Here is a 53,879-nt window from a genome sequence, read left to right as displayed (position 1 = left end):
TCGTCGCCACCGGGGCGGCGGCGCGGGCCTCGGTGACGTACGGACGCAACCGGTCCGCGTCCGACGTGCCGCCGTCGGCCAGCGCCAGCGTTCCCGCGCGGGTCGCGGCCGCCGCCGCGCGGTGCCGGGTGATGGCCGCCGCCAGGCCGCCCGTGGCCTCGATGCGGTCGATCGACGCCTCCAGCGCCAGCATCTCCAACTGGGCCGGGGCATGCGGCAGTACCGCCCGGCCGGTGTCGATCCAGCGCTCCTTCCAGTCCAGCAGGGAGAGGTAGGAGCGGCGCGGGGCGCGCGGGTTGGCGCGGATACGGTCCCAGGCCCGGTCGCTGACCGACACCGCCGAGACGCCCGCCGGGCCGCCCATGGCCTTCTGCGCGCCGATCACGCACAGGTCCACGCCCCACGCGTCGGTCTCCAGCGGCTCGGCCGCGACCGAGGCGACGGCGTCGAGCATGAGGAGGGCGCCGTGCTCGCGCACCACCTCGGCGATCTCCGCGACGGGGTTGGTGTTGCCGGTGGCGGCCTCGGCGTGGACGAGGGAGACCAGCTCGGTGCCGGGGTGTTCGGCGAGTGCGGCGGCGACGCGCTCGGCGGAGACGGCCGTGTCGTACGGCACCTCGATGTCCACGACCGTGGCGCCGCAGTCCCGCAGCCAGCCGCCGAACGTCTGCCCGTACGGGCCGGTGATGACGTTGAGCGCGGTCGCGCCGGGGCGCGCGGCACTGCGGATGCAGCCTTCCAGCGGCAGCAGCGCCTCGCCCTGCATGACGATCACGTCGGCGTCGGTGCGCAGCACCCCGGCGACCCGCCGTTCGATGGCGGCGAAGCGGTCGGCGGTCAGCGGCGGCTGGTCGAGGAGGAGGGCGTGGGCGTCGGACACGGTGGCTCACTTCATACGGTCGGCGGGCGGGCGCCACCGGGCCGGGACGGCCGCCGGGCGCCTCGGCCGAGCGTACAGCGCGCGAGAGTGCGGCGCGGGCCGTCGCGCGCTGTCGGTGCACGCTGGGGGAGTACGGCCCGAGCCCGCGCGCGGTAGTGCTAACCCCCCTAACAAGACGGGAGTTGGCAGGATGGGAGCCCGCCCGCCGGTCCGGGACGCTGATCACATGCGAATCGACAGACGCAAGGCAGCTCTCGTCTCCACGCCGGTCCTGGCCGCGTCCCTGCTCGCGACCATCGTCGCGACGGCACCGGCCGCCGGTGCCAACGACACGGCCCACGGCACCCGTACAGGCGCAGCCCATGCCACCGGTACAGGCGCTGCCTCCGCCGCCCCCGACTGGAAGCCGTGCACCGGCGACGACCTCGACCCCCGGCAGGAGTGCGCCACCATCTCCGTGCCGCTGGACTACGCCAAGCCGCGTGGCGAGCAGATCACGCTCGCGATATCCCGCGTGCGCAGCGAGCGGCCGCAGGCGCGGCGGGGCACGCTGCTGCTGATACCCGGCGGGCCGGGCGGTTCCAGCATCGACGGGCCGTCCACGACCGGGAAGAAGCTGCCGCAGTCCGTGCGGGACGCGTACGACATCGTGGGGTTCGACCCGCGCGGCATGGGCGGCAGCACACCGGTCACCTGCGGACTGGGCCATGACGACCTGGCCTTGGTGAACCTGCGGCCGTGGCCCGACGCGGACGGCGGCATCGAGCGGAACGCGACCACCGGCCGTCGGCTCGCCGAGGCCTGCGCGCGCAACGGCGGACCGGTGCTGCGCAGCATCAGCACGGCCAACGAGGCGCGGGACATCGACCGCATCCGGCAGGCGCTGGGGGAGCGGAAGCTGTCGGCGTGGGGCGAGTCGTACGGGACGTACGCGGGCGCCGTGTACGCGCAGATGTTCCCGGGCCGCACCGACCGCTGGGTGCTGGACAGCAACGACGACCCGGACCCGAAGCGGGTGGCGCGCGGCTGGCTGGCGAACAAAGCCACCGGGGTGGAGGACGCGTTCCCCGACTTCGCGGCGTGGGCCGCCGCCCCGGACAATCCACACCGGCTCGCCGATTCGGCGGCGGAGGTCCGGCCGCTGTTCCTGAAGCTGGCCGCCCGGCTGGACCGCGAGCCGATCCCGTGGCCGGGCGCCAACCCCGCCGAGCTCAACGGCAACGTGCTGCGCCAGAGCCTGATGGAGGCTCTGGACTCCAAGACCCACTTCCCCGCCCTGGCCCAGCTGATACGCGCGGCCCGCGACGGCTCGCCGCTGCCCGCGCCGAACACCCCGCCGGACGAGGCGATGCAGAACACCACCGCGGTCTCGGTCGCGACCATATGCAACGACGTGAGCTGGCCGACGTCGATACCGGGCTACCAGCGGGCTGTCGCGGAGAGCCGCAAGTCCCATCCGCTCACCGCCGGTATGCCGGTGAACGTGTCGCCGTGCTCCTTCTGGCCGTACGCGCCGAAGGAGAAGCCCGTCCGCATCACCCCCGACGGCCCGTCGAACGTGCTGATGATCCAGAACCGGCGCGACCCGTCCACGCCGCTGGCCGGGGCACTGAGGATGCGTGAGGCGTTCGGCGGCCGGGCGCGCATGGTGACCGTGGACGCGGTGGGCCACGGCGTGTACCGGGCCAACGGCAACGCGTGCGGGGATGCCACGGTCACCGACTTCCTGGTCCACGGCAAGCGCCCGGCACGGGACATGGCCTGCCCCGCGGAGTGACGGCGTCTGGGGCGCACACGGCGTAGGCCCCGCCGTCACAGGGGAGCGGCGGGGCCTACGTAGCCGGGACTGGCCGGCCAGGGGGTGGTCCCCCGGACCGGCCGGTCGGGAGTGCTCAGAGGCGCTCGGGGGTGCGGATGCCGAGCAGGGCCATGCCCTGGTGCAGGGTGCGGGCGGTCACATCGCACAGGAAGAGACGGTTCTCGACCATCTCGGGGGTCTCGGCCTTCAGGACCGGGCACTGGTCGTAGAAGGTCGTGTACAGCGACGCCAGCTGGTAGAGGTACGCGGCCAGCTTGTGCGGCGCGTACTCCGCGGCGACCTCCCGCAGCGTCTCCGCGAACTGGTCCGCGTGCAGCCCGAGCGCCCGCTCGGCCGGGGCCAGCGCCAGCTCCGGGTGCGCGGCGGCGCGCGTGTCGCCCGCCTTGCGCAGGATCGAGCGGATACGGGCGTACGCGTACTGGAGGTAGACGGACGTGTCGCCGTGGAGCGACACCATCTGGTCCAGATCGAACTTGTAGTCACGGGAGGCCGACGTGGAAAGATCCGCGTACTTCACCGCTCCGATACCGACCTGCGCGCCGCGCTCGGCGATCTCCTCGTCCGTGAGGTCCTGCGCCTTCTCGCGGACGACCGCCGAGGCCCGCTCGATCGCCTCGTCCAGCAGGTCCACCAGCCGCACCGTCTCGCCCTCACGGGTCTTGAACGGCTTGCCGTCCTTGCCGAGCACCGTGCCGAAGGCGAGCTGTACCGCGTGCACCTCGTCGTTCAGCCAGCCGATCCGGCGGGCGGTCTCGAAGACCATCTTGAAGTGCAGCGACTGGCGGGCGTCCACCACGTACAGCAGGGTGTCGGCGCCGAGGTTCCGCACGCGGTCGCGGATGGCGGACAGGTCGGTGGCCGCGTAGCCGTAGCCGCCGTCGGACTTCTGCACGATCAGCGGCACCGGGTTGCCGTCGGGGCCCTTGACGTCGTCGAAGAACACGCACAGTGCGCCCTCCGAGCGCACCGCCACACCGGACTCCTCCAGCAGCCGGCAGGTCTCGGCCAGCATGTCGTTGTAGCCGGACTCGCCGACCACGTCCGGGTCCCGGATCTCCATGTCCAGCTTGTCGAAGACCGAGTAGAAGTAGATCTTCGACTCGTCCACGAACTTCCGCCACAGGGCGAGGGTCTCCTCGTCACCCGCCTGGAGGTCCACCACCCGGCGGCGGGACCGGTCCCGGAAGTCCAGGTCGGAGTCGAACAGGGCACGCGCGGCCTTGTAGAGGCGGTTCAGGTTCGACATCGCCTCCTCACCGGAGACGGCGGCGTCCTTGTGGTCCAGTTCGTGCGGGTGCTCGATCAGGTACTGGATCAGCATGCCGAACTGGGTGCCCCAGTCGCCGATGTGGTGGCGGCGGACCACCTTCTCGCCCGCGAACTCCAGGATCTTCACCATGGCGTCGCCGATCACCGCCGACCGCAGGTGGCCGACGTGCATCTCCTTGGCCACGTTCGGCTGGGCGTAGTCGATGACAGTGGTGCCCGGCTTCTCGGCCGGCGCCACGCCGAGCCGCTCGTCGGCGGCCCGCGCGGCGAGGGTCTCGACGATCGCCCGGTCGGCGACGGAGATGTTGAGGAAGCCGGGGCCGGAGACCTCGATCGCGGAGATCACGTCACCGGGGCCGCCGGCGGGCAGCCTCCCGACGACCTTGGCCGCCAGCTCGCGCGGGTTGCCGCCCAGCTTCTTGGCCAGCGCCAGCATCCCGTTGGCCTGGAAGTCCGCCCGGTCGCTTCGTCGCAGCAGCGGGTCCGCGGAGCCGGCCTCCGGCAGGGCAGCCGAGAGGGCGTCCGCGACGCGCTGGTGGACCGTAGCGGCAAGGGAAGGGACCGAGGCCATGGGATGGGTGCCATTCCTTTAGAGGTGCGAAGGGTCAGCCAAGTATCCCACGGCGGGTCCAGCCATTTCTCTGGTAAACCGGCAACCCTGAGCGCGCCCCCTCCGTCTGGGAGAATGGTCGACGCCATGACCGCTAGGAAGGAAGTGCCGAACGTGGCTCAGAGCACCGAGACCGACTGGGTCTCCCGTTTCGCGGACGAGGTCATTGCCGAGGCGGAGCGTCGCGCCCCGGGCAAACCGATCGTCTGCGCCTCGGGCCTCAGCCCGTCCGGCCCGATCCACCTCGGCAACCTCCGCGAGGTCATGACCCCGCACCTGGTCGCCGACGAGATCCGGCGCCGCGGACACACTTGCGTCCACATCATCTCGTGGGACGACTACGACCGGTACCGCAAGGTTCCGGCCGGTATCGACCCGTCCTGGGCCGAGCACATCGGCAAGCCGCTGACCTCGGTCCCGGCCCCGCCCGGCAGCTCGTACGCGAACTGGGCCGAGCACTTCAAGGCGCCCATGATCGAGGCGCTGCGCGAGCTGGGCGTGGAGTTCCACGGCATCAGCCAGACCGAGCAGTACACCTCCGGCGTCTACCGCGAGCAGATCCTGCACGCGATGCGCCAGCGCGGGCAGATCGACGCCGTCCTGGACCGCTACCGCACCAAGGACAAGCCCGGCGCCAAGCCGGCGGCCAAGAAGCAGCAGCAGAAGGGCAAGCTGGACGAGGCCGACGCCGCGGCCGCCGAGGCCGCCGCCGAGGGGTCCGGCGCGGCCAGCGAGGACGACGGCAGCGCGGGCGGCGCGGGCTACTACCCGTACAAGCCGTACTGCGGCGCCTGCGAGCGGGACCTGACCACGGTCACCGCTTACGACGACGAGACCACCGAGCTGACGTACACCTGTGTGTGCGGGCACGCCGAGACCGTCCGCCTCAGCGAGTTCGACCGCGGCAAGCTGGTGTGGAAGGTCGACTGGCCCATGCGCTGGGCGTACGAGGGCGTGGTCTTCGAGCCGTCCGGCGTCGACCACTCCTCGCCCGGCTCCTCCTTCGTCGTCGGCGGCCAGATCGTGAAGGAGGTCTTCGGCGGCGAGCAGCCCATCGGGCCGATGTACGCCTTCGTCGGCATCAGCGGCATGGCCAAGATGTCCAGCTCCAAGGGCGGGGTGCCGACCCCGGCCGACGCGCTGGAGATCATGGAGGCCCCGCTGCTGCGCTGGCTGTACGCGCGCCGCAAGCCCAACCAGTCCTTCAAGATCGCCTTCGACCAGGAGATCCAGCGGCTGTACGACGAGTGGGACGCGCTGGAGCGGAAGATCGCCGAGGGGGCCGTCCAGCCCGCCGACGCCGCCGCCTACAGCCGGGCCACCCGCACCGCCGCCGGTGAGCTGCCGCGCACCCCGCGCCCGCTGCCGTACCGCACGCTCGCCTCGGTCGTGGACATCACCACCGGACACGACGAGCAGACGCTGCGCATCCTCAGCGACCTCGACCCGGCCAACCCGGTGAAGTCCCTCGACGACGCCCGGCCCCGGCTGGACAAGGCCGAGCGCTGGATCACCACCCAGGTCCCGGCCGAGCAGCGCACCCGCGTGCGCGAAGAGCCGGACACCGAGCTGCTCGGCTCGCTCGGCGACACCGAGCGGGAGTCGCTGCGGCTGCTGCTGGACGGGCTGGACGAGCACTGGTCGCTGGACGGCCTCACCACGCTGGTCTACGGCGTGCCGAAGCTCCAGGCGGGACTCGCGGCCGACGCCAAGCCCACGCCGGAGCTGAAGGTCGCCCAGCGGACCTTCTTCGCGCTGCTCTACCAGCTGCTCGTCGGACGCGACACCGGCCCGCGGCTGCCCACCCTGCTGCTGGCGGTGGGCGCGGACCGGGTACGGCGGCTGCTCGGCGCGTGACGCGCGCACACTGAGCGGGGCCCGGGGCGTCATGCCACGGGCCCCGGCTCGTTTACGGGGTGGTGTTCAAGGGGTCGTGTTCACGGGATCTGCTCGGCGTTCAGCTCGCGGTGCCGCTCCCGGCACTCGTCCAGCAGGACCCGCAGCTCTTCGGCGCTCAGCTCGCTGATCCCGTACATCTCCTGAAGCCGCCGGCCGAACTGATAGAGCGAGGGGAACTTCCCCTGCTCTTCGTGGTGCCGGCGGAAGGCGGCGTAGTACAGCTCCTCGCGCGGCACGTCGTCGGGGACGCCGAGGTTGCGCACCCGGCCCGGCGACACCGGCACCGTCACCTGCCCGCCGGCGGGCGGCGGTTCGGCGGCGTACGGGGTGTTCTGCTGCGGATGCGGCTGGGGCTGCTCGTTCCCGTGGGCCTGGTCCGGCCCGAACGCCGCGTCAGGCCGGTACGCGGCGTCCGCCCCGAACGCCGCGTCAGGCTGGTATGCCGCGTCCGGCCCGTACGCCTCGTCAGGCTGGTAGACGGGCAGCGGGACCGACTGCGGCAGGGGCTGCGGCTGCTGCGCCACCGCCGGGGCACCGGCCGGGTCCGTGCCGGGCACCGCGGCTCCGGGTTGGGCGGCGGCCGGATCCGGAGCCGCGGCGGCGCCCGGGGCACGGGTGCCGGTGCCGGTGCCGGGGCCCGGGAAGGCCGTGGCCTGGAACGCCGTGGCTTGGAACGCCTCACCCTGGAACGCCTCACCCTGGAACGCCTCGGTCTGGAACGCCCCGGCAGACGGGTCCGCCGTCGCCGGGTTCGCCGCCGGCCGGTCCGCCGGCGGGAGCGCGGGCCGGGTGGGGGCGGGTTCGATGCCCGCGGCGGCCAGCCCCGCTTCGGCGGTCTCGGCCAGCGGCACCCCGAACCGCGCCAGCCGCAGCGGCATCAGCGACTCCACCGGGGCCTTGCGCCGCCACGCCCGCCCGTACCGGGCCCGGAGCCGTGCGCGGTAGATCAGCCGGTCCTGCTCGATCTTGATGACCTCGTCGTACGACCGCAGCTCCCACAGCTTCATCCGGCGCCAGAGCCGGAAGGTGGGCACCGGTGCCAGCAGCCAGCGGGCGATGCGGACCGACTCCATGTGCCGGTCCGCGGTGATGTCGGCGATCCGCCCGACCGCGTGCCGGGCCGCCTCCACGGAGACCACGAACAGCACCGGGATCACCGCGTGCATCCCGACCCCGAGCGGGTCGGGCCAGGCGGCGGCGCCGTTGAACGCGATGGTGGCGGCCGTCAGCAGCCAGGCCGTCTGCCGCAGCAGGGGGAACGGGATGCGGATCCAGGTGAGCAGCAGGTCCAGGGCCAGCAGGACGACGATGCCCGCGTCCACGCCGATGGGGAAGACATCCGAGAAGCCGCCGAATCCCTTGTCCTGCGCGAGGTCGCGGACGGCCGCGTAGGAGCCGGCGAAGCCGATCCCGGCGATCACTATCGCGCCGGCGACGACCACGCCGATGAGTATTCGGTGCGTACGTGTCAGTTGCATCGCGGCCACCCGCGATCCCTCCCCGCCCTCGGAAAATCAGCGCGCCCAGAGTCGCATACACGTCAAGGCGGGACGGCGGGCGGTCGGTCACGGGCGTGTCCGCCCCATGGCTCTTCGGGCTGAGGGAGGAGCCCCCGCCCCCGCCCCCGGATCCGGGGGCGGGGGCGGGAAGCCCTGGCCCGTGGCTACTTGTTCGCGGAGGCGACCGACTCCACGGCCTCCTTGGCGATGTCCTCGGCGCCCTTGAGCAGCTTCTCGGCGCTGGGCGCCTTGGCGTCCTCGTAGCCGGTGCCGTCGTACTCGACGGTGATGACGATGTTGGCGGTGCGCGCCACGACGGTCTGGTTCAGGAACTCGTCGCCGTCCTTCTTGGCCTTCGTACGGACGGTCGTGGCGCCGTCGCCGATCGCGGCCTCGCCCCGCTTGGCGTCCTTCGCGCCGTCGGCCTTGCCCGCCTTGTCGGCCTGGTCGGAGGCGTAGGCCTCGGCCTGCTTGTCGCCGGTGCCCTGCGAGAGGTCGGAGTCGAAGCGCTTGAAGGACAGGGTGAGCGAGCGGTACTGGTACCCGTCCAGACCGGTCCACAGGCAGGCGCCCGAGTCGTTCTTGTCGGAGCTGGGCAGGGCCTTGCCCTTCTCGCTCTTCGCCTTGGGGACCAGCTTCTCGATCGTCTTGCCGGACAGGCTCCCGCACGGCTCGGGGAGCTTGCGGAACTTCGCGGGCGCGACCGTCGGCGACGGGGTGGGGGACGCGGAGGCGTCCTTCTTCTTGTCGTCGGAGCCGGAGCCGGAGTCGTTGCATCCGGCGACGAGCATCACCGGTACGGCGGCGCAGGCGAGGATACGGGCGAGTCGCGGGGCTGTTCGGCGCATGGTCTCAGGCTCATTCTCGGTCGCGGGGCGGGGCTGTCCCGCCCTCGTGGCTACAGAGCACGGTACGCGGCGGGCGCGGTTGCCCGTCCGGGGTCCGCTGGGCAGCGGGGCCTCACCCGCCGAAGCGTCCGGTCAGCTCGTGGGCCAGGTCCTCGGCGTTCTCCTGGAGTTCGGCGCTGGCGGGGATGTGGGCTTTGTCACTCGACCACTGGTCGTATTCGATGGTGACGATCACGTTGGAGGAGCGGAAGACGACGGTGATGTCGCGGTGCACGCCGGAGTCGGCGGTGGCGAGCTTGTCGTCGAGGAAGGCGTCGTCGGCGAGGTCGTCGAGGAGGCGCGGGGCGGCGGTCTCGGCGTCGTCGTCGCTGTCGCCGCCCTCGGCGCCCGCGTCGTCGTCGGCGTCGTCCGACCCGCCGGAGCCGGGGCCGTCGTCCGCGCCGGGATCGTCGTCCGAGCCGGAAGCGGCGCCGGAATCGTCATCGGTACCGCCACCTGAACCGGCGGACGGCCCGGAAGGCGACCCGGTGGGCGTCCCGGAGGGCGATCTCTTCTTCTTGCCCGCGCCGTCCCCCGTCTCGCCCCCCCTCTTCGTCTCGTCGGCCTCGTCCGTCTCGTCGCGCTCGTCGTCCGCGCCGGACGCCGGGGGCCGCGCGGCGTCCGGCACATGTGCCGCAGCCGCCTTCCTCCCGTACACCGCCAGTGCCCGGTCGTCGTCGCTGACCTCGGGGTCGTACGAGACCACGCGCTCGAAGTCCAGCGTGAGATGGCGGCTGCCCTCGGGTGTCTCCAGCTTCCAGCGGCAGCCGACGCTGCGGTCGGTGTCGAAGGTCACCGCTGCCTCGCCCGCGTAGACCTTCTCGGCCGCCTCCTCCGACTCCTCGTCGGCGCCGGGGAGCAGCGTCTTGAGCGTCTTGCGGCTGACGGCGCCGCACGCCTCGGGAAGGTTCTGGTACTTCCCCGGCTCGGCCGTGGCCGTCCGCCCGCCGGGCCCCGGCTTGCCGTCCTGGAGGCTGGGCGCCGCGGAGTCCGAGGTGGTGCATCCGCTGGTCACGGCGGCGAACGCGGCCAGTAGGGCCAGTACGGCGACGGCCGGTGCACGGCCGGGTACGCACGCCTTCCGCTGCGCTGGCTCCACGGTCCGCGGCTCCCTTCGGGCGAAAACTGTTTGCCGCCGCACGGCGGGGGGTGAGGACAATGTCTATCGCACGTACTGCCGCATCTGCCGGTCCAGTGTCACGTATCGGGCCGTAAGCCCGACTTTTACTTTTTGTATCTTCTGTGGGGGAATGAAGTAGCCATGTCGTACACCGAGGTGCCCGGCGCACGGGTGCCGATCCGTATGTGGGCCGACCCGGCGACGGTCGAGGGCGTGGCCATGCAGCAGCTCCGCAACGTCGCCACGCTGCCCTGGATCAAGGGCCTGGCCGTGATGCCCGACGTCCATTACGGGAAGGGCGCCACGGTCGGCTCGGTGATCGCCATGCACGGCGCCGTCTGCCCGGCGGCGGTCGGCGTCGACATCGGCTGCGGGATGTCGGCAGTCAAGACCTCCCTGACCGCCGACGACCTGCCCGGCGACCTCTCGCGGCTCCGCTCGAAGATCGAGCAGGCCATCCCGGTGGGGCGCGGGATGCACGACGACCCGGTGGACCCGGGCCGGCTGCACGGGTTCCCGACGGCGGGGTGGGAGGACTTCTGGGCGCGGTTCGGGGGTCTGGCCGAGTCGGTCCACTACCGGCGCGAGCGCGCCCTGGCGCAGATGGGGACGCTGGGCTCGGGGAACCATTTCTGGGAACTCTGCCTGGATTCGGACAACGCGGTCTGGATCATGTTGCACTCCGGCTCCCGCAATATCGGCAAGGAGCTGGCCGAGTACCACATCGGCGAGGCTCAGAAGCTGCCGCACAACCAGGGCCTGGTCGACCGCGACCTCGCCGTCTTCGTTGCGGACACGCCGCAGATGGCGGCATACAGGCGCGACCTCTTCTGGGCTCAGGAGTACGCGAAGCGGAACCGTGCGGTGATGATGGCGCTGTCCCAGGACGTGATCCGAAGGGAGTTCAAGAAGGCTCGGGTGACCTTCGGAGACGTCATCTCTTGCCACCACAACTACGTCGCTGAAGAGTCCTACGACGGCATGGATCTCCTCGTGACCCGCAAGGGCGCCATCCGTGCGGGCAGTGGCGACTACGGCATCATTCCGGGCTCGATGGGCACCGGCTCCTACATCGTGCGCGGGCTGGGGAACGTCGACTCGTTCAACTCCGCCTCGCACGGCGCGGGCCGGAAGATGAGCCGGAACGCCGCGAAGAAGCGCTTCACCACGCGGGATCTGGAGGAGCAGACGCAGGGTGTGGAGTGCCGTAAGGACGCGGGCGTGGTCGACGAGATCCCGGGCGCGTACAAGCCGATCGAGAAGGTCATCGACCAGCAGCGGGACCTCGTCGAGGTCGTCGCGAAGCTCAAGCAGGTCGTCTGCGTGAAGGGCTGACCGGAACCAGCAGGCGGCTCCGGGCCGCGGGCCGGCCGGTGTCCGTACGGGGGTCGGCACACCGGGCGGACCGTCAGCTCTCGGTCGCTCACCCGGACTGCTGGTCCTGCCGCAGACGCCAGCGACGGGCCTGGCAGGATTTCACGGACCGCTCAAGGCGCTCGGCGGCATGGGCGAGCGTCGGCGCCTCAAGCAGGAAACGGTCCTCCATGGGCATCCAGGGGCGGCGGTTGCGAGCAGGGCCCATGTCGTCGGGGCGTACCCAGGAGCTGACGCGGGCGGCGGATTCCCGCTTACGATCCAGGGCCAGGCTGCCGGGGTAGTACAAGTGCTTCGCGACGGTGACGCCTGCCTCTCGGGTGTAGAGGACGTTGTACACGCAGTCACGGGTGTTCCTGCCGGGACGCCGTTGGATGCCCTGCGTTCGCTTGAAGTAGTGACAAACGTACGCCGCGATCGCGCTGCTCGCCGTGGTGAGACCGACAAAGGGCAGGCCCTTGCCCGTGTGGCCGATTGAGCCGTCCGCGTCGATGATGCCGCGCAGATAGTCGGGGCGGGAGAATGGCACGCGCGGCGGGGTGATCTTCGTGGACTTGGGGCCGTAGGGAAGTCCTGCCTCCACTAGGCGGTTGCGTACTTCGAGCGAGTAGACAGTCCACCTCGCTGACCTGTGTGACTGTGCAAAGTTCGTGGCCCGCGTGCGTTCTGTGATCGTGCTGGTGTAGGGGGTCAGCTTCTGGAATTCCTGCAAGATGCCGATATCCCGATGGCTGATCTCGACAGAGAGACGTTCCTTTTGGCCAGCGCCCGCGTACAGGTTTCCATCAGCCTGCAGAAAGCCGAACATGTAGGCATACCGGGGGTCTTCGAGGTCCATGAAGGTCATGCTCCGATCGTGGAACACTCGGCGATTCCGGCGATATGGAACGACCAGGCGTCACTCGAACTGATGAGTGTGCTGGCGTGGCTGTGCGTCCCTGCGGTCAGCTCTCGCGGTGGACCTTGTAGTTGGACGCCTGGGCGCGGGGGCGGACGACGAGCAGGTCGACGTTGACGTGGGAGGGCCGGGTCACCGCCCAGGTGATCGTGTCGGCGATGTCCTCGGCCACGAGCGGCTCCGCGACGCCCTGGTAGACCGCGGCCGCCTTCGCCGCGTCGCCCCGGAAGCGGGTCGACGCGAACTCCTCGGTCCGCACCATGCCCGGCGCGATCTCGATCACCCGGACCGGGGTTCCGCACAGCTCCAGCCGGAGGGTCTCGGCGATGACGTGGGCGCCGTGCTTGGCGGCGACGTAGCCGCCGCCGCCCTCGTAGGTGGCGAGACCCGCGGTCGAGGACAGGACGAGGACCGTGCCGTCGCCGGACGCGGTGAGGGCGGGCAGGAGCGCCTGGGTGACGTTGAGGACGCCCAGGACGTTCACCTCGTACATGGCACGCCAGTCGGCGGGGTCGGCGGTAGCGACCGTCTCGGCGCCGAGCGCCCCGCCCGCGTTGTTGATCAGGACGTGCACCGGCCCGTAGCGGACCACGTCGGCCGCGAAGGCGTCGACGGCGGCGCGGTCGGTGACGTCCAGGGCGTACGCGGACGCCTCGTGCCCGGCGTCGGACAGCTCCGCGGCCAGCTCCCGGATCCGGTCCTCGCGGCGCGCGGTGAGGACGACCCGGAAGCCGGCCGCGGCGAGCTGACGCGCGGTGGCGGCGCCGATGCCGCTGCTCGCACCGGTGATGACGGCGGTACGGGTGGTCATGGGCCCTCCTGCGTGCGACGGGTGGTGCGACGTTCGAGATCCACAGCGCAGGATATGACGGCTTTTCCGGCGGCCTCTCCGGCGGCCTTCCCGGGGCGCTTCCCCGGCTGCCTTCCGCGGTGACTCCGGCTGCCTCCGGGACGCTTTCCCGGCTGCCTCCCGGAACGTCGGCGCTGCCGCCGATCGGGGCACTCGAGCGCGGAACGCGCGGGGCCGGTGTGCCGACGGGGAAAGGGTTCTGCTGGGTCTGATATGAGGCGATTTACGTATCGCTCCGCCCACGGCAGGAAGGAACTCCCATGGCCCAGTCGAACCCTCCGCAGACGCCCTCTCCCCGCCGCGCGCTCCGCCGTTGGAGCGCCACTTGCGCGGGCGTCGCCGCCGCCGCGGCGCTGGTGGTCGTCGGCACCCCGGCGACGGCGTGGGCCGCCGGGTACATCTCGGTGTACCAGGCCGCCCATATCGGCGAGCACAAGGTCGGCGGCAAGGCCATCGCCGCGGAGCTGGAGTACGAGGCGGTCAAGGGCAGGGAGGCTGAAGGGAAGCGCTATGTCTGGGAGGTGGAGGTCCAGCGGCGCGACGGGGTGTGGGAGGCCATCATCGATGCCCACAGCGGCGTCGTGCTGAGCGTGGAGAAGGAGAACGAGGACGAGGAGGACGACCGGGTGAACGCCCCGGTCCAGGCGCCTCAGGGACCTCAGGGACCTCAGGGGGCTCGCCCGCAAGCTCCCACGAGCCAGACTCCGCAGGGCGCTCGCCCGCAGGCCCCCGCGAGCCAGGCCCCGCAGGGCACTCGGCTCCAAGCTCCCGCGAGCCAGGCCCCGCAGGGCACTCGGCTCCAGGCCCCCGTTCCGCAGGCTCTCCTGCCCCAGGCGCCCGTGCTCCGGCCTGCCATGCCGCAGGCACCGGTGCTCCGGCCTGCCGTGTCCCAGGCGCTCGGCACGTAGGCCCCGGTACCCCAGGCCCAGCCGGGGGCCCGGCTCCAGGGACCCCGGCCCCAGGCAGTCCCGGCGGCCGCTAGTTCCGCGGCGCGTACATGATGACGGCGACTCCCGCGAGGCAGATCAGCGCCCCGGCCACATCGAACCGGTCGGGCCGGTAGCCGTCCGCGACCATGCCCCAGGCCAGCGAGCCGGCGACGAACACCCCGCCGTACGCGGCCAGGATCCGCCCGAAGTCCGCGTCCGGTTGGAGCGTGGCGACGAATCCGTACGCACCCAGGGCGACGGCCCCGGCCCCGATCCAGGCCCACCCCCGGTGCTCCCGTACGCCCTGCCAGACGAGCCAGGCGCCGCCGATCTCCAGTAGCGCGGCGAGGACGAAGAGGACGATGGAGCGGACGACGTGCATGGGAGGAGGTTACGGCGCCGGCGCTAGGGTGGCCGTACGCCTGCGCACCCGCGCGGAAGAGGTGCGGCGGAAGGACGGTCATGCCTCCTCAGCCGATGCCGGAGCCGACGCCGTCACGGGCCCCGGAGCCGCCGCCGGAGCCGATGCCGGGGTCGGTGCGTGCGTCGGCGCCGCCGCCGACGACGCCTGGCGCACTCGCCGCGTACTACGGGCTGGAGCCCCTGCCCCGGGAGGGCGGGCTCTTCCGGCGCATGTGGGCGGGGCCCGAGCGCGGCGACGGACGCCCCGAGGGCTCGGCGATCGTCATGCTGCTGACCGCCGAGCCGGGGGACTTCTCCGCCCTGCACCGGCTGCCCAGCGACGAGGTCTGGCACTTCTACCTCGGCGATCCGCTGGAACTGCTGCTGCTCGCACCGGACGGCACGTCCCGTTCGGCCGTGCTCGGGCCGCACGTACTGGGCGGGCAGCATGTGCAGTTCACCGTCCCCGCCGGCACCTGGATGGGCGCGCGCGTCGCTGCCGACGGGGCGTGGTCGTTCTTCGGCTGCACCATGGCACCGGGTTTCAGCGACGACGGCTACGAACACGGCGACGCGGCGGAACTGGTCGCGCGCTACCCGCGTGAAGCGGCCCGTATCAAGGAGCTGACCCGCCGATGACGGACCGTTCCGCGTCTGAGTCCGGATCAGGGGCAATATCGGACGCAGCGCCGGAGGAGGCGCCGACAGCGCGACTGGCGCTGAACGCGGAACCCGCACCGCACCCGGCACCAGGCGCGCGACCGTCACCGTCACCGTCACCGACACGGGCCCCGGCCCCGGTCAACGCCCCTGCCGCCGCCAGCGCCCAGCCCGCCCGCCCCACCGGGGCCGGGTCCATGCCCGCCACCGGGGCCGAGGCTGCCCGCCCCACCGGGGCCGAGCCCGCGCACGTCGCTGAGGCCGGGCCCGCGCACGTCGCCGTGTTCGAGGCCAACCGACCGCGCCTGTTCGGGCTCGCGTACCGGCTGCTCGGCACCGCGAGCGAGGCCGAGGACGCCGTACAGGACGCGTACCTGCGGTGGGACGCGGCCGACCGGGCCGCCATCCGCACCCCGGCCGCCTGGCTGACGAAGGTCGTCACGAACCTCTGCCTCAACCAGCTCACCTCCGCCCGTGCCCGGCGGGAGTGCTACGTCGGCCCGTGGCTGCCCGAGCCCGTCCTCACCGATCTCGGCTCGGGGTCGCTCGGCCCGCTGGAGACCGCCGAACAGCGCGAGTCCGTGTCCATGGCGCTCCTCACGCTCATGGAACGGCTCACGCCGAGCGAACGCGCGGTCTTCGTCCTCCGCGAGGCGTTCGCGTACAGCCACCGGGACGTCGCCGAGATCCTGGGCGTCCAGGAGCCGCATGCCCGGCAGTTGCACCGACGGGCGCGACAGCGGCTCGGCGAGCCGGAGCCGCGGCGGCGGTTCCCCGTGGACGGGGCGCAGCGCACGCGGATCGTCCAGCGGTTCTTCGCCGCGACGCTCGACGGCGACATCGCCGGGCTGGAGCGGCTGCTGGCCGAGGACGTGGTCGCGTGGGCCGACGGCGGCGGCGAGGTGACGGCCGCGCGGCGGCCGATCACGGGCCGGGAGAAGGTGCTCCGCTATCTGCTCGGGTTGGCGCGGCGACCGGAGGCGGCCTTCGTGGTGGGTGCGGTCGCCGAGGTGAACGGCGGGCCCGCGGTGGTGCTCACGGTCGGGGAGGGCGGCCCGCTGGTGTCCGTCGTGGTGCCGGAGGTCGTGGACGGGCGGATCGTCGCCGTCCGTACGGTCGCCGCGCCCGGGAAGCTGGCGTTCGCCGCGACCCAACTCGCCTGACCCCGGCCCGCGAGCTCGCCTGACCCCGGCCCGCGAGCTCGCCCGAGCCCGGCCCGCGAGCTCGCCCGAGCCCGGCCCGCGAGCTCGCCCGAGCCCGGCGTGTGAGCCCGGCGTGTGAGCCTGCCCGAGCCCGGCCCCCCGAGCTCGCCTGATCCCGGGCGTCCCATGTGACCCGCTTCACGTCCTCGCCTGTCACGCATCGCCCCGCTCCCCGGTTCAAGCAGGGACCGAATCGAACGGGAGGATCGATGACTCACCACATCGTGGTTCTGGGCGCCGGGTACGCGGGACTGGGCGCGGCCAAGCGGGCCGCGCGGCTGCTGGCCTCCGCCGACGTGCGCGTCACCCTGGTCAACGCCGCGGACCGGTTCGTCGAACGGATCCGACTCCATCAGCTCGCCGCAGGGCAGCCGCTGCCGGATCTGCCGCTGGCCGGCCTGCTGGCGGGCACCGGTGTCGACCTGGTCGTCGCCACGGTGACCGCCGTGGACCCGGTGGCCCGTGCCGTGCGGATCGACGCGCCGCCGTACGACATCCCATACGACACGCTGATCTACGCCCTGGGCAGTACCGCCCCCACCGGCGCGGTACCCGGCCTGGCCGCGCACGCCCTGTCCGTGGCCACGTACGAGGACGCCGTCCGGCTCCGCGAGCGACTGGCCGCGCCGGGGGCCGCCACCGGCTCGCTGGCCGTGGTCGGCGGCGGTCTGACCGGGCTGGAGACGGCCGCCGAGCTGGCGGAGTCCCATCCCCGGTTGCGGGTCCTACTGGTCACCGACACGGACCTGGGTCCCGGGCTCTCCGCTCGCGGACGGCGTCATCTGCGCCGGGCGTTCGACCGGTTGGGCGTCGAGGTGCGGGAGCACGCCCGGGTCTCGATGGTCACCGAACACGGTCTCGTGTTGGCCGACGGGGCGCGGCTGCCCGCGGACACGGTGGTGTGGGCCGCCGGGTTCCAGGTGCCCCAAGTGGCGCGCGAGGCGGGCTTCGCGGTGGACCGGTACGGGCGGATGGCCGTGGACGAGACGCAGCGTTCGACGTCCCACCCCGAGGTGTACGCGGTGGGGGACGCGGCGACCGCGCCCGCGCCCGGGCCCGAGACGCGCATGTCCTGCCAGGCCGGGCTGCCGATGGGGGTGCAGGCCGCGGACGCGGTGGCCGCCCGGTTGTCCGGCCGCGCTCCCAAGCCGCTGGCGGTGCGCTACGTATCGCAGAACATCAGCCTGGGCCGCCGGGACGGGCTCATCCAGCTCGTCCGCGCCGACGACAGCCCGATGGGCGCGGCGTTCACCGGGCGGCCGGCGGCGGCCTTCAAGGAGTCGATCTGCCGGCTCACGGTCAGGGTGATCCGCCGCCCCAAGCCGGGCGCGCCCCGGGGCCCGCGCCCCAACAAGGCCCGGACGCCGGCGGACGCCGGCGTGTAGGGGGGCGGAGTGTGTGTCGGGGACGGACGCGACCGACCCGCGACCATGCTCCGGGATCCCCCACCCCAGCTCAGGGCCACACGGCCGTGAGCTGGGGGCAGGGGTCAGGGCCACACCAGGCAGTAAGCCTGATGCCCCGCCTCATGAAGCCGGTGCGAGAAGTCCTGCCACTCGTGCAGCAGTTGGTAGACGGTGAACGCGTCGCGCGGGCCGCCGCGGTCGGGGACCGTGGACCAGATGAAGGCCGCCGCGCCGACCGCTTCCTCGCCGACGCCGCGCAGCGGGTCGACGACCGTCATCGGCAGCTTGACGACCGCGTAGTCGGGGTGCAGGACGACGAGTTCGAGCGGCGGCACCTTGTGGAGGGGTATGCCCTCTATGCCGGTGAGGACCATGGCGGCCACCGTCTCCGGCTTGATCTTGGTGAACATGCCGCCCATGCCGAGCTCGTCGCCGCCGAGCTCTTCAGGGCGCATCGAGATGGGGACCCGTGCCGCGGTCGCCCCGTCGGGAGCGCCGAAGTACTTGTAGGTCACCCCCATGCGGCCGTCCCTGCTTCCCCTTGTCGCGCTGCCCGCGTCGTCCCGCCGGTGCCGCCCATGGCGTCTGGGGCGACCGGAGTGGGCGCCCTCGGGGCCCCGGTCGTCGGTCCCCTCACCCAGTTCGCCACCGCGATGCATATCTCCACCCGACTGCGTTTCCTCGGATGCGCGGCCCCTGCCGCGCGACCCGATCATCGTGTCTGAGACCTCCCCCGCGTACGGACGGTGAAACGCCCGGACGCGCGTCCCCGTCAGCCTCTGACACCATGGCTTGCGTGAGCAATCCCTATCCGTACGCAGCACCAGTTTCGCAGACGCTTTTCGACCGTGCGGCCATCGTGACGCCCGGCGGTGTGAACTCCCCCGTGCGCGCGTTCCGCGCCGTGGGCGGTACGCCCCGGTTCATGGTGTCCGGTGAGGGTCCGTACCTCACGGATGCCGACGGCAGGGAGTACGTCGACCTCGTGTGTTCATGGGGGCCGATGATCCTCGGGCACGCGCATCCCGAGGTGATCGCGGCGGTGCAGGCCGCCGTCTCCCGAGGCACGTCCTTCGGTACGCCGGGGGAGGGCGAGGTCGCGCTCGCCGAGGAGATGGTGGACCGGATCGAGCCGCTCGAACAGGTGCGCCTGGTGTCGTCCGGCACCGAGGCGACGATGTCGGCGATCCGGCTGGCGCGCGGCTTCACCGGCCGCGCCAAAGTGATCAAGTTCGCGGGCTGCTACCACGGCCACGTGGACGCCCTGCTGGCCGCGGCCGGCTCCGGGGTGGCGACCTTCGGGCTGCCGGACACCCCGGGGGTCACCGGTGCCCAGGCCGGGGACACCATCGTGCTTCCGTACAACGACCTCGACGCCGTCCATGCCGCCTTCCACGCGCACCCGGGCGAGATCGCCTGCGTGATCACCGAGGCGTCGCCGGGCAACATGGGCGTCGTCCCGCCGCTGCCCGGGTTCAACCAGGGGCTGAAGGACGCCTGCGCGAAGAACGGCGCCCTCTACATCTCCGACGAGGTCATGACCGGGTTCCGGGTCTCCCGGGCCGGGTGGTACGGGATCGACGGGGTGCGCCCCGACCTGATGACCTTCGGCAAGGTCATGGGCGGCGGCTTCCCGGCCGCGGCCTTCGGAGGCCGGGCGGACGTCATGGCGCAGCTGGCGCCCGTCGGACCCGTCTACCAGGCGGGCACGCTCTCCGGGAACCCGATCGCCACCGCCGCCGGCCTCGCGCAGCTGCGGCTGCTGGACGACGCGGCGTACGAGACGGTGGACGCGGTCTCCGCCGAGATCCGCGGGCTGGTGGCCGAGGCGCTGTCCAAGGCGGGCGTGGCGCACCGGCTCCAGGTGGCGGGCAACATGTTCTCCGTCTTCTTCACCGCCGACGAGGTCCGGAACTACGACGACGCGAAGAAGCAGGAGAGCTTCCGGTTCAACGCCTTCTTCCACTCGATGCTCTCCCAGGGGGTCTATCTCCCGCCGTCCGCGTTCGAGTCGTGGTTCGTCTCCACGGCGCACGACGAGCGGGCCGTGGAGCGCGTCGCGGCCGCTCTGCCGGAGGCGGCGCGGGCCGCCGCAGAAGCCACTGAATGATGGGTGACATGACAAAGACCGACAGCGACATCACCGTCGTCCATCTCATGCGCCACGGTGAGGTGGAGAACCCGGACGGCGTGCTCTACGGCCGCCGTCCCGGCTACCACCTCTCCGAGCTGGGGCGGCGGATGGCCGACCGGGTCGCCGAGCACCTGGCCGACCGGGACATCCAGCACGTCGTCGCCTCCCCGCTGGAGCGCGCGCAGGAGACGGCGACTCCGATCGCCAAGGCGCACGGCCTGAACCTGGCCTCCGACGAGCGGCTGATCGAGGCCGGCAACGTCTTCGAGGGCAAGACCTTCGGCGTCGGCGACGGCGCGCTCAAGCGCCCGGGGAACTGGAAGTACCTCACCAACCCGTTCCGGCCCTCCTGGGGCGAGCCGTACATCGAGCAGGTCGTGCGGATGATGGCGGCGCTCGGCGCGGCACGGGACGCGGCGCGCGGGCACGAGGCGGTCTGCGTCAGCCACCAGCTGCCGATCTGGGTGGTGCGCAGCTTCGCCGAGCGGCGGCGGCTGTGGCACGACCCGCGCAAGCGGCAGTGCACGCTGGCCAGCCTGACCACGTTCACCTTCCGCGGCGACAAGATCGTCTCGGTCGGCTACACCGAGCCGGCCCGTGACCTGGTGCCCGCGCATCTGCTCGCGGGCGCGCAGCCGCGCTGGGGGAAGGGCGCGATCAAGGGGGCCGCCAAGGGCTCCCAGGGCTCGTCCAAGGCCTTCGGCGCGTAGCTCACGCGGCTCTCCGGCGGCCATCGCGCGACGCTGCGTCGACGAACCGGCGACCCTGCGTAGACGGTTCGGAACTGTTCCGACTTTTCGGGGCCGCGAGCGGAACCCCGGCATTCGTCACCCCCTCTCACTGGGCGTCCAGTGGGGGGCTTTAGGTGCAACGAATGCGATGGGGACCGTTATGCGCGATTTCAGCCGACGGGGAATGCTCGGACTCGGGGTAGGAGCGGCGGCGGCGATGTCCGTCGCCGGCTGCTCCTCCTCCGGGTCGTCCGGCTCCGGCAAGGGTGGAGCCGAGCCCGGTCAGACGGCCCAGGCGAAGCCGATCGGCGACGGCTCGACCGTCTACACCGGCAAGCAGCCGAATCAGCCGCCCAAGCCGGAGAAGCTGGAGCCGGGCCAGAAGCCGCCCCAGTTCGTGGTGTTCTCCTGGGACGGCGCGGGCGACGTGGGTGACGGCCAATTCCCGCGGTTCCGCAAGCTTGCCAAAGAGCACAACGCCTCGATGACCTTCTTCCTCTCCGGGCTGTACCTGCTGCCCGAGTCGAAGAAGCGCCTCTACCGGCCGCCGAACAACCCCGTCGGCGCCTCCGACATCGGCTACCTGACCGATGACCACATCAAGGAGACGCTGAAGAACCTGCGCGCGGCCTGGCTGGAGGGCCACGAGATAGGCACCCACTTCAACGGGCACTTCGGCGGCGAGGCCAAGGGCTCCGTCAAATGGTGGACGCCCGCGCAGTGGGAGTCCGAGATCGAGCAGGCCGTGTCCTTCGTCACCAAGTGGCGCACCAACACCGGTTTCACCGATCTCGAGCCGCTGCCCTTCGACTATTCCAAGGAACTCATCGGCGGCCGCACCCCTCAACTGCTCGGCCAGGAGAACCTGCTGCCCACGGCCCGCAAGCTCGGCTGGCGCTACGACTCCAGCTCGCCGGGCGGCCTCCAGATCTGGCCCGCCAAGAAGCAGGGTCTCTGGGACTTTCCGCTGCAGGGGATACCGTTCCCCGGCCACAGCTTCCCGGTCCTCTCGATGGACTACAACATCGCGGCCAACCAGTCGCCGAGCAACATCACCAAGGGTCCGCCGGCCAAGTACCCCGAGTGGCGCAAGCAGGCCACCGAGGCCTACATCGCCGGCTTCAAGCGGGCGTACGAGACGAACCGGGCGCCGCTCTTCATCGGCAACCACTTCGAGCAGTGGAACGGCGGCATCTACATGGACGCCGTCGAGGAGACGATCAAGCGCATCGCCGACGAGAAGGACGTCCGGATGGTCTCCTTCCGGCAGCTGTGCGACTGGCTCGACGCCCAGGACCCGCAGGTCCTCGCCGAACTGCGCGGATTCGGGGTCGGACAGCAGCTCACCGGGCGCAGCTGACCGCGCCGGAGGGGGGTGCGGAAGATCCGTAAACCACGCATGCGAAACTTTTCACATGAGTGCCTGCCGCGCCCCCCGGCGCCTCGCCAACCGCCGCCGTGCCACCGTGCCGGCCCTCGCGGCCGCGGCCGCCGCGCTGATCCTGTCCGCCTGCGGTTCGGGAGTGTCGGGCGGATCCGCCGAAACCAAGTTCGTCCAGGGCAAGGGGGGCGTGGAGACCGTCGCCAAGGGCGACCGGAGCCACGGCCCCAAGCTGGACGGCGAGACGCTCACCGGGGACAAGCTCGACGTCGCCTCCTACAAGGGCAAGATCGTCGTACTGAACGTCTGGAGCTCCACCTGCTCGCCGTGCCGGGCCGAGGCCCCCAACCTCGCCAAGGTCGCCAAGGAGACCAAGGGCGACGTGCAGTTCGTCGGGATCAACACCCGTGAACCCAGCCAGGCCCCCGCGATCAAGTTCGAGAAGGAGTTCGCGGTCGGCTATCCGAGCCTGTACGACCCGATGGGCGACCTGACCCTGCGCTTCCCCAAGGGCAGCCTCAACCCGCAGGCCATCCCCACCACCATCGTCCTCGACCGCGACGGCAACATCGCGGCCCGCGCGCTGAAGGCGCTCAGCGAGGAGAGCCTGCGCGACATGCTCGACCCGCTGATCGCGGAGAAGTGACCGCAGTGACCATTCTCGCCGCGGCCACCGACATGAATCAGACGGTCGAGACCGGGACGCTGCTGTTCGCGATCCCGGTGGCGGTCTTCGGCGGGCTGGTCTCCTTCTTCTCGCCGTGCGTGCTGCCGCTCGTACCCGGCTACATGAGCTACGTCACCGGCGTCGCCGGTACGGACCTGGCCAAGGCCAAGCGCGGCCGGATGCTCGCCGGCGCCTCGCTGTTCGTCCTCGGCTTCTCCGCCGTGCTCGTCTCCGGCGGAGCGTTCTTCGGCTTCTTCGGCAGCTACACGCTGCAGCAGCACAGGGAGACCATCACTAAGGTCCTCGGCGTCGTCACGATCGTGATGGGCCTGCTGTTCATGCAGCTGCTCAAGGGCTTCGGGCAGCGGGAGTTCCGTTTCCACAAGAAGCCCGCGATGGGGCTGGTGGGCGCGCCGGTGCTCGGCGCGATGTTCGGCGTCGGCTGGACGCCGTGCATCGGCCCGACGTACGCCGCCGTCCTGAGCCTGGCCCAGCACGAGGCGAGTGCCGGGCGCGGCGCCCTGCTCACCGCCGCGTACTGTCTGGGGCTCGGGCTGCCGTTCATCGCCATCGCCCTCGCCTATCGGCGGGTGCTCGGCTCCTTCGGCTGGGTCAAGCGGCACTACGTGTGGGTGATGCGCATCGGCGGCGGCATGCTCGTGCTGCTCGGCGTGCTGCTCCTCACCGGAGCCTGGGACAGCGTGATCGCCGATATGAAGATCTGGACCTACCGCTTCAACGTGGGGATCTGATTCATGGCCACCACCGACACGGACGCCGACGCCATGGAGGCCGCCGCCACGACGGGGGCCGACGCCTCGGACGCCGATGCCAAGGGCGCCGAGGACAGCGACCTCGGCGCCGCCGGGTCCCAGCTCTCCACGGCCCCGGCCGAGGACGCGGGCCGGGTCGTCGCCGGCTCCTTCGGCGGGGTGCGGCAGCCCGGCGCGCTGGGCGCCGTCCGGTGGTTCGGCCGCGAGGTCTTCGGCTGGGGGCGGTGGTTCTGGCGCCAGCTGACCTCCATGCGGGTCGCGCTGCTGCTGCTGTTCCTGCTCTCCCTCGCCTCGATCCCCGGCTCGCTGGTCCCGCAGACCAGCATCGATCCGCTCAAGGCCGACGACTTCAAGGCGCGGCACGAGACGCTCACGCCGATCTACGAGAAGCTCCAGCTCTTCAACGTCTACAGCTCGGTGTGGTTCTCGGCGATCTACATCCTGCTGTTCGTCTCTCTGATCGGCTGCATCGTCCCGCGCACCTGGCAGTTCGTCGGCCAGCTGCGCGGCCGCCCGCCGGCCGCCCCGCGCCGGCTGACCCGGCTGCCCGCGTACACCACGTGGCGCACCGACGCCGACCCGGAGCAGGTGCTCCAGGCGGCGCGGCGGGTGCTCAAGGGGCGCCGCTTCCGTACGCAGGCGACAGGTGACGCGGTCGCCTCGGAGAAGGGCTATCTGCGCGAGGCGGGCAACCTCCTCTTCCACATCGCACTGATCGTGATGCTGCTGTCCTTCGCGGCAGGCCAGCTGTGGAAGTCCGAGGGCGGCAAGCTGATCGTGGAGGGCGACGGCTTCAGCAACAGCCTCACCCAGTACGACGACTTCCAGTCCGGCCCGTGGTTCGACGCCGACGATCTGGCCCCCTTCCGCTTCCGGCTGGACGAGTTCAACGCCACGTACGAGCGCAGCGGCCCGAACATGCGCACCCCGCGGACCTTCCGCGCCGACGTGACGTACCGGGACGGCGTCGACGGCCCCGAGCGCAAGGCCTCCATCAAGGTCAACGAACCGCTGGAGGTCGCGGGCTTCAAGGTCTTCCTGCTCGGGCACGGCTACGCACCGGTGGTCACCGTCCGGGACGGCGAGGGCGACATCGCGTACAAGGGGCCGGTGGCCTCGCTGCCGGCGGAAGGCACCAACCTCACCGAGAACGTGGTCATCAAGGTGCCGGACTACCGCGACAAGGACGGCAAGAAGGACCAGCTGGGCTTCCAGGGGTACTTCGTGCCGACCGCGGACCTGAACACGGGCACGATGCTGTCCCAGTTCCCCGCGCTCGACAACCCGATGCTGTTCCTGACCGCGTACCACGGCAACCTGGGCATGGACGCCGGCGTGCCGCAGAACGTGTACCGGCTCGACACCTCGAAGATGAAGCAGTTCAAGGCGCCCGGCGGCAAGGGAGCGGCCTTCTCCAGCGCGCTGAAGCCCGGCGAGACCATGAAGCTGCCGAACGGCGCCGGAACGCTGGAGTTCGAGGGAGTCAAGGAGTGGGCGACCTTCCAGATCTCCCACAAGCCGGGCAACACCGGTGCCCTGTTCGGCGCGTCCGCGGCGGTGGTGGGCCTGGCCGCCTCGCTGTTCATCCAGCGCCGCCGGGTGTGGGTGCGGGCCGTGCCGGCCGACGACGGCACGACGGTCGTCGAGATGGCCGGGCTCGGCCGCAGCGAGTCGGCCAAGCTCCCCGAGGAACTCGCCGACCTGGCCGTCAGCCTCCAGGCGGACGCGCCCCCGGCAGCGGACCCCGGCCCTGACGCCGACCCCGACCCCGACCCCGATCCCGCCGATCCTGCCGACCCCGCAGACCCCGCCGACCCCGTCGAAGGAGCGCGCGCGTGAACCTCGCTGCCGCAGCCAACGAAAGCATGGCCCAGAACAGCAATGTGCTGATCTATTCGGCCATGGCGGTCTACACCATCGCGTTCCTCGCCCATATCGCCGAGTGGGTGTTCGGCAGCCGCAGCGCCGTGGCCCGCACCTCCGCCGCGGCCTCCTCCGCCGCCGAGTCGGCGACCGCCAAGGTGACCGTCCAGCCCGGTGCAAGCACCGGCTCCACTGGAACGGCCGTACTGGAGCGCCCCAAGGTGATCACCCGCTCCGCCGCGGGCAGCCGCGACGTCCCGGACGGGCCGGGCGCCGCGGGCACCAGCGAGCAGGGCGACATGTACGGCCGGATCGCGATCGGCCTGACCACCCTGGCGTGGCTCCTCCACGCGGGCGGGGTGCTCGCTCGCGCGCTGTCGGTGAAGCGGGCGCCGTGGGGCAACATGTACGAGTTCTCCACGACCTTCGCGATGGTCGCGGTCGGCACCTACCTGGCGCTGCTGCTGCTCAAGAAGAACGTGCGCTGGATCGGGCTGGTACTGGTCACCAGCGTCCTGCTGGACATGGGCCTGGCCGTCTCCGTGCTGTACACCGAGTCCGATCAGCTCGTCCCCGCCCTGCACTCCTACTGGCTGTGGATCCACGTCAGCTGTGCGATCCTCTGCGGCGCGGCGATGTACATCGCCGCCGTCTCCACGCTGCTCTACCTCTTCCGCGACCGGTACGAGGCGCAGTTGGAGAACCCCGAGGGCAAGCAGTTCCGGCCGGCTCTGAAGTCCCTCCTGGAGCGGGTCCCCTCGGCCGCGTCGCTGGACAAGTTCGCGTACCGGATCAATGCCACGGTCTTCCCGCTGTGGACGTTCACCATCATCGCGGGCGCGATCTGGGCCGAGGCCGCGTGGGGCCGCTACTGGGGCTGGGACCCCAAGGAGGTCTGGTCCTTCATCACCTGGGTCGCCTACGCCTGCTACCTGCACGCCCGCGCCACCGCCGGGTGGAAGGGCCGCAAGGCGGCCTACCTGGCGCTGATCGCCTTCGGCTGCTACCTGTTCAACTACTACGGCATCAACATCTTCGTCAGCGGCAAGCACTCCTACGCCGACGTCTGACCGCTCCTCGAGCCCCGTACGTCCCGTACGCCTGCGGCCGGTTCCCCTGTGACTCAAGTCACGGGAACCGGCCGTCGTCGTACGGACAGTTCCAGATGTGACGACGACTCTGCGCACTCGGATCCGGGACGGCGATCCCGACGCCTTCGCGACGCTCTTCGACGACTACGCCCGCTCCGTCTACAACCACGCCTTCCGGCTGACGGGTGACTGGGCGACGGCCGAGGACGTCGTGTCGCTGACCTTCCTGGAGGCCTGGCGGCTGCGCGCCAGGGTCGACGCCGAGGGCGGCAGCCTGCGGCCCTGGCTGCTGGGCATCGCGACCAACACCGTCCGCAACACCAGACGCGCCGCCCGCCGGCACAGCGCCGCGATGTCCCGGCTGCCCCGCGACACCGCAGTCCGCGACTTCGCCGACGAGGTCGCGGGCCGGATCGACGACGCCGAACTGCTCGCCGCCGTGACCTGCGCCTTGGACGCGCTGCGCCGCCCCGAACGCGAGGTGCTCGCGCTGTGCGTGTGGTCCGGGCTGGACTACGCGGCCGCCGCCGACGCGCTCGGCGTTCCCGTGGGCACGGTGCGGTCCCGGCTGTCCCGGGCCCGCAAGAAGCTCGCCGCGGCGGTGGAGAAGAACACGGCGAAGAAGAACCGGGAACCCGGCCGCCGCCGCGCACAGGTGAGAGATGGCCGCACGCCTGCGGCCAGGCCCATCCAGGAGGGAAACCGATGAACGACATCCCGCCGCTCCCCGAGCGCGACCTTCCGCCGGGCCGTCACCGACTCCTCAAGGAGCACCTGATGAGCGAGATCCGGCAGCCCGAGGCGAAGACCGCCGAAGAACCCCGCACCCGCAGGGCGTGGCTGCGTCCGGTCGTCGTGGGCCCCGCCCTCGCGGGCGCCCTCGCGTTCGCGGTGGTCGCGGGGATGGCGGTGACGGGAATGGACGACGGCGAGGGCGTGCGGGTCGGCCGTGACGGCAAGGCCACGTACGCCTTCGCGCCGCGGGTCAACGCGGACACCAAGGACAACGCGCCCGAGGTGCTTGCCCGCATCGCGACCGTCGCCGAGAAGTCGAAGGCCGTCGGGGGCATCCGCGACGACCAGTTCGTCTACATCCGCAGCACGATCGCCTTCGTGGAGACCTTCAAGGACAAGGCCCCCCGCCTCGACCCGCTGCACCGCCGCGAGATCTGGGAGTCGGTGGACGGCTCCCGCTGGGGGCTCCTCCGCGAGCCCGGCATGGAGGGCAACGAGAACGAACCGATGGAGCCCGAGGCCGGCCCGGGCGAGACCGGATACGACTTGTCCACCAGCTACCGCCACCTCCAGACCCTCCCGACCGATCCCGACGAGATGCTGAAGTGGATCTACGACGCGGTGGAGAGGGTGGGCAGCGACAAGGAGCCGGACCAGGCCGCGTTCGTCCTCGTCGGCGACCTCATCAAGGAGTCGATGGTGCCGCCGAAGGTGAGCGCCGCCCTCTACCGGGCGGCCGCGAAGATCCCGGGCGTCGTCGTGGTGCCGGACGCGGTGGACGCGACCGGCCGGCACGGGGTGGGCGTCGCGCGGATCGACTCGAGTGGCGGCACCCGCGACGAATGGATCTTCGACAAGAAGACGATGGAGTACCTCGGCGAGCGCAGCGTCGCGACCAGCGACGCCTTCAACGCCGAGCCCGGCCAGGTGCTGGGCACCACCGCCGTGCTGGAGCGGGCCGTGGTGGACAAGGCGGGTCAGCTCCCGCGCACCCAGAAATCAGCCTGACGCGGGCCGGGCGCCGCGACCATCCCGCCCCGCCGGCTGACACGGGGTTCAGCGGGCGGGCGGGGCGTCGTCGGGGCCGTCGTCCTTGCGGCGCGGTTCCTCGTCGTCCCCGTCGCCCTTGGTGGCCTTGCCCTGACGGTCGTTCAGCGACTTGAGGAACTCCGGGTTGTCGTCCGGCGCGACCCAGCCGCCGCGCCGTCCGCCCCGGCCGGCGCCCCCGCCGCCCACGGCGAGCGTCCGCTGCCGTCCGGCGATCAGCCACGAGACCGAGCCGACGACCGGGAAGAGCAGCACCAGGATCGCCCAGATGGGCTTGGGCAGGTAGCGCACGTCCTGCTCGTCGGTGGTGATGCAGTCGATGAACGCGTAGATGCTGAGCGCCAGCGGTACCAGAATCAGCAGCACTCGGAGCATGGAGCCGTCCCCCTGCGTGTGGTGATCGGGCCCGGAACTACGGCCCGGGGTTCCGCACCAGAGTAGACCGCGCCCGGCGTCGGCCGGTCAGGGGCGATGGCGGATACTGGACCGCATGGCTTATGGCGATCTTCGTTCCTTCCTGCGGGCTCTTGACCGAGAAGGCGACCTCAAGCGTGTGAAGGTCGAAGTCGATCCGTATCTGGAGATCGGCGAGATCACCGACCGGGTGAACAAGGCGGGCGGTCCGGCGCTGCTCTTCGAGAACGTCAAGGGCTCGTCGATGCCGCTGGCCATGAACGTCTTCGGCACCGACCGCCGGCTGCTGAAGGCCCTGGGCCTGCGCTCGTACGACGAGATCACCGAGAAGATCGGCGGGCTGGTCAGGCCGGAGCTGCCGCAGGGCTTCGGCGGGATGCGGGAGGCGTTCGGCAAGCTCGGCAGCATGGCGCACGTGCCGCCGAGGAAGGTCAAGGACGCGCCCGTCCAGGAGGTCGTCCTGCAGGGTGACGAGGTGGACCTGGAGGCGCTCCCGGCGCTGTTCACCTGGCCGAAGGACGGCGGGTCCTTCTTCAACCTGGGGCTCACCCACACCAAGCACCCCGAGACCGGGGTGCGGAACCTGGGCCTGTACCGCCTCCAGCGCCACGACCGGCGCACCATCGGCATGCACTGGCAGATCCACAAGGACAGCCGCAATCACTACCAGGTGGCGGCGCGGCGCGGCGAGCGGCTGCCCGTGGCCATCGCCTTCGGCTGCCCGCCGGCCGTGACGTACGCCTCCACCGCGCCGCTCCCCGGGGACATCGACGAGTACCTCTTCGCGGGCTTCCTCCAGGGCAAGCGGGTGGAGATGGTCGACTGCAAGACCGTGCCGCTCCAGGTCCCGGCGCACGCCGAGGTGGTGCTGGAGGGCTGGCTGGAGCCGGGGAAGACGCTGCCGGAGGGCCCGTTCGGGGACCACACGGGCTTCTACACCCCGCAGGAGGACTTCCCGGCGCTGACCATCGACTGCGTCACGATGCGCGAGCGGCCGCTGCTCCAGTCCATCGTGGTCGGCCGCCCGCCGACCGAGGACGGGCCGCTGGGGCGGGCCACGGAGCGGTTCTTCCTGCCCCTGCTGAAGATCATCATTCCGGACATCGTGGACTACCACCTGCCGGAGGCGGGCGGCTTCCACAACTGCGCGATCGTCTCGATCGACAAGAAGTACCCCAAGCACGCGCAGAAGGTGATGCACGCGATCTGGGGCGCGCACATGATGTCGCTGACCAAGCTGATCGTGGTGGTCGACGCCGACTGCGACGTGCACGACCTGCACGAGGTGGCCTGGCGGGCGCTGGGCAACACCGACTACGCCCGCGACCTGACCGTCGTCGAGGGCCCGGTGGACCATCTGGACCACGCCTCGTACCAGCAGTTCTGGGGCGGCAAGGCGGGCATCGACGCGACGAGGAAGCTGCCCGAGGAGGGCTACACCCGCGACGGCGGCTGGCCGGACATGGTCGAGCCGGATCAGGCGACGGCCGATCGGGTGACGCGCCGCTGGCGGGAGTACGGACTGTGAGCGACGCACGCGAGGCCGCCGGGCCGCAGACGACACGGATGACCGCACCTCTTCGCCTCGCGGGCGGAGAAGCGAACGAGGAGACACTGTGAGCGCTTCCGCGGCCGCGGTGCCGCAGCCGGGGCGCACCAAGGCCTTCCTGCGGCTGGTGATGATCGAGCACTCGGTCTTCGCGCTGCCCTTCGCCTACATCGCCGCGCTGACCGCGATGTTCTCGGACGACGAGCGGGTCCACTGGGCGGAGCTGCTCCTGGTGACCGTCGCGATGGTGGGCCTGCGTACGTTCGCGATGGCCGCCAACCGGATCATCGACCGCGAGATCGACGCGCGCAATCCGCGCACCGCCGGACGCGAACTGGTCACGGGCGCGGTCTCGGTGCGGTCCGCGTGGACCGGCGCGCTGATCGCGCTGGTCGTCTTCCTGGGCGCGGCCGCCCTGCTCAACCCGCTGTGCCTGGCGCTCGCCCCGGTCGCCGTGGTCCCGATGGTGGTCTATCCGTACGGCAAGCGGTTCACGAACTTCCCGCAGGCCATCCTGGGCCTCGCCCAGGCCATGGGGCCGGTCGGCGCCTGGCTCGCGGTCACCGGGGCCTGGTCCTGGGACGCGGTGATCCTCGGCCTGGCCGTCGGCGTGTGGATCGGCGGCTTCGACCTGATCTACGCCTGCCAGGACGTCGAGACGGACCGGGAGCAGGGGGTCGGCTCGGTACCGGCCCGCTTCGGCATCCCGGCCGCCCTGTGGGGCGCGCGCGGCTGTCATGCCGTCACCACCGCGCTCCTGGTCTGGTACGCGCTGGCCACCGGCGCGGGGGCGTTCTTCTGGTGCGGGCTGCTGGTCGTCGCCGCGGCCTTCGTCTACGAGCACAACGTGGTCAGGCCGCACGACCTGTCCCGGCTCAACCGCGCCTTCTTCACCGTGAACGGTTTCGTGGGCATCGCCCTGTTCGTGTGCGCGCTGGCGGACCTGCTCGTGCGCGGACTGAGCGTATGAGCGCCGACGGATAGGCTCGGCCTGTGGAGCCGAGTGAACAGCACAGCGAGAGCCAGGACCGTGTGGTGCCGCCGCGCCGTCCCTGGGTGGTCGGTGTCTCCGGAGCTTCCGGGACGCCGTACGCCGCCTCGGTGCTGCGCGGGCTGCTGCGGGCGGGCGAGGCCGTGGACCTGGTGGTCAGCCGGGCGTCGCGGCTGACGCTGCTGGACGAGACGGGGATCGCGTTCCGGGACGCGCACTGGCGGGAGGATCTGCGGGCGTGGCTGGCGCGCGGTGCGGACGGCACCCCCGACGCTTTCGACGTGGATGTGTCAGGCGTGCGGCACTGGGCGGCCGGGGATCTGGCGGCGGGCCCGTCGTCGGGTTCGTACCCCGTCAAGGGCATGCTGATCGTCCCGGCGAGCACGGCGTGTGTGGCCGGGGTGGCGCTGGGCCTGTCGAAGGACCTGCTCCAGCGGGTGGCGAGCGTGACGCTCAAGGAGCGGCGGCCGCTGGTGGTCGCGGTGCGGGAGACCCCGCTGAACGGGCAGACGCTGCGGCATCTGGTGGCGCTGGACGAGGCGGGAGCCGTGGTGCTGCCCGCCTCGCCGGCGTTCTACGCGGGGGCGACGCACATCCAGGATCTCGTGGACTTCGTCGCCGGGCGGGTGCTCGACGCGGTCGATGTGCCGCACAAGCTGTACCGCCGATGGGAAGGGGAGCTGCGCGCAGGTGGCGGCTCCCGGGGGGAGGGCTAGCGCTTCTTCTTGGCCGCGGCGCGCTTCTCGGCGCGGGTGCGGTGGGAAGCGGGCTGATGGGCACGCGAGCGGTTGGCCAGTTCCTGCAGCTCGCGCATGCGGATGTAGGCCATCTCGATCGTGTACACGGTAGGACTCATCTCCTGAGGATCGTCTTTGATCGTTTGAAAGATTTACAGGGCATCGGGCCCTGATGCCTTAGATTCTACATGTAAACGCGCGAGATCGCTGAATAATGGAAGGCTCCAGGTATATGGACGCGGTGGACAGGCAGCTCATCCAGGCCCTCCGGGAGAACGGCAGGGCCTCATACGCGGAGCTCGGCCGGCTCGTCGGCCTCTCCGGCCCGAGCGTCACGGACCGGATCAACCGCCTGGAGGCGGCCGGCGTGATCACCGGCTACCGCGCCACCGTGGACGCGCCCTCCCTCGGCCTGGGCGTGACGGCCCTGATCGGCATCCAGCTCTCCGACGCCACCGACCACGAGGACGTGGCGCAGCGGCTGCGCGAGCTGGCCGAGATCGAGGACTGCTGGTTCATCGCGGGCGACGACTCCTACATGCTCAAGGTGCGCGCGTCCGACGTGGACGGCCTGGAGCGCATCATCCGGCGACTGTCGGGCACCAAGGGCGTGTCGCGTACGCGGACGACGATCGTGCTCTCCACGAAGTGGGAGAACCGGGTCGGCGAACTTCCCGAAAACGTCTAGGGCTAGGCTCGTCAAGACCCGAAACGCAGACATATGGGAGGCGGCGGCCGCATGACTGCATCTGCATCGATGGATGTGGGCCTCAAGCGTGAGCTGGAGCAGAAGGTTCGCGCCGGAGAGCGGCTGTCCCGTGAGGACGGCCTCGCCCTGTACGCGTCCGACGATCTGGCGTGGCTGGGCGGGCTGGCCCACGAGGTACGGACGCGGAAGAACGGCGACGTCGTCCACTTCAACGTCAACCGTCACCTCAACATGACGAACGTGTGCACCGCGTCCTGCGCCTACTGCTCCTTCCAGCGCAAGCCGGGGGAGAAGGACGCGTACACGATGCGCATCGAGGAGGCCGTACGCCTGGCCAAGACGATGGAGGCGGAGAACCTCACCGAGCTGCACATCGTCAACGGCCTGCACCCGAACCTGCCCTGGCGCTACTACCCGCGCTCGCTGCGCGAGCTGAAGGCGGCGCTGCCGAACGTCTCGCTCAAGGCGTTCACGGCGACGGAGATCCACCACTTCGAGAAGATCTCGGGCCTGTCCGCGAGCGAGATCCTCGACGAGCTGATCGACGCCGGCCTGGAGTCGCTGACCGGCGGCGGCGCGGAGATCTTCGACTGGGAGGTGCGGCAGCACATCGTCGACCACGACACCCACTGGGAGGACTGGTCGCGCATCCACCGCCTGGCGCACGAGAAGGGCCTCAAGACCCCGTGCACCATGCTGTACGGGCACGTCGAGGAGCCCAGGCACCGGGTGGACCACGTGCTGCGGCTGCGTGAGCTCCAGGACGAGACCGGCGGCTTCCAGGTCTTCATCCCCCTGCGCTACCAGCACGACTTCGTGGACATGAAGGACGGCAAGATCCGCAACCGCCTTCAGGCGCGGACGCAGATGGCGACGGGCGCGGAAGCCCTGAAGACGTTCGCGGTGTCGCGGCTGCTGTTCGACAACGTCCCGCACGTGAAGGTCTTCTGGGTGATGCACGGCGTGCAGACGGCCCAGCTCGCGCTCAACCACGGCGCGGACGACATGGACGGCTCGGTCGTCGAGTACAAGATCACGCATGACGCGGACAACTACGGCACGCCGAACAAGCTCACCCGCGACGACCTGCTGGAGCTGATCCGCGACGCGGGCTTCCGCCCGGTGGAGCGGAACACGCGGTACGAGGTCATCCGCGAGTACGACGGCCCGGACCCGGAGCGCCGCGAGTCGCCCCAGCCGATGCGCCTCTGAGCCGGGGCCTGGTCGCCGACCTCCGCGTGGCGGCGGACGCGCTGAAATGATCCATAAGGGGGCGTGATTCACTGGTTGCCTGGTTGTACAGGATCTCCCCGCAGAAAGAAGTCCGGCCGTGCCTCTCAAGCCGAACGCGACGTTCCGCTACACCGTCATGCGTCTGGGTGTCTTCGCCGCCTGCTTCCTGGTCATGTGGGCCCTGGTCTACTTCAAGGTGGTCCCCGCCGGAGCCAACAACTCCAACCTCTTCTGGGTGCTGCTGCTCTCGCTCGTCGTCTCCGCGCCGCTGAGCCTGGTCCTGCTGCGCAAGCAGCGCGACGCCATGTCCGAGCAGATCGTCCCGAAGGTCGATCGCTTCAAGGAGAAGCTGGCCGCCAACCGCGGCCAGGAGGACGGCGTACAGGACGGCGTGTAAGCCTCCTCACAACCGCGAGCCTCCGCCCGGCCATCCCGCCCGCATCCGTGCGGCGCCCCCGGCAGCACGCCCCGCCCCAGCAGTCGCTGGCAGGCGGGGCGTTCGCGTTCCGGGCGCCTTGCCCTCGCCCGCCGGCGCCCTCCACATCCGCCCCGCGCCCCCAAAGGATCTCTTTGAGAACCCCAAAGCCGTGGTGTTAATGTGTTCGATATGAAGACAGCAGCCGCGCACCCGATTCCCATGAGCGTTCCGCTCGTGGCGCGCCTGCACATCGATCTTTGCCGCTGTCTGTCCGCGGCCTGTCGCCACCGCTGACGTTTCCCCCGAGCAGCGGCCGGAGATCCATAACGGACCCTCCGGCTTTCTCATGTCCCCCATTCCTGTCCCCGGAGTGTGTCCGTTGTCCTCCACGCCGCCCGAGCCCATATCCAAGGCGGGCTCCGCAGCCTCCTCTTCCGCCTCATCGCCGTCCTTCCGCCTCCCCAAGGTCCCGTTCTGGGCGCAGATCCTGCTGGGTCTCGTCCTGGGTGTGCTGCTCGGCTGGGCCGCCCGCAGCGGTGACGTCGGCTGGCTGGTCACCACCCTCGACAAGATCGGCTCGATCTTCGTCCAGCTGCTGAAGCTGGCCGTCGCCCCGCTGGTCTTCTTCGCGATCCTGGTCTCGATCACCAACCTGCGGAACGTCAACAACGCCGCCCGGCTGGCCACCCGGACCCTCCTGTGGTTCATGGCCACCTCGCTGATCGCGGTCGCCATCGGCCTCACGATCGGTCTGCTGACCAACCCCGGTTCCGGCACCGGCCTCACCCCCAAGGACGGCGCCAAGCCCGAGAACGCGGGCTCCTGGCTGGACTTCCTCACCGGCATCGTCCCGGAGGACGTGGTCACCCCGTTCACCGAGCTGAACGTCCTTCAGATCGTCTTCATGGCCGCCGTCGCCGGTGTCGCCGCCCTCCAGCTCGGCGAGAAGGCCAAGCCGATCCTCGACCTCAGCCAGGCCGTCCTGGAGCTGCTCCAGAAGGCCCTGTGGTGGGTCATCCGGCTCGCCCCGCTGGGCACCCTCGGCCTCATCGGCTTCGCCATCGCCGAGTACGGCTGGGACCTGATCGGCAAGTACGCCACCTTCACCGCCGACATCTACATCGGCTGCGCCCTGGTGATGTTCGGCGTCTACCCGCTGCTGCTGGCCACGGTCGCCAAGGTCAACCCGCTCCAGTTCTTCCGCGGCGCCTGGCCCGCCATCCAGCTCGCCTTCGTCTCCCGCTCCTCCGTCGGCACCATGCCGCTGACCCAGAAGGTCACCGAGCGCCTGGGCGTGCCGAAGGAGTACGCGTCCTTCGCGGTGCCGTTCGGCTCCACCACCAAGATGGACGGCTGCGCCTCGATCTACCCGGCCATCGCCGCGATCTTCATCGCCCAGATCTTCGACGTGCACCTCGACCTCGGCGACTACCTGCTCATCGCCTTTGTCTCGGTCGTCGGCTCGGCCGCCACGGCGGGCCTGACCGGCGCGACCGTCATGCTGACCCTGACGCTGTCCACGCTCGGCCTCCCGCTGGAGGGCGTCGGCCTGCTGATGGCGATCGACCCGATCGTGGACATGATGCGCACGGCCACGAACGTCGCCGGCCAGGCGCTGGTCCCGGTGATCGTCGCCGCGCGGGAGAAGATCCTGGACCGCGAGGCGTACGACTCCGCCACGGGCTCCCCGGTCGACGCGGAAGACGTCCGCGGCGCCGAGCAGAAGGTGGCCGTTCCGGTGGCCGCCGTGTAGCGACGACGCGACGACGCTGATACGCGACGTGCCCCGGCCTCATGGGATGAGGCCGGGGCACGGTGCTGTACGGATGGCGGTGGCCGTCAGCGCTGTGCGGGCGGGCGCCCGCCACCACCGCCCTTAGAGGAGGCCCTAGTCGTCGATGGCGCCGGGGGCCAGGGCGGGGGCGGGGAAGGCGTGCCGGGCCTCGCCGCCGGACCACCACACGCCGATGGCGAAGACCGCGGTCGCCTCCAGCAGCGCCGCGCGGTCCAGCCCGCCGCAGGGCATCGGGGCGCAGCCCATCGACGTGATCAGCTCCGAGGCCAGCGCGGCGGCGGACGGCGCGTCCGCGCAGAAGGGCACGGCCAGCGGCGCACCCTCGAACGCGGGCCGCGGCAGGGTCCAGATGCTCTCGTGGCAGATGCCGAAGACCTTGGCGACATGCGCCTCCGGCGCGGCGGCCGCCAGGCGCGCGGCGACCGAGTCCGTGCCGCCGGCCGTGGTCAGGGCCGGGCCGTCGGCGCCGGGCGCCATCGGCACCGTGCAGTCGAGCAGGGTCCGCCCGGCGAGCTGAGGGGCCAGCTCCTTGGCCAGCAGCGGTGCGGCGTCGGCGGGTACGGCGACCAGCACGGCCTCGCCGTACCGCGCCGCCTCGGCCGGCCCGCCGTGCTCGGCGGCCCCGATACGGGCCGCCGTCGCGGCGGCGGCCGCGGCGTCCCGCCCGCCCACCATGACCTGGTGCCCGGCCCGCACCCAGGCCCCGCCCAGCGCCGCCGCCATGGCGCCCGTACCGAGAATGCCGATGCGCATCGTCCTGCTCCCGTTCGTGTCGTGGTTCGTGTCATGGGACGTCGTGTCGTGGGACGACGTGTCGTGTGTCATGTCCTGGACGCTAGGTGGGCCGATGCACACCACTTGGTAGGCATCGGCAGGGCAGGATGTCGGCATGGGAGCGTCGGGGGAGGACATGGGAATGCCGGGGGAGGGCATGGGCGGCGATCCGTTCGCGGCGGACTGCCGGGCCCGGATCGCCTTCGAGGTGTTGGCCAACCGCTGGGACAGCGTCGTCGTCTTCGTCCTCGGCGAGAACGGCCCGATGCGCCCCCGCGCGCTGCTCGCCCGGATCGGCGGCCTCAGCCCCAAGGTGCTCAACGACGCGCTGCGGCGGCTGGAGTACAACGGCCTGGTGGAGCGCCGCCGCTACGCCGAGGCCCCACCCCGCGTCGACTACACCCTCACCGAGGCGGGCACCGCCCTGCTCGACCCGATCCGCGCACTGGGCGCCTGGGCCGCGGTCCACGGGGACGCCGTCCTGGCGGCCCAGGACCGCTTCGAAGGGTCCCGGGCGTCAAACGCCTGACGCGCCGTTACCAGCCTTGCTTTACGGCAGACTTGTCTCCCCGTGGCGGATGACGCCAGGGGTGGGAGACAAGGGTAGAGGGGGCGGGCGCTGTGGAGTGCTGGCTGGCCGTGGCGGGCGAGGACCGGTTCGACGCCAAGGTGGAACTGACCGAATGGCTGGCGAACGAGCCCGAGTTACGAGGCCGGGTGCGGTCGGCCCCCGCCGCCCCGGGCGCGGGTGAACTGGGCGGAGGCTGGGCGGACGCCCTGGTCGTCACCCTCAGCGGCGGCGGCGCGCTCACCGTGCTGGCGCGCACCTTGGCCGTCTACCTCAAGCAGCCCAGGCGCCGTAACGCGCGAGTGGAGATCGTCGCACCGGACGGGCGGCGTACGGAGGTCTCCGCCGAGCACGTGAAGAGCCTCGCCGAGGTGGAGGCGCTGCTGCGGGTGGCGTTGCACGCGCAGCAGCAGGACGCGGGCCGGGACGGCGAGAGCCAGGACCCGGAGCCGGGCCAGGACCTCGAGCCGGGCCAGGGCCAGGGCCAGGGCCAGGACGGAGCGTCGGCGGCAGGGGGCCAGTGAGCGTGCGCCTGCCTGACCGGGACCGTTCCCGCGCCGTACTGATCGGCGTCGGCGGGTACACCAGCCCCGCGCTGCCCGATGTGCCGGCGGTCCACAACAACGTGCGCGACTTGCGCCGCGAACTCACCAGGACACGCGGCGGGGCCTTCCACCCCGAGCACTGCGTGGAGATCGCCGACCCGGTGGAGGGCCACGGCGTGGGCCGCCAGCTCCTCCACGCGGCCCGCCAGGCCGAGGACGTGTTCCTCGTCTATTACGCGGGCCATGGGCTGGTGGGACAGCGCAGACGGGAGCTGTATCTGGCCTTGGTCGAGACCGACCCGGACGCGCTGATCTACACCGCGCTGTCGTTCGAGGGGGTGCGGGAGGCGTTCCTCGCCAGCCCGGCGAAGAACCGGATCCTGCTGCTGGACTGCTGCTTCTCCGGCCGCGCGATCGGCGAGCACCTGTCGGACGACGTGTCGGCGGTGATGGGCCAGATCGACATCTCCGGTACGTACATCCTGACGTCGGCCCCGGCGAACGAGCCCGCCGTCGTGGCCCCGGGCGCCCGGCACACCGCCTTCACCGGGGAACTCATCTCCCTGCTGCGGGAGGGGATACCGGGCGCCGCGTCCGGTGTGCCCGGTGCATCCGGTGCGTCCGGCCTGACGCTTGACGCGTTGTACCGGGGGCTTCACCGGTCGCTGACGGGACAGGGCTTGCCCGCGCCGCAGCGGTGCGGGACGGAGACGGCGCAGGAACTGGTGCTCACCGAGCGCACGCCGGTCGCCCCCACCCCGGGCTCCCCGCCGTCACCGGGGCAGGCCACGCCCGAGGAACTGGTCGAGGCGGGCGATCTCGAAGAGGCCGTGGCCGCCTACCGCCCGCTGGCCGAGGGGGACCTCGCGACGTACGGCGAGATGTTCGCCGCCGCGCTGCTGAAGTGGGGCGTGCAACTCACCCGCGAGGGGCGCCACGAGGAGGCGCGGGCCGCGGACGCCGAAGCCGTGGGGGTCTACCGGACGCTGGTCAAGGCGGACGCGACCCGATACCGCCCCCATCTGGCCAAAGCGCTGAGGCATCTGAGCTTCGACCTGAAGAATCTGGGCCGGATGGAAGGAGCGCGGAGCGCCCTCGAAGAATCGGTGCGGTTGTTCCGGATGCTCGCCGGACAGGACCCCTTGCTCCACCGCGGCGATCTCGCGAAGGCCCTGGAGAGGCTGGGTGCCATCCTGACCCGCCTGGGGCGGCAGGCGAAGGCATCAGTCGTCTACGACGAGTTGGCCGGGCTGTATCGAGCCTGGGTGGAGGAAGGAGAGCCCGGGTATCGCTGGGACCTCGCATGGGCGCTCGGCCAGATGGCCGACATCCTCAGCGGGTTGGATCAGCACGAGAAGGCGCTCCTGGCCAATGAGGAGTCGGTGTCGCGGTACCGAGAGCTGGCGACCGAGGACCCCACCAGCTCAAACGAGGCGCTCGCCAATGAACTGGGTGTCCGCAGGCGCATCCTCACCGAGGTCGGCCGCCTCGACGAGGCACTGGAGGTGAGCGACGAGGCGGTGGACATCTACCGGGTCCTGGCCGAGGAGTCCCCGCAGAACCATCGCGGCGACCTTGTCGACGCCCTGGTCGACTACGGCGTGGCCCTGACGAATCTCGATCGGCACAAGGAAGCCCTTGAGGCCGACACCGAGGCCGTGGACCTGCTCCGGCTCATGGCCAAGGCCGACCCGGGGGCCTACCGCCACACGCTTGCCTGGGTGCTGGAGAACCTGAGCATCGACCTTCGGGAACTGGACCGGGAGGAGGAGGCGCAGAAGGCCACCGAGGAGGCGGAGGCGCTGAGGGCACTCGACGCGGCGGAGGAGTGAGGCGCCCGGCCCGCGACAGGCTCTAGCCCACGGCCTCGTACATCTCCGCGGTGACCTCGACGGCTGTGTCCTTGTTCATGGAAAAGGTGTCGTCCAGGGCGACTTCACCGACCGTGCTGCCGACCCATACGCACATGGCGGCTGGGGTGTGCCCGGTCTTGAAATCCTGGCACTTCAGAACGTCGCTGCCGAAGTCTTCGTACGCGTAGCCCTGGGGGTCACCCACGGGTACGGCGTCCGGGCCGATCATGTACTGCGCGTCGGTCTTGAGCAGGTGGTCCGCGATCATTTCCTGGTTCCCCACCGATTCCGCGGTGATGCCCTTGAACTTCATCGTCGACCTGCCCATCGAGCCGCCGCTGTACCAGGCGATCGTGGACTTCGGGCCGGTCAGGCCGGGAATCCGCCGCATCGCCTGCTGCTCGCCCTCCTCAGCCTTGGCCCTGGGGTCGCCGTACTCCGGCGGCCCGCTCTGGAGGGTGTAGCCGTACACCTCCTGGGGGGCGACCATGGCCTCTCCCGGGCCCCTGCTCTTCTTCCCGTCGTCATCGCTGCCGGTGAACAGCACGATGCCGCCGACAGTCGCGACGATGGCCACCATGGCAGCGATCACCAGGCCACCGGTCTTGCCGTTCCTGCCCCCGCCGGGCGGCGGTGCCTGGCCGTACGGTGCCGGATGGCCTGGGGCCGACTGCTGATAGCCGTAGCCCGGGCCGCTGCCCGGAGGCTGGCTGTAACTCATGGTGCGAATTCCCCCGTGGATATGAGTCATTGATCTTAATGCACGGCTGCGAGCACCAGGATGGCCGAGGAGGGCCCTCAGAACTACCGAGTGAACTCATTGCCAACGCGGCTGTGCACTCAGCGCTAAGGACGTGCCGGCCATATCGCGGCACGCTGGGGAGAAGTTCGCCGATGGCCTGAAGGCCGCCCCGGAAGATCCAGGTCGGCAAGAGGGACGACCCCAACTGGCGCCACGACAACGTCACCACCTGATACGGGGGACAACCAGCTATGGCATCCATCCTCGCGCGTACTGCCGCTGCGGCAGGCGCCGCAATCGTCACCGCCGCCATCTTCGCTTCACCCGCCGCCGCCGACTCCACCACGCCGGTCGCCCCGAAGGCTGCGGCCGGGACGCCCGACGTCACCTTCGGGTCCCGCGCCGATCAGCTCGGCGACGGCACCATCTGGGCCAAGGACCGCCACGGAAACGTCGTCGCCGAAGTCCACTGGCAGGCCGACCCCGGCGGCGACATGTACCCCAAGGGCGACACCCTCTACGTCTATGACTTCGCGGCCGACGGCTTCGGCGCGCGCGGCGAGGCGTCCATAGGCATCAAGATCAGCGCCAGCGGAAACGGCGACGGCGCCAAGCAGACCAAGGACGTCGCCGAGGGCAAAAAGCTCTACATCAACCTGTGCGTGACCAGCTCCTCGGGCAACCTGTGCTCGCCCGGCCTGAATGTGAAGGCCTGACGCGCGGTGTAGTCCTGACCGGCCCGAAGGGCCCATGAACGAGGGCCGTACCCGTTGGGGTGCGGCCCTCTTGGGCGATCCGGGTGCCCAGGCTGGGCCAACGGGTGGCTGTAACCAGTCCTTAGCCGTTGATGTCGAGTGCCGTCCCGTACAGCCGAGATACCTTCAGCCGGATGACCACCCGGCGCTCGGCGACCAACTGTGAGGGCGATCCGCCATCCCGCGAAGTGCTCCGCCGGCGGGTGCGCTCTATGATCTCGGCGGTCATCGACATGGGGGTAGGGGTATGGCAGGCGGGCGTTCGACGCGCAGGTGGTCGCTCGATGAGAAGAACTGGTCGCGGGGGTGGTGGATTCCACTGGTCGTCGTCGTCTTGGCGGCCGCGACCTGGGGCTTCCTGGGGTTCGTCGAAGGCGGCTGCACGCGCGGGCCCAGGGGCGGCTGCGTCGCCGCCGACGGCTACGAGTTGCGCAGCTGGGTGTTGTTCCTCGCTTCGATGCCCACGCTGTTCGTGGTCGGCACCGGCCTGACCGCCGACCGATGGCCGCCCGCCCTGGGCGTCGCTGCCGGCGGCGCGGCCTGCGGGCTCTACACGCTCGCGCAGGGCCACACGGTCCCGCACCTCATCATGGCGGCCGTCCTCTTCGCCCTGGCCATCACCGCACCGGCGCTCGCCTGGCGGCGCCGACGGGCAGCGCGAGCGGAGTGAGAGCGGGCCCTGCCGGCTGACGCTGACCTCCCTGGTGACCCACGGTCACGGACCACAGAAGTTGGGCCAGAGCCCAAACTCGTGAACACAACCAATCGCGAGCAGCTCCCGCCCGACCGCATCGCCCGGCGTGGTCGTGACCTCGGAGACCTCGGCCTCGCCGTCGGCGACGGCGAACGACCATACGTCGCCGCCCGGAACATGCACGGCCGCGCGCGGGTCACGCCGGAGTTGCTTGACCTTGACGCGGTCGGCAGTGGTGGAGAACCGCACGATGCGCGCTTCGGCGTCCCAGCACCGCGTGTGGCCAGGCATTCCAGTCTGTCAGGGGGCGGGGAACTCGCCGCGCTTGATGGCGGAGAGGAACGCGGACCAGGCGTCGGCGGGGAAGGTGAGGGCGGGGCCGTGGGGGTCTTTGCTGTCGCGGACGGGGACGGCGCGGGGGTCGCCGTCGGCGACCTCGACGCAGTTGTTCGCCCCTCCATCGCTGTAGCTGGACTTGCGCCACGCGGTGGGCGTCACGAGAACTCGCCGCGCTTGATGGCGGAGACGAATGACGTCCAGCCGTCGGCGGAGAAGAGCAGCGCCGGGCCGTGGGGGTCCTTGCTGTCGCGGACGGGCGTGAGGTCGGGGTAGCCGTCGGCGACCTCGATGCAGTTGTTCGGCCCCCCGTCGCTGTAGCTGGACTTGCGCCACACGGCGGTGCTCAGGTCGATGCCGAGGGATCGCATGGTGCGCCGTCCTCCATCAGTTGGTTGATGAACGCCACGGAGTCCCGGGGCGACAGGGCCAAGTCTTGTACTGCATCGTAAGACAGCCTGAGCCGTTCGATCGCGGTTGGCTCCTCGGTTAGTTCGCCGCCCTTGCTGCTCTCCATGAAGGCCGCCGTGCGGTCATCGGGACGCCTAAAGATGGTCAGTGATCCGCCCACGAGATCGTGCAGCCCCACGGAGTAGGGGAGGATCCTCACGGTCACGTGCGGAAGCGACGCCGCTTCAACGAGGTAGGCGAGCTGGGCGTGCCACTCCTCCGGGTCCAACAGAGGGCGCCTGAGTACCGCCTCATCGAGGATCGCCCGCAGGTACGGGGCAGGTTCGCGCCGCAGCACCTCCTTCCGACCCATGCGCGCTTCAAGCTGTTCCTCCAACTCCGCGAGGTTTTCTGGCCGGTGCGGTGTGGACCACAGCAGCGCGCGGGCATAGGCCTCGGTCTGGAGTAGGCCGGGAACGAAGTTCCCGGTGTAGTGCTCTATGGCCAGGGCTTCTGCCTCAAGCTCCATGTACCGCACGTACTTCTCGCGGAAAGTTGCCCCATCCTTGGCGAGCTCCCACAGGAGCATCAGCATGGGTGTCGTCCCGTAGACCGTGTCCAGTGCCTCGATGACCTCCGGGCCACCGAGGTTTCTCCCCTTCTCCAGGCTGTGCACGTGGGTGTAGTCCCATCCGACCTTGTCGGCTAGTTCCCGTAGGGACAGCCCGGACGCGCCCCGCAGCCGCGCCAGCTCATCGGCCAGCATCACGCGGGGTGACCGCTTGCCGTTCTGCGAGATGGATTTCCGTGGCGGCATCGAACACCTCTCCGTCGCTTAACCAGGCAGGCTGCGTTACGTCAACGCCCACACTGGGTGCGTACACGTGACCTTCTGGTCACGATAGGTGAACTTCCGCCAGGCTGAGGGGTGTTCAAGCGAAGACCCCCGCGACGTTCGTGGCGTCCGGGGGCGTGGCCATCAACCCCATGGAGATTGACGACATGCCGAACCCTATCGGCAGGACCTTCGAACCGCAGCCGAATCCGCCCCAGCAGGGTGGAGATCAAGACAACCCGCAGCGCCCGACCCCCACCCTCACAGAACTCGGCCAACGCGCCGACGCGCTCGCGAAGCTGATCCGGGACCACCTGGCCCGAGGGGGGAAGAAGTGACCCGCGCTTCGTACCGGTTCCGCGAGTACGCGATCACGCCGGACACCGAGCCCGATGCCGAGCCGCACACGTACGCCGTGACGTGCGTCGTATGCGAGGAGATCGGTCACCGCAGCGAGGACGTCGACGTCGCGCACGAGTGGGTGGTCCGGCACCTCAGGGCCAACCCCGAACACCTCACGTATCGGGAGCACGTCACCCGCCCGTACCGGGCCGTCCCCGGAGCGTGGCTGTGAACGCGGGCCTGATCGTCAAGGGTGCCGAGTGGGTGCTCAGTGCCGAGACCGCCGAAGGGGCGCCGGAGGGGATCTTCGGGGCGCAGTGCATCCGGTGCGGGGAAGAGGTCTGGATGGACAACGACCGGCGGCCGGTCCAGGCGTGGATGATCGACCACACGCGCGGGGACCCGGCGCACGCGCAGTTCAGGTTCACCGTGGAGCGGTTCTGCCGTGTGGACCCCGCGCCCGCCACCCCCGCCTCTGGCCCCGGCCACACCGTGCTCGTGCCGGCGGGTATGACCTCCCGCCGTCCGCCTGGTTCGCGCGCCCACGCCCTCCCGCGCCCCGCGCGGCGGCCCGCGAGCGTCTTACGCCGTGCCCTGGCCCGGGCCGGGCGTTGCGCCGGGCGTTACGCGGAGGCCCTGCTCCTCGTGTTCCTCGCGCCAGGCCGCACCCGTTCTCGACGGAAGGAGTGACGGCTCCTCCGTCAAAGCGCCGCCCCGGTGAAGACCCCCGCCCGTGCCGCCGCGGCCGCGGCTTCCGCCGCGCGGTCGGCGGTCGGCTCGTCGAGGGGGGCGTCGGTGGTCAGCAGGCGGTAGTAGAGGGGCGCGGAGACGGCGCGGATCACCTCGCGGGTGTCGGTTCCCTCCGGCAGCTCGCCTCGCTCGACGGCCTGTTGGGCACACGGTTCCCACTCCGCCACGCGGGTCTCGTAGAAGCGGTGGAGGGCCGCAGCAGCCTCGTCGTCGCAGGTGGCGGCGGCGATCACCGCCTTGAAGAGGGCGCCTTGGCGGGTGTCGGCCAGCGTGCGCTGGACGAGCCGGGCGTTGGCGCGCAGGTCGCCGAGGAGCGTGCCGGTCTCCGTGCGCGGCAGTGACTGCTCGGCCATCTCCGCGAGCAGGTCGGCGACCAGGTTGGTCGGCGTACCCCAGCGGCGGTACACGGTCGTCTTCCCGACCTCCGCGCGACGGGCCACGTCGGCGAGGTCGAGGCGGGCGAGGCCGCCTTCCGCCAGCGCGTCTCCGGCGGCGCGCAGCACCGCGGCCCGTACGCGCGCCGTCCGTCCGCCGGGGCGCACGGTGCCCGGTTCCACGCTTCCCGGGTCCATGCTTCCGCTTCCCGGTTCCACGCTTCCGGAGGTCATAACGGGACTCCAATTCCATTAAGGGGTCGAGCTCTGCTACGTTGTACCCATGTTAACGGGACGCGGGTCCCGTTAGATGTTCGTTGGGGAAGGGATCGGCCATGGAATTCAGAAGGCTGGGCGCGTCCGGGCTGATGGTGCCCGCACTGAGCTTCGGCGCGGGGACCTTCGGCGGGCGGGGAGAGCTCTTCGGCGCCTGGGGCACCACCGAGGCGGCGGAGGCGCGCCGCCTCGTGGACATCTGCCTGGAGGCCGGGGTCACGATGTTCGACACCGCCGACGTCTACTCCGGCGGCGCCTCGGAGGAGGTGCTCGGCGCCGCGATCAAGGGTCGCCGCGACCAGGTGATCCTCTCCACCAAGGCCGGGCTGCCGATGGGCGACGGACCGGGAGACGCGGGCACCTCCCGGTCACGCCTCATCAGGGCCGTCGAGGACGCGCTGCGCCGCCTCGGCACGGACTACATCGACCTCTTCCAGCTCCACGCCTTCGACGCGGGAACGCCGGTCCAGGAGGTGCTCGCCACGCTCGACGACCTCGTACGGGCCGGGAAGCTCCGCTACACCGGGGTCTCGAACTTCGCGGGCTGGCAGCTGATGAAGTCGCTCGCCGTCGCGGACCGGCACGGCTACCAGCGATACGCGGCGCACCAGGTCTACTACTCGCTCACGGGTCGCGACTACGAGTGGGAGCTGATGCCGCTCGCGGACGACCAGGGCGTCGGCGCCGTCGTCTGGAGCCCGTTGGGCTGGGGGCGGCTGACCGGCAAGATCCGTCGCGGTCGACCGCTCCCGGCCGGAAGCCGACTGCACAAGACGGCGGACTACGGCCCTCCGGTGGAGGAGGAGCTGCTGTTCCGGGTGGTCGACGCCCTCGACGAGATAGCGGGGGAGACCGGGAAGACCATTCCCCAGATCGCCATCAACTGGCTGCTGCGGCGCCCGACCGTCTCCTCCGTCCTCATCGGGGCCCGCGACGAGGCGCAGCTACGGCAGAACCTCGGTGCCGTCGGATGGAGCCTGACCGCCGATCAGGTGGCGAGGCTCGACGCCGCGAGCGCCAAGACCGCCCCGTATCCGTACTTCCCCTACGAGCGCCAGGAGGGCTTCGCCCGCCTCAACCCGCATCCCCTCGCCCGTCACGCGGGGTGATCCCGCAGCCAGGCCAGCACCTGACCGGCGTGCTCGTCCGGCGGGAAGACCGGGTAGAAGACGTGCTCGATCACGCCGTCCCGGACTATGAGCGTCAGGCGCTTGTACAGGGTCGCCCCGTCCGCGCGGAACGTGGGCAGGCCGAGCGCTTCGGCCAGCCGGAGGCCGGGGTCGGAGAGCATCGCGAAGGGCAGCCGCAGCCGCTCCACGACCTCCCGCTGGTACGCGGTGTCCTGGCTGGAGACGCCGAACACCCGGGCCGCGCCCGCGGCGGCGAGGTCCTGGTGGTGGTCGCGGAAGCCGCACGCCTCGGCCGTACAGCCGCGTGCGCCGGGGATGGCGTCCCAGCCCTCCGGTAGGTCCCGGTCGGGGCGGCCGGTGAGCGGATAGACGTACAGGACGCAGCGGCCCTTGCCGAGGGGGTCCGGCGTATCCGGCGCACTCGCCGGGTTCAGCTGGGCCGTCCCGTCCAGGCCGCCCAGCGCCACCGCGCCGCCCGCTGTGGACGGCAGCGCGATCGACGGCAGCCGCCGGCCCGCCAGGTGGGCGGCGGCGCCGTCGTCCTCGGGAACCGGCAGGCCCTCGGGGAGCCGGTGCGGGTGGTCGTTCTCGTTTGGCCAAGACGGCGAGGCACTGGTGATCACGCTTGTTGTTGACGTGCGTGGCGCGAGGGGGGTTCCGGGGTCCCAGGTCCGGGTCCGGGGTGTCGGGTCCGGGGCCCGCCGGACGGGGACGAAGGGCGGTCAGAGGTCCAGCCGTACCGCGTACCGCCGCAGCCAGGCGTCCAGCAGCAGTGCGCACTCCATGCCGAAGCGGGCCAGGTAGTCGTCCAGGGCGGTGCCGGAGGTCCGCGCGGTCGCCGTCCGGGTCACCCAGCCCGCGTCGAGAAGCGCGTGCACGGGTGCGTCCCGGTCAGCCGCCAGCGCCGCGAACTGCCTCTGTACGGCACGGGTGTAGGCGCGGTGCGGGGTGGACGGGTAGGGGCTCTTGCGGCGGTCGGCGACGGCGGCGGGCAGCAGGTCGCGGGTGGCGGCGCGCAGCAGGCTCTTCTCACGGCCGTCGTGCGTCTTCACCGACCAGGGCGCGTTGTACACGTAACTCACCAGGCGGTGGTCGCAGAACGGCACGCGCGCCTCCAGACCGCTGGCCATCGACATGCGGTCCTTACGGTCCAGCAGGCGCGGTACGAAGCGGGTCAGGGCGAGGTGGGTGACCTCGCGCATGCGCCGCTCGTGCGCGTCCGCGCCGCGGGGCCGGCCGGGTCCGTACGGGAGGTGCTCGACTTCCGCCAGCGCCTCGCGGTAGCGGTCGCGCCGGTACGCGGCGAGGCCGAGGCGCCGGCGCAGGGCGGGCGCCAGCAGCTGGTCCAGGGTGCCCGCGAAGCCCTGCTCGCCTTCCGCGACCCATGGGAAGGTGTCGCGGGCGAGCGCGCGCGGGTCGTGGAACCACGCGTAGCCGCCGAAGAGTTCGTCCGCGGCCTCCCCGGACAGCGCGACGGTCGAATGCCGCCGTACGGCCTTGAACAGCAGGTAGAGGGACGTATCGCGCTCGCCGCGGCCGATGGGGAGGTCGCGCGCGATGAGGGTCGTGGTGCGGTGCAGCGGGTCGGCGAGCTCGGCGGCGGGCAGCACGATGTCGGTGTGATCGGTGCCGGTGTGCGCGGCGACGGCGTGGGCGTACGGGCGGTCGGGGCTGGCACGCTCGGCGTCGGCGTCGGCGTCCGCGGCGCGGTCGGCGTCGGTGGCGTAGTCGGCGTTGCCGCCCGTGCCGGGGCGTGCGTCGAGGCCCGCGTCAGGGCCTGCGAAGTCCACGGCGAAGGAGGCGAGCGGGCCCTCGTCCCGTACGGCCAGGCGGCGGGCGGCCAGCGCGGTGACGGCGCTGGAGTCCAGGCCGCCGGAGAGCAGGGCGCAGCGCGGCACGTCGGCGACGAGCTGGCGGGTGACGGCGTCGTCGAGGAGGTCGCGTACGGTGCCGACGGTGGCGGCGAGCCCGTCCGTGTGCTCGGCGGTACGCAGCGACCAGTACGGACGCGTCCGCAGGCCCGCGCGGCTCACCCGCACCACATGGCCCGGTCTGACCTCGTACATCCCCCGGTAGACCGCGTGGCCGGGCGTCTTGGCCAGCGCGAACAGCTCGCGCATGCCGTCGAGGTCGACGACGGCCTCGGCCCAGGGGTGGGCGAGGATCGCCTTGGGCTCGGAGCCGAAGAGCACCCCGGTGGGCGTGGGGTGGTAGTAGAGGGGTTTGACGCCGAGCCGGTCGCGTACGAGGAGGAGCTGCTCCGCGCGGGTGTCCCACAGCGCGAAGCCGTACATGCCGTCGAGGTGCTCGGTGAAGTCCGCGCCCCATTGGAGGTAGGCCGCCAGCACCACTTCGGTGTCGCTGGCGGTGCGGAAGCGGTGGCCGCGGGCGGCCAGGGTGGCACGCAGCTCGCGGTGGTTGTACACCTCGCCGCCATAGCTGAGGACGGCGGCGGGAGGGGTCGCGTCCATCGGCTGCTGTCCGCGCGCCGGGTCGATGACGGCCAGCCTGCGGTGGCCGAGCAGCGCGTGGCGGCTGCTCCACAGCCCCTCGTCGTCCGGGCCGCGGCAGGCCATGGTGCCGGTCATGGTGAGAAGCACATCGCGCTGTGCCGTCAGGTCCCGTTCGAAATCCACCCAGCCCGTTACGCCGCACACGTCGCGTATGCCTCCTTCATCCCGGTATTCCGGGCAGTTGTACGAGGAATCTAGGGCACGGGTCTGGCCAATTCCTTGATCATCAGTGGGGGTCGCCCCGTCCGGTGTCGCATTCGGTGGACGTACGCTTGGCGGAGGGTGACGGGGGATGGGGAACGGGGGCGGGAGGGGACACGTGGACGGGGTCAAGAGCAAGCGGATGCCGCGGGCGGTCCGGGAGCAGCAGATGCTGGACGCGGCGGTGCGGACCTTCGCCCGGTGCGGATACCGGTCCGCCTCGATGGACGAGATCGCGGAGCTGGCGGGGGTCTCCAAGCCGCTGGTCTATCTGTATCTCAATTCCAAGGAAGAGCTGTTCACCGCCTGTATCCGGCGGGAGGCGGCGGCGCTGGTGGCGGCCGTGCGGGCGGCGGTGGAGCCGGACGCGGCAGCGGACCGGCAGCTGTGGAGCGGGCTGCACGGCTTCTTCGCGCACACCGCGGCGCACCCGGACGGATGGGCGCTGCTGCATGTCCAGGCGCGTACGCAGGGGGAGCCGTTCGCGCGCGAGGTGGCGGCGATGCGGGCGGAGATGGTGGAACTCGTGACCCGGCAGATCGCTGCGGCGGCCCAGGAGGCGGGGTGCGCCCTGGGGATGGCCGGGCAGGAGGTGCCGGGGCTGGCGCAGGCCCTGGTGGGTGCGGCGGAGTCGCTGGCGGAATGGGCGGGTGCGGAGGGCGGCCCGTCGGCGAAGGAGACGGCGGCCACGCTGATGAACTTCGCGTGGGCGGGGCTGGGGAATCTGACGCAGGGGCAGGCGTGGTCGCCCTGATGGGCTGAGGGGCCGTGCTGTCCCTGACCGCCGGCGCCGCCGAACGCCTCCGTGCGCCGCGGTTCCCGCTGTCACGGGGCTTCCCATGGCCTTCGGCCCGGCCTTACTTTTTCGTAAGGTTACTGACGGGTCAGGAGTCGCCATGGCAGAGCGCTCAGCACCGACCAGCCCCAGCCCCACCCACGTCGCGCCTGAAGTGGACGTCGTGGCCGGCGTGCCCCGGCAGGCGGAGGTCCCGCCACTGGTACCCCCCGTGACACACGGCAGCCTCGCCGAGATCCCTTTCGAGAACGCGGCCGAGGCACCCACCGAACCGGTCCTCAGCCGCAGGCGGCCGGACGGGAACTGGCGGGACGTCACGGCGGCGGAGTTCGCCACCGAGGTGCGCGCCGCCGCCAAGGGGCTGATCGCGCACGGGCTGCGGCCGGGTGACCGGCTCGCCATCATGGCCCGTACGACGTACGAATGGACCTTGCTCGACTTCGCCGCCTGGGCCGCGGGGCTGGTCACCGTCCCGCTGTACCCCACCTCCTCGGCCCATCAGGCGCGCTGGATCCTGCGGGACTCGGGGGCGGCGGCCTGCGCGGTGGAGAGCGTCGAACAGGCCCGGCTGATCAGCGGGGTGCGGGGAGAGCTGCCGGCCCTGGCCCACCTGTGGCAGTTCGACGCCGGGGCGATCGGCCAGATCACGGCGGCGGGCCGGGACGTCCCCGACGAGGCGGTGGAGCGGCGGCGGGCGGAGCGCGGGCCGGAGGACGTCGCGACGCTCATCTACACCTCGGGCACCACAGGGCGCCCCAAGGGCTGCGTGCTCACCCACGCCAACTTCTTCGCGGAGGTGGACAACTCCACGGAGCTGCTCCACCCGGTCTTCCGGTCCGCCAGCAGGGACCCCGCCTCGACCCTGCTGTTCCTCCCGCTGTCCCATGTCTTCGGACGCATGGTCGCCGTCGGCTGTCTGCGGGCGCGCGTCCGGCTCGGCCACGCGCCCAGCATCCGGACCGAGGACCTGCTCGCCGACCTGGCCGGCTTCCGGCCGACGTTCCTGCTCGCCATCCCGTACGTGCTGGAGAAGGTCTTCAACACCGGGCGGGCCACGGCCGAGAAGATGGGCCGCGCCGCCTCCTTCGACCGGGCCGCCCGGGTGGCCACGCGGTACGGCGAGGCGGAGGAGGCCGCGCAGCACGGCACGGGGCCGGGCCCCGGCTGGGGGCTGCGCGCGGCCCGCGCGCTGTACGACCCGCTGGTCTACCGCCGGATCAGGGCCGCGCTCGGCGGCAGGGTCCGCCACGTCATCTGCGGCGGTTCGCCGCTCGGCCGTCGGCTCGGCGCCTTCTACACCGGAGCGGGCATCGAGGTCTTCGAGGGGTACGGGCTGACGGAGACCACCGCGGCCGCCACGCTCATGCCGCCGCTCAAACCCCGGCTGGGGACGGTGGGCTGGCCGCTGCCGGGCACCGCGGTGCGGATCGCGGACGACGGCGAGGTGCTGCTCCGCGGCGGCCAGGTCTTCGCCGGGTACTGGGACGCGGGGCGCGGCGCGCCGACCGGGCACGAGGGCGGGGCGGGGGAGCGGTGGTTCGCCACCGGCGACATCGGCGCGCTGGACGCCGACGGCTATCTCACCATCACCGGCCGCAAGAAGGAGCTGATCATCACCTCGGGCGGCAAGAACGTGGCGCCCGCCCCGCTGGAGGACCGGTTGCGCGCGCATCCGCTGGTCGGCCAGTGCATGGTGGTCGGCGATGACCGCCCGTACGTCACCGCGCTGCTCACCCTCGAACCGGAGGGGCTGGCGCACTGGCGGCAGATGCACAAGAAGCAGGACATGCCGGTGCGGCTGCTGGTGGCGGACGAGGAACTGCTGGCGGACCTTCAGCGCGCTGTCGACGACGCCAACGCCCTTGTCTCGCGGGCCGAGTCGATCCGCCGGTTCGCTGTGCTGCCGGGGGAGTGGACGGACGAGTCTGGGCATCTGACGCCGTCACTGAAGCTGAAGCGGGCGGCGGTGGCGCGCGACTTCGCCAAGGAGATCGAGGGCCTCTACGAGCGATAGCGGGGGGTGGGGCGCGCGATAGCGGGGGCGGGGCGCGCGACAGCGGGTCGGGCGGTGCGGCGGCAGGTCGGGCGTATAGTGCGAAAGGGGCAACGTGTAGCCAATCACTGGGAGTGAGAGGATGACGACCGCCGCCCACCAGCAGCATTCAGGTCACGGCCACGTCCACGGCCCCGACTGCGGCCACCCGCAGATCCCGCACAACGACCACGTGGACTACGCGCACGACGGCCATCTGCACCGCGCCCATGACGGCCACTGGGATGAATGCGAGCCCGCCGAGCACATCGAGCACCCGGACCACGCTCACCAGCACGGCCCCGCCTGCGGCCACCAGCAGCTCCAGCACGGCGATCATGTGGACTACGTCCATCTCGGTCACCGGCACGCCGCACACGAGGGCCACTGGGACGACCACTGAGAGACGGCCCCCGAGAGGCGGCCGCTGAGGGGCGACCGAGGCGACCGCCGAGAAGGGGCGGTCGCCGAAAAAAGGCAGGAGCCCCGCTCCTCCGCCGTAGCGGGGGCAGGGCTCCTTGGGTACTGCACATCGGGTACTACACGTCGACCGCGATCGGTCGGCCCGGGCAACTTAGACCGGGGTGACGTTCTCCGCCTGCGGGCCCTTCGGACCCTGGGTGACGTCGAAGTTCACCTGCTGGTTCTCCTCCAGGGAGCGGAAGCCAGAGGCGTTGATCGCGGAGTAGTGCACGAAGACGTCGGGACCGCCGCCGTCCTGGGCGATGAAGCCGAAGCCCTTCTCGGCGTTGAACCACTTGACGGTTCCGGTAGCCATAAAGCCCTCCTTGGGCCAAAGGGTCGCCCTGCTCCAGAACCTGCAAGAAGTCTGAAAATTACAAAAGCCTGCGGGTCACATGCTCCGCAGGCTCTGTACTGCAAGGGAAACCAAACTGCAACTTGCGGCGAGCCTAGCACGGCGCGCGCGCGCGAGGAAAGAGCCGAAGATCACGATAATGCGGTGTTTCCAGCGGTCGGTGCGCGGGAAGATCCGCAGGTCGCGCAGGTTCGGGCGCGCCCGGCGCGTACCCCCGGCGCAGTACCGCACACCTCCAGGGCTAGCCTCCGTATGTGGACAATTCAGCCCCTGCCGCCGCCACCGCCACCGGTCACCACCGGAGCCGGCCGCGGGTCGGTCACATTCAGTTCCTCAACTGCCTGCCCCTTTACTGGGGCCTCGCCCGCACGGGCACCCTGCTTGATCTTGAGCTCACCAAGGCCACCCCTGACGCGCTCAACGATCAGCTGGTCCGCGGAGACCTCGACATCGCTCCGATCAGCCTCGTCGAGTACCTGCGGCACGCCGACGACCTGGTCGCGCTGCCGGACATCGCCGTGGGCTGCGACGGCCCCGTGATGTCCTGCGTGATCGTCTCCCAGCTGCCGCTGGAGCAGCTGGACCGGGCCCGCGTCGCGCTCGGCTCCGCGTCCCGTACGTCCGTGGAGCTGGCGCGGCTGCTGCTCGCGGAGCGCTACGGGGTCCAGCCGCGCTACTACTCCTGCCCGCCCGACCTCAGCCTGATGATGCAGGAGGCGGACGCGGCGGTGCTCATCGGCGACGCCGCGCTGCGCGCCAATCTGCACTACGCCCCCAAGCTGGGCCTCCAGGTCCATGATCTGGGGCATATGTGGAAGGAGTGGACCGGGCTGCCGTTCGTCTTCGCGGTCTGGGCCGCCCGCCGCGAGTACGTGGCGCGGGAGCCGCGGATCGTACACAAGGTCCACGAGGCGTTCCTCGCCTCGCGCGACCTGTCGTTGGACGAGGTCACCAAGGTCGCCGAGCAGGCCGCGCGCTGGGAGGCGCTGACGGCGCCGGTGCTGGAGCGGTACTTCACCACCCTGGACTTCAGCCTCGGCGAGAAGCAGCTGGCGGGCATCGCGGAGTTCGCCCGCCGCACGGCCCCGGCCCTGGGCTACCCGGCCGACGTCCGGGTGGACCTGCTGCCGCAGGCCGAGCCCGCCTGACAACTGCACGGTCGGCCTGACGACTGCGCAGCCCGC

At 71.2% G+C, this 53,879-nt stretch carries 56 protein-coding genes and 2 pseudogenes (1 of these 58 running past the window's edge); 36 read left to right on the top strand and 22 right to left on the bottom strand.

The window, feature by feature from the left end; translation table 11 throughout:
• A protein-coding gene (locus ACQUSR_RS13960; RefSeq protein WP_431042887.1) for a pyridoxal-phosphate-dependent aminotransferase family protein crosses the window boundary here: on the bottom strand, positions 1-880 show its 5' portion. 260 nt of this gene lie to the left of the window's left edge; 880 of the gene's 1,140 nt are visible here — the first part of the coding sequence; the start codon lies at positions 878-880; the stop codon falls past the left edge of the window.
• A gap of 226 nt (positions 881-1,106) precedes the next feature.
• On the opposite strand from ACQUSR_RS13960, the gene ACQUSR_RS13955 reads away from it, so the two are divergent.
• Positions 1,107-2,657 carry an alpha/beta hydrolase gene (locus ACQUSR_RS13955; protein ID WP_431042886.1) on the top strand — a complete coding sequence of 517 codons (1,551 nt, stop codon included), beginning with the start codon at positions 1,107-1,109 and terminating at the stop codon, positions 2,655-2,657.
• A 115-nt stretch (positions 2,658-2,772) separates the two neighbouring features.
• Here ACQUSR_RS13955 and argS read toward each other — a convergent pair whose 3' ends face one another.
• Positions 2,773-4,539 carry an arginine--tRNA ligase gene (argS, locus tag ACQUSR_RS13950; RefSeq protein WP_431042885.1) on the bottom strand — a complete coding sequence of 589 codons (1,767 nt, stop codon included), beginning with the start codon at positions 4,537-4,539 and terminating at the stop codon, positions 2,773-2,775.
• Positions 4,540-4,683: 144 nt separating this feature from the next.
• On the opposite strand from argS, the gene lysS reads away from it, so the two are divergent.
• Positions 4,684-6,435, top strand: a complete 1,752-nt coding sequence (lysS, locus tag ACQUSR_RS13945) for a lysine--tRNA ligase (RefSeq protein WP_431047576.1) — start codon at positions 4,684-4,686, stop codon at positions 6,433-6,435.
• A gap of 80 nt (positions 6,436-6,515) precedes the next feature.
• Here the strand turns inward: lysS and ACQUSR_RS13940 are convergent, their stop codons facing one another.
• The 3 genes from ACQUSR_RS13940 to ACQUSR_RS13930 all read right to left on the bottom strand — a co-directional run bounded on the left by ACQUSR_RS13940 (position 6,516) and on the right by ACQUSR_RS13930 (position 9,962).
• Positions 6,516-7,955 carry a DUF2637 domain-containing protein gene (locus ACQUSR_RS13940; protein ID WP_431042884.1) on the bottom strand — a complete coding sequence of 480 codons (1,440 nt, stop codon included), beginning with the start codon at positions 7,953-7,955 and terminating at the stop codon, positions 6,516-6,518.
• A gap of 185 nt (positions 7,956-8,140) precedes the next feature.
• A complete protein-coding gene (locus tag ACQUSR_RS13935; RefSeq protein ID WP_431042883.1) occupies positions 8,141-8,824 on the bottom strand; it encodes a hypothetical protein in 684 nt (227 codons plus the stop codon).
• 112 nt (positions 8,825-8,936) lie between these two features.
• Positions 8,937-9,962, bottom strand: coding sequence for a DUF3558 domain-containing protein (locus tag ACQUSR_RS13930; RefSeq protein WP_431042882.1), 1,026 nt, complete (start codon positions 9,960-9,962; stop codon positions 8,937-8,939).
• Between the two features lie 162 nt (positions 9,963-10,124).
• Here ACQUSR_RS13930 and ACQUSR_RS13925 point away from each other — a divergent pair, with 162 nt between their 5' ends.
• Entirely contained in the window at positions 10,125-11,318 is a 1,194-nt protein-coding gene (locus ACQUSR_RS13925) for an RtcB family protein (protein WP_431042881.1), read from the top strand.
• An 88-nt stretch (positions 11,319-11,406) separates the two neighbouring features.
• Here the strand turns inward: ACQUSR_RS13925 and ACQUSR_RS13920 are convergent, their stop codons facing one another.
• Positions 11,407-12,204, bottom strand: a complete 798-nt coding sequence (locus ACQUSR_RS13920) for an LAGLIDADG family homing endonuclease (RefSeq protein WP_431042880.1) — start codon at positions 12,202-12,204, stop codon at positions 11,407-11,409.
• Positions 12,205-12,301: 97 nt separating this feature from the next.
• Positions 12,302-13,066 carry an SDR family oxidoreductase gene (locus tag ACQUSR_RS13915; RefSeq protein ID WP_431042879.1) on the bottom strand — a complete coding sequence of 255 codons (765 nt, stop codon included), beginning with the start codon at positions 13,064-13,066 and terminating at the stop codon, positions 12,302-12,304.
• A 299-nt stretch (positions 13,067-13,365) separates the two neighbouring features.
• On the opposite strand from ACQUSR_RS13915, the gene ACQUSR_RS13910 reads away from it, so the two are divergent.
• Positions 13,366-14,013, top strand: coding sequence for a PepSY domain-containing protein (locus ACQUSR_RS13910; RefSeq protein WP_431042878.1), 648 nt, complete (start codon positions 13,366-13,368; stop codon positions 14,011-14,013).
• Between the two features lie 70 nt (positions 14,014-14,083).
• On the opposite strand, the gene ACQUSR_RS13905 is transcribed toward ACQUSR_RS13910, so the two are convergent.
• A complete protein-coding gene (locus tag ACQUSR_RS13905) occupies positions 14,084-14,416 on the bottom strand; it encodes a YnfA family protein (RefSeq protein WP_431042877.1) in 333 nt (110 codons plus the stop codon).
• 143 nt (positions 14,417-14,559) lie between these two features.
• Between ACQUSR_RS13905 and ACQUSR_RS13900 the strand changes: the two genes are divergently transcribed.
• From ACQUSR_RS13900 to ACQUSR_RS13890, 3 genes are all read left to right on the top strand, one after another.
• Positions 14,560-15,075: a cupin domain-containing protein gene (locus ACQUSR_RS13900; protein ID WP_431047574.1), complete on the top strand. Its 516-nt coding sequence runs from the start codon at positions 14,560-14,562 to the stop codon at positions 15,073-15,075.
• A gap of 218 nt (positions 15,076-15,293) precedes the next feature.
• Positions 15,294-16,259, top strand: a complete 966-nt coding sequence (locus ACQUSR_RS13895; RefSeq protein WP_431042876.1) for an RNA polymerase sigma-70 factor — start codon at positions 15,294-15,296, stop codon at positions 16,257-16,259.
• 248 nt (positions 16,260-16,507) lie between these two features.
• On the top strand, positions 16,508-17,683 hold the full coding sequence (locus tag ACQUSR_RS13890; RefSeq protein WP_431042875.1) for an NAD(P)/FAD-dependent oxidoreductase: 1,176 nt from the start codon (positions 16,508-16,510) through the stop codon (positions 17,681-17,683).
• A gap of 104 nt (positions 17,684-17,787) precedes the next feature.
• Here ACQUSR_RS13890 and ACQUSR_RS13885 read toward each other — a convergent pair whose 3' ends face one another.
• Positions 17,788-18,225, bottom strand: coding sequence for a hypothetical protein (locus ACQUSR_RS13885; protein ID WP_304463256.1), 438 nt, complete (start codon positions 18,223-18,225; stop codon positions 17,788-17,790).
• 266 nt (positions 18,226-18,491) lie between these two features.
• Between ACQUSR_RS13885 and hemL the strand changes: the two genes are divergently transcribed.
• The 9 genes from hemL to ACQUSR_RS13840 all read left to right on the top strand — a co-directional run bounded on the left by hemL (position 18,492) and on the right by ACQUSR_RS13840 (position 28,087).
• Positions 18,492-19,814: a glutamate-1-semialdehyde 2,1-aminomutase gene (gene hemL / locus ACQUSR_RS13880; protein WP_431042874.1), complete on the top strand. Its 1,323-nt coding sequence runs from the start codon at positions 18,492-18,494 to the stop codon at positions 19,812-19,814.
• Between the two features lie 8 nt (positions 19,815-19,822).
• Positions 19,823-20,548, top strand: coding sequence for a histidine phosphatase family protein (locus ACQUSR_RS13875; RefSeq protein WP_431042873.1), 726 nt, complete (start codon positions 19,823-19,825; stop codon positions 20,546-20,548).
• A 181-nt stretch (positions 20,549-20,729) separates the two neighbouring features.
• The gene (locus ACQUSR_RS13870; protein ID WP_431042872.1) at positions 20,730-21,929 is read left to right on the top strand and encodes a hypothetical protein; all 1,200 of its coding nucleotides are present in this window, start codon (positions 20,730-20,732) and stop codon (positions 21,927-21,929) included.
• A 55-nt stretch (positions 21,930-21,984) separates the two neighbouring features.
• Positions 21,985-22,596 (top strand): TlpA family protein disulfide reductase, encoded by a 612-nt coding sequence (locus ACQUSR_RS13865; RefSeq protein WP_431042871.1) that lies wholly within the window; start codon positions 21,985-21,987, stop codon positions 22,594-22,596.
• A gap of 32 nt (positions 22,597-22,628) precedes the next feature.
• On the top strand, positions 22,629-23,369 hold the full coding sequence (locus tag ACQUSR_RS13860; RefSeq protein WP_431047572.1) for a cytochrome c biogenesis CcdA family protein: 741 nt from the start codon (positions 22,629-22,631) through the stop codon (positions 23,367-23,369).
• Between the two features lie 3 nt (positions 23,370-23,372).
• Complete coding sequence (resB, locus tag ACQUSR_RS13855) at positions 23,373-25,229, top strand: cytochrome c biogenesis protein ResB (protein WP_431042870.1); 1,857 nt, start codon at positions 23,373-23,375, stop codon at positions 25,227-25,229.
• Entirely contained in the window at positions 25,226-26,323 is a 1,098-nt protein-coding gene (gene ccsB / locus ACQUSR_RS13850) for a c-type cytochrome biogenesis protein CcsB (RefSeq protein ID WP_431042869.1), read from the top strand. The genes resB and ccsB overlap by 4 nt, the downstream gene beginning before the upstream one ends.
• A gap of 97 nt (positions 26,324-26,420) precedes the next feature.
• Entirely contained in the window at positions 26,421-27,053 is a 633-nt protein-coding gene (locus ACQUSR_RS13845; RefSeq protein WP_431042868.1) for an RNA polymerase sigma factor, read from the top strand.
• Positions 27,050-28,087, top strand: coding sequence for a CU044_5270 family protein (locus ACQUSR_RS13840; protein ID WP_431042867.1), 1,038 nt, complete (start codon positions 27,050-27,052; stop codon positions 28,085-28,087). Before ACQUSR_RS13845 ends, ACQUSR_RS13840 begins: the two co-directional genes overlap by 4 nt.
• A 48-nt stretch (positions 28,088-28,135) precedes the next feature.
• Here ACQUSR_RS13840 and ACQUSR_RS13835 read toward each other — a convergent pair whose 3' ends face one another.
• Positions 28,136-28,501, bottom strand: coding sequence for a PLD nuclease N-terminal domain-containing protein (locus ACQUSR_RS13835; protein WP_431042866.1), 366 nt, complete (start codon positions 28,499-28,501; stop codon positions 28,136-28,138).
• 115 nt (positions 28,502-28,616) lie between these two features.
• Between ACQUSR_RS13835 and ACQUSR_RS13830 the strand changes: the two genes are divergently transcribed.
• The 3 genes from ACQUSR_RS13830 (at position 28,617) to ACQUSR_RS13820 (ending at position 31,796) form a co-directional block, all read left to right on the top strand.
• Positions 28,617-30,068, top strand: a complete 1,452-nt coding sequence (locus ACQUSR_RS13830; protein ID WP_431042865.1) for a menaquinone biosynthesis decarboxylase — start codon at positions 28,617-28,619, stop codon at positions 30,066-30,068.
• 88 nt (positions 30,069-30,156) lie between these two features.
• Positions 30,157-31,059 (top strand): menaquinone biosynthesis prenyltransferase MqnP, encoded by a 903-nt coding sequence (gene mqnP, locus ACQUSR_RS13825; RefSeq protein ID WP_431042864.1) that lies wholly within the window; start codon positions 30,157-30,159, stop codon positions 31,057-31,059.
• Positions 31,060-31,124: 65 nt separating this feature from the next.
• Complete coding sequence (locus tag ACQUSR_RS13820; protein ID WP_431047571.1) at positions 31,125-31,796, top strand: UbiX family flavin prenyltransferase; 672 nt, start codon at positions 31,125-31,127, stop codon at positions 31,794-31,796.
• Here the strand turns inward: ACQUSR_RS13820 and ACQUSR_RS13815 are convergent.
• Positions 31,793-31,936 (bottom strand): hypothetical protein, encoded by a 144-nt coding sequence (locus tag ACQUSR_RS13815; RefSeq protein ID WP_431042863.1) that lies wholly within the window; start codon positions 31,934-31,936, stop codon positions 31,793-31,795. The genes ACQUSR_RS13820 and ACQUSR_RS13815 overlap by 4 nt on opposite strands.
• A 113-nt stretch (positions 31,937-32,049) precedes the next feature.
• Here ACQUSR_RS13815 and ACQUSR_RS13810 point away from each other — a divergent pair, with 113 nt between their 5' ends.
• The 4 genes from ACQUSR_RS13810 to ACQUSR_RS13795 all read left to right on the top strand — a co-directional run bounded on the left by ACQUSR_RS13810 (position 32,050) and on the right by ACQUSR_RS13795 (position 35,930).
• Entirely contained in the window at positions 32,050-32,505 is a 456-nt protein-coding gene (locus ACQUSR_RS13810; protein WP_431042862.1) for an Lrp/AsnC family transcriptional regulator, read from the top strand.
• A gap of 69 nt (positions 32,506-32,574) precedes the next feature.
• A complete protein-coding gene (mqnE, locus tag ACQUSR_RS13805) occupies positions 32,575-33,738 on the top strand; it encodes an aminofutalosine synthase MqnE (RefSeq protein ID WP_431047569.1) in 1,164 nt (387 codons plus the stop codon).
• Between the two features lie 157 nt (positions 33,739-33,895).
• Positions 33,896-34,156: a DUF4229 domain-containing protein gene (locus ACQUSR_RS13800; RefSeq protein ID WP_431047567.1), complete on the top strand. Its 261-nt coding sequence runs from the start codon at positions 33,896-33,898 to the stop codon at positions 34,154-34,156.
• 367 nt (positions 34,157-34,523) lie between these two features.
• Complete coding sequence (locus ACQUSR_RS13795; protein ID WP_431042861.1) at positions 34,524-35,930, top strand: dicarboxylate/amino acid:cation symporter; 1,407 nt, start codon at positions 34,524-34,526, stop codon at positions 35,928-35,930.
• 135 nt (positions 35,931-36,065) lie between these two features.
• Here the strand turns inward: ACQUSR_RS13795 and ACQUSR_RS13790 are convergent, their stop codons facing one another.
• Positions 36,066-36,797, bottom strand: coding sequence for an NAD(P)-binding domain-containing protein (locus ACQUSR_RS13790; protein WP_431042860.1), 732 nt, complete (start codon positions 36,795-36,797; stop codon positions 36,066-36,068).
• Between the two features lie 64 nt (positions 36,798-36,861).
• On the opposite strand from ACQUSR_RS13790, the gene ACQUSR_RS13785 reads away from it, so the two are divergent.
• The 3 genes from ACQUSR_RS13785 to ACQUSR_RS13775 all read left to right on the top strand — a co-directional run bounded on the left by ACQUSR_RS13785 (position 36,862) and on the right by ACQUSR_RS13775 (position 39,691).
• A complete protein-coding gene (locus ACQUSR_RS13785) occupies positions 36,862-37,275 on the top strand; it encodes a winged helix-turn-helix transcriptional regulator (RefSeq protein WP_431042859.1) in 414 nt (137 codons plus the stop codon).
• A 92-nt stretch (positions 37,276-37,367) separates the two neighbouring features.
• Positions 37,368-37,838 (top strand): effector-associated constant component EACC1, encoded by a 471-nt coding sequence (locus ACQUSR_RS13780; RefSeq protein WP_431042858.1) that lies wholly within the window; start codon positions 37,368-37,370, stop codon positions 37,836-37,838.
• A gap of 2 nt (positions 37,839-37,840) precedes the next feature.
• A complete protein-coding gene (locus tag ACQUSR_RS13775; RefSeq protein ID WP_431042857.1) occupies positions 37,841-39,691 on the top strand; it encodes a caspase, EACC1-associated type in 1,851 nt (616 codons plus the stop codon).
• A gap of 22 nt (positions 39,692-39,713) precedes the next feature.
• Here the strand turns inward: ACQUSR_RS13775 and ACQUSR_RS13770 are convergent, their stop codons facing one another.
• Positions 39,714-40,433: a hypothetical protein gene (locus tag ACQUSR_RS13770; protein ID WP_431042856.1), complete on the bottom strand. Its 720-nt coding sequence runs from the start codon at positions 40,431-40,433 to the stop codon at positions 39,714-39,716.
• 272 nt (positions 40,434-40,705) lie between these two features.
• Between ACQUSR_RS13770 and ACQUSR_RS13765 the strand changes: the two genes are divergently transcribed.
• A complete protein-coding gene (locus ACQUSR_RS13765; RefSeq protein WP_431042855.1) occupies positions 40,706-41,170 on the top strand; it encodes a hypothetical protein in 465 nt (154 codons plus the stop codon).
• A gap of 121 nt (positions 41,171-41,291) precedes the next feature.
• Here the strand turns inward: ACQUSR_RS13765 and ACQUSR_RS13760 are convergent.
• Positions 41,292-41,372 (bottom strand): annotated as a pseudogene (locus ACQUSR_RS13760) (PPOX class F420-dependent oxidoreductase); the annotation flags it as partial.
• Positions 41,373-41,456: 84 nt separating this feature from the next.
• On the opposite strand from ACQUSR_RS13760, the gene ACQUSR_RS13755 reads away from it, so the two are divergent.
• Positions 41,457-41,879 carry a hypothetical protein gene (locus ACQUSR_RS13755; RefSeq protein WP_431042854.1) on the top strand — a complete coding sequence of 141 codons (423 nt, stop codon included), beginning with the start codon at positions 41,457-41,459 and terminating at the stop codon, positions 41,877-41,879.
• A gap of 93 nt (positions 41,880-41,972) precedes the next feature.
• Here the strand turns inward: ACQUSR_RS13755 and ACQUSR_RS13750 are convergent.
• The 4 genes and pseudogenes from ACQUSR_RS13750 to ACQUSR_RS13735 form a co-directional block, all read right to left on the bottom strand.
• Positions 41,973-42,173 (bottom strand): annotated as a pseudogene (locus ACQUSR_RS13750) (pyridoxamine 5'-phosphate oxidase family protein); the annotation flags it as partial.
• Between the two features lie 30 nt (positions 42,174-42,203).
• Positions 42,204-42,401, bottom strand: a complete 198-nt coding sequence (locus ACQUSR_RS13745; protein ID WP_431042853.1) for a DUF397 domain-containing protein — start codon at positions 42,399-42,401, stop codon at positions 42,204-42,206.
• Complete coding sequence (locus ACQUSR_RS13740) at positions 42,398-42,610, bottom strand: DUF397 domain-containing protein (protein ID WP_431042852.1); 213 nt, start codon at positions 42,608-42,610, stop codon at positions 42,398-42,400. Before ACQUSR_RS13740 ends, ACQUSR_RS13745 begins: the two co-directional genes overlap by 4 nt.
• A complete protein-coding gene (locus ACQUSR_RS13735; RefSeq protein ID WP_431042851.1) occupies positions 42,586-43,395 on the bottom strand; it encodes a helix-turn-helix domain-containing protein in 810 nt (269 codons plus the stop codon). The genes ACQUSR_RS13740 and ACQUSR_RS13735 overlap by 25 nt, the downstream gene beginning before the upstream one ends.
• A gap of 236 nt (positions 43,396-43,631) precedes the next feature.
• On the opposite strand from ACQUSR_RS13735, the gene ACQUSR_RS13730 reads away from it, so the two are divergent.
• From ACQUSR_RS13730 to ACQUSR_RS13720, 3 genes are read left to right on the top strand one after another with little or no spacing between them, the layout of a single operon-like run.
• Positions 43,632-43,802, top strand: a complete 171-nt coding sequence (locus ACQUSR_RS13730; protein WP_431042850.1) for a hypothetical protein — start codon at positions 43,632-43,634, stop codon at positions 43,800-43,802.
• Positions 43,799-44,038, top strand: coding sequence for a hypothetical protein (locus tag ACQUSR_RS13725; protein ID WP_431042849.1), 240 nt, complete (start codon positions 43,799-43,801; stop codon positions 44,036-44,038). The genes ACQUSR_RS13730 and ACQUSR_RS13725 overlap by 4 nt, the downstream gene beginning before the upstream one ends.
• Positions 44,029-44,496, top strand: a complete 468-nt coding sequence (locus ACQUSR_RS13720; protein WP_431042848.1) for a hypothetical protein — start codon at positions 44,029-44,031, stop codon at positions 44,494-44,496. The genes ACQUSR_RS13725 and ACQUSR_RS13720 overlap by 10 nt, the downstream gene beginning before the upstream one ends.
• Before the next feature lie 11 nt (positions 44,497-44,507).
• Here ACQUSR_RS13720 and ACQUSR_RS13715 read toward each other — a convergent pair whose 3' ends face one another.
• Positions 44,508-45,128, bottom strand: a complete 621-nt coding sequence (locus tag ACQUSR_RS13715) for a TetR/AcrR family transcriptional regulator C-terminal ligand-binding domain-containing protein (protein WP_431042847.1) — start codon at positions 45,126-45,128, stop codon at positions 44,508-44,510.
• 137 nt (positions 45,129-45,265) lie between these two features.
• On the opposite strand from ACQUSR_RS13715, the gene ACQUSR_RS13710 reads away from it, so the two are divergent.
• Positions 45,266-46,315 carry an aldo/keto reductase gene (locus ACQUSR_RS13710; protein WP_431042846.1) on the top strand — a complete coding sequence of 350 codons (1,050 nt, stop codon included), beginning with the start codon at positions 45,266-45,268 and terminating at the stop codon, positions 46,313-46,315.
• On the opposite strand, the gene ACQUSR_RS13705 is transcribed toward ACQUSR_RS13710, so the two are convergent.
• Together ACQUSR_RS13705 and asnB are read right to left on the bottom strand one after the other, a co-directional pair.
• Positions 46,303-46,959, bottom strand: a complete 657-nt coding sequence (locus ACQUSR_RS13705) for a peroxiredoxin (protein WP_431042845.1) — start codon at positions 46,957-46,959, stop codon at positions 46,303-46,305. The genes ACQUSR_RS13710 and ACQUSR_RS13705 overlap by 13 nt on opposite strands.
• Before the next feature lie 99 nt (positions 46,960-47,058).
• Positions 47,059-48,993, bottom strand: a complete 1,935-nt coding sequence (gene asnB, locus ACQUSR_RS13700) for an asparagine synthase (glutamine-hydrolyzing) (RefSeq protein WP_431042843.1) — start codon at positions 48,991-48,993, stop codon at positions 47,059-47,061.
• 199 nt (positions 48,994-49,192) lie between these two features.
• Between asnB and ACQUSR_RS13695 the strand changes: the two genes are divergently transcribed.
• The 3 genes from ACQUSR_RS13695 to ACQUSR_RS13685 all read left to right on the top strand — a co-directional run bounded on the left by ACQUSR_RS13695 (position 49,193) and on the right by ACQUSR_RS13685 (position 52,281).
• Complete coding sequence (locus ACQUSR_RS13695) at positions 49,193-49,804, top strand: TetR/AcrR family transcriptional regulator (protein ID WP_431047565.1); 612 nt, start codon at positions 49,193-49,195, stop codon at positions 49,802-49,804.
• Positions 49,805-49,946: 142 nt separating this feature from the next.
• Entirely contained in the window at positions 49,947-51,860 is a 1,914-nt protein-coding gene (locus tag ACQUSR_RS13690; RefSeq protein WP_431042842.1) for an AMP-dependent synthetase/ligase, read from the top strand.
• 121 nt (positions 51,861-51,981) lie between these two features.
• A complete protein-coding gene (locus ACQUSR_RS13685; RefSeq protein ID WP_431042841.1) occupies positions 51,982-52,281 on the top strand; it encodes a hypothetical protein in 300 nt (99 codons plus the stop codon).
• Between the two features lie 171 nt (positions 52,282-52,452).
• On the opposite strand, the gene ACQUSR_RS13680 is transcribed toward ACQUSR_RS13685, so the two are convergent.
• Entirely contained in the window at positions 52,453-52,656 is a 204-nt protein-coding gene (locus tag ACQUSR_RS13680) for a cold-shock protein (protein WP_003984261.1), read from the bottom strand.
• A gap of 293 nt (positions 52,657-52,949) precedes the next feature.
• Here ACQUSR_RS13680 and ACQUSR_RS13675 point away from each other — a divergent pair, with 293 nt between their 5' ends.
• Complete coding sequence (locus tag ACQUSR_RS13675) at positions 52,950-53,843, top strand: menaquinone biosynthetic enzyme MqnA/MqnD family protein (protein WP_431042840.1); 894 nt, start codon at positions 52,950-52,952, stop codon at positions 53,841-53,843.
• Positions 53,844-53,879: the final 36 nt, after the last annotated feature.

Source organism: Streptomyces sp. P1-3 (assembly GCF_050613155.1).
Taxonomy (GTDB): Bacteria; Actinomycetota; Actinomycetes; order Streptomycetales; family Streptomycetaceae; genus Streptomyces.
This window is presented reverse-complemented; position numbering and strand designations above follow the sequence as displayed.

What these genes read in the sequence shown, in the direction of transcription:
- ACQUSR_RS13935 (WP_431042883.1), bottom strand. Translation starts at nt 8,824, where the DNA reads ATGCGCCGAACAGCCCCGCGACTCGCCCGTATCCTCGCCTGCGCCGCC.
- ACQUSR_RS13715 (WP_431042847.1), bottom strand. Translation starts at nt 45,128, where the DNA reads ATGGACCCGGGAAGCGTGGAACCGGGCACCGTGCGCCCCGGCGGACGG.
- argS (WP_431042885.1), bottom strand. Translation starts at nt 4,539, where the DNA reads ATGGCCTCGGTCCCTTCCCTTGCCGCTACGGTCCACCAGCGCGTCGCG.
- ACQUSR_RS13900 (WP_431047574.1), top strand. Translation starts at nt 14,560, where the DNA reads ATGCCGGGGTCGGTGCGTGCGTCGGCGCCGCCGCCGACGACGCCTGGC.
- resB (WP_431042870.1), top strand. Translation starts at nt 23,373, where the DNA reads ATGGCCACCACCGACACGGACGCCGACGCCATGGAGGCCGCCGCCACG.
- ACQUSR_RS13795 (WP_431042861.1), top strand. Translation starts at nt 34,524, where the DNA reads ATGTCCCCCATTCCTGTCCCCGGAGTGTGTCCGTTGTCCTCCACGCCG.
- ACQUSR_RS13915 (WP_431042879.1), bottom strand. Translation starts at nt 13,066, where the DNA reads ATGACCACCCGTACCGCCGTCATCACCGGTGCGAGCAGCGGCATCGGC.
- ACQUSR_RS13815 (WP_431042863.1), bottom strand. Translation starts at nt 31,936, where the DNA reads ATGAGTCCTACCGTGTACACGATCGAGATGGCCTACATCCGCATGCGC.
- ACQUSR_RS13905 (WP_431042877.1), bottom strand. Translation starts at nt 14,416, where the DNA reads ATGCACGTCGTCCGCTCCATCGTCCTCTTCGTCCTCGCCGCGCTACTG.
- ACQUSR_RS13740 (WP_431042852.1), bottom strand. Translation starts at nt 42,610, where the DNA reads ATGCGATCCCTCGGCATCGACCTGAGCACCGCCGTGTGGCGCAAGTCC.
- ACQUSR_RS13920 (WP_431042880.1), bottom strand. Translation starts at nt 12,204, where the DNA reads ATGACCTTCATGGACCTCGAAGACCCCCGGTATGCCTACATGTTCGGC.
- ACQUSR_RS13785 (WP_431042859.1), top strand. Translation starts at nt 36,862, where the DNA reads ATGGGAGCGTCGGGGGAGGACATGGGAATGCCGGGGGAGGGCATGGGC.
- ACQUSR_RS13810 (WP_431042862.1), top strand. Translation starts at nt 32,050, where the DNA reads ATGGACGCGGTGGACAGGCAGCTCATCCAGGCCCTCCGGGAGAACGGC.
- ACQUSR_RS13680 (WP_003984261.1), bottom strand. Translation starts at nt 52,656, where the DNA reads ATGGCTACCGGAACCGTCAAGTGGTTCAACGCCGAGAAGGGCTTCGGC.
- ACQUSR_RS13695 (WP_431047565.1), top strand. Translation starts at nt 49,193, where the DNA reads ATGCCGCGGGCGGTCCGGGAGCAGCAGATGCTGGACGCGGCGGTGCGG.
- ACQUSR_RS13710 (WP_431042846.1), top strand. Translation starts at nt 45,266, where the DNA reads ATGGAATTCAGAAGGCTGGGCGCGTCCGGGCTGATGGTGCCCGCACTG.
- ACQUSR_RS13790 (WP_431042860.1), bottom strand. Translation starts at nt 36,797, where the DNA reads ATGACACACGACACGTCGTCCCACGACACGACGTCCCATGACACGAAC.
- ACQUSR_RS13730 (WP_431042850.1), top strand. Translation starts at nt 43,632, where the DNA reads ATGCCGAACCCTATCGGCAGGACCTTCGAACCGCAGCCGAATCCGCCC.
- ACQUSR_RS13755 (WP_431042854.1), top strand. Translation starts at nt 41,457, where the DNA reads ATGGCAGGCGGGCGTTCGACGCGCAGGTGGTCGCTCGATGAGAAGAAC.
- ACQUSR_RS13835 (WP_431042866.1), bottom strand. Translation starts at nt 28,501, where the DNA reads ATGCTCCGAGTGCTGCTGATTCTGGTACCGCTGGCGCTCAGCATCTAC.
- ACQUSR_RS13685 (WP_431042841.1), top strand. Translation starts at nt 51,982, where the DNA reads ATGACGACCGCCGCCCACCAGCAGCATTCAGGTCACGGCCACGTCCAC.
- ACQUSR_RS13895 (WP_431042876.1), top strand. Translation starts at nt 15,294, where the DNA reads ATGCCCGCCACCGGGGCCGAGGCTGCCCGCCCCACCGGGGCCGAGCCC.
- ACQUSR_RS13910 (WP_431042878.1), top strand. Translation starts at nt 13,366, where the DNA reads ATGGCCCAGTCGAACCCTCCGCAGACGCCCTCTCCCCGCCGCGCGCTC.
- ACQUSR_RS13890 (WP_431042875.1), top strand. Translation starts at nt 16,508, where the DNA reads ATGACTCACCACATCGTGGTTCTGGGCGCCGGGTACGCGGGACTGGGC.
- ACQUSR_RS13690 (WP_431042842.1), top strand. Translation starts at nt 49,947, where the DNA reads ATGGCAGAGCGCTCAGCACCGACCAGCCCCAGCCCCACCCACGTCGCG.
- ACQUSR_RS13765 (WP_431042855.1), top strand. Translation starts at nt 40,706, where the DNA reads ATGGCATCCATCCTCGCGCGTACTGCCGCTGCGGCAGGCGCCGCAATC.
- ACQUSR_RS13800 (WP_431047567.1), top strand. Translation starts at nt 33,896, where the DNA reads ATGCGTCTGGGTGTCTTCGCCGCCTGCTTCCTGGTCATGTGGGCCCTG.
- ACQUSR_RS13875 (WP_431042873.1), top strand. Translation starts at nt 19,823, where the DNA reads ATGACAAAGACCGACAGCGACATCACCGTCGTCCATCTCATGCGCCAC.
- ACQUSR_RS13885 (WP_304463256.1), bottom strand. Translation starts at nt 18,225, where the DNA reads ATGGGGGTGACCTACAAGTACTTCGGCGCTCCCGACGGGGCGACCGCG.
- mqnE (WP_431047569.1), top strand. Translation starts at nt 32,575, where the DNA reads ATGGATGTGGGCCTCAAGCGTGAGCTGGAGCAGAAGGTTCGCGCCGGA.
- ACQUSR_RS13865 (WP_431042871.1), top strand. Translation starts at nt 21,985, where the DNA reads ATGAGTGCCTGCCGCGCCCCCCGGCGCCTCGCCAACCGCCGCCGTGCC.
- ACQUSR_RS13770 (WP_431042856.1), bottom strand. Translation starts at nt 40,433, where the DNA reads ATGAGTTACAGCCAGCCTCCGGGCAGCGGCCCGGGCTACGGCTATCAG.
- ACQUSR_RS13735 (WP_431042851.1), bottom strand. Translation starts at nt 43,395, where the DNA reads ATGCTGGCCGATGAGCTGGCGCGGCTGCGGGGCGCGTCCGGGCTGTCC.
- ACQUSR_RS13940 (WP_431042884.1), bottom strand. Translation starts at nt 7,955, where the DNA reads ATGCAACTGACACGTACGCACCGAATACTCATCGGCGTGGTCGTCGCC.
- ACQUSR_RS13840 (WP_431042867.1), top strand. Translation starts at nt 27,050, where the DNA reads ATGAACGACATCCCGCCGCTCCCCGAGCGCGACCTTCCGCCGGGCCGT.
- hemL (WP_431042874.1), top strand. Translation starts at nt 18,492, where the DNA reads ATGGCTTGCGTGAGCAATCCCTATCCGTACGCAGCACCAGTTTCGCAG.
- ACQUSR_RS13870 (WP_431042872.1), top strand. Translation starts at nt 20,730, where the DNA reads ATGCGCGATTTCAGCCGACGGGGAATGCTCGGACTCGGGGTAGGAGCG.
- ACQUSR_RS13860 (WP_431047572.1), top strand. Translation starts at nt 22,629, where the DNA reads ATGAATCAGACGGTCGAGACCGGGACGCTGCTGTTCGCGATCCCGGTG.
- ACQUSR_RS13925 (WP_431042881.1), top strand. Translation starts at nt 10,125, where the DNA reads ATGTCGTACACCGAGGTGCCCGGCGCACGGGTGCCGATCCGTATGTGG.
- ACQUSR_RS13830 (WP_431042865.1), top strand. Translation starts at nt 28,617, where the DNA reads ATGGCTTATGGCGATCTTCGTTCCTTCCTGCGGGCTCTTGACCGAGAA.
- ACQUSR_RS13955 (WP_431042886.1), top strand. Translation starts at nt 1,107, where the DNA reads ATGCGAATCGACAGACGCAAGGCAGCTCTCGTCTCCACGCCGGTCCTG.